General features: G+C 47.1%; 51 protein-coding genes, 2 pseudogenes and 2 riboswitches (1 of these 55 only partly in view). Of the genes and pseudogenes, 10 read left to right on the top strand and 43 right to left on the bottom strand.

Features of this window, described 5'->3' with window-relative positions; all coding sequences use genetic code 11:
* The 10 genes from C400_RS0107810 to cobD all read right to left on the bottom strand — a co-directional run.
* Positions 1 to 1455: the 5' portion of a cobyric acid synthase gene (locus C400_RS0107810; RefSeq protein WP_017426573.1), read on the bottom strand. The gene continues 165 nt to the left of window position 1, outside the view; only the first 1455 of its 1620 coding nucleotides appear in the window; it begins with the start codon at positions 1453 to 1455; its stop codon lies beyond the left edge, outside the window.
* A 38-nt stretch (positions 1456 to 1493) separates the two neighbouring features.
* Entirely contained in the window at positions 1494 to 2363 is an 870-nt protein-coding gene (gene cobS / locus C400_RS0107805) for an adenosylcobinamide-GDP ribazoletransferase (RefSeq protein ID WP_017426572.1), read from the bottom strand.
* Positions 2360 to 2920: a bifunctional adenosylcobinamide kinase/adenosylcobinamide-phosphate guanylyltransferase gene (gene cobU / locus C400_RS0107800; protein WP_017426571.1), complete on the bottom strand. Its 561-nt coding sequence runs from the start codon at positions 2918 to 2920 to the stop codon at positions 2360 to 2362. Before cobU ends, cobS begins: the two co-directional genes overlap by 4 nt.
* Positions 2917 to 3987, bottom strand: a complete 1071-nt coding sequence (gene cobT, locus C400_RS0107795; RefSeq protein ID WP_017426570.1) for a nicotinate-nucleotide--dimethylbenzimidazole phosphoribosyltransferase — start codon at positions 3985 to 3987, stop codon at positions 2917 to 2919. Before cobT ends, cobU begins: the two co-directional genes overlap by 4 nt.
* 40 nt (positions 3988 to 4027) lie before the next feature.
* Positions 4028 to 4864: an ABC transporter ATP-binding protein gene (locus tag C400_RS0107790; protein ID WP_017426569.1), complete on the bottom strand. Its 837-nt coding sequence runs from the start codon at positions 4862 to 4864 to the stop codon at positions 4028 to 4030.
* Positions 4861 to 5907 carry a FecCD family ABC transporter permease gene (locus C400_RS0107785; protein ID WP_017426568.1) on the bottom strand — a complete coding sequence of 349 codons (1047 nt, stop codon included), beginning with the start codon at positions 5905 to 5907 and terminating at the stop codon, positions 4861 to 4863. The genes C400_RS0107790 and C400_RS0107785 overlap by 4 nt, the downstream gene beginning before the upstream one ends.
* Positions 5904 to 6911: an ABC transporter substrate-binding protein gene (locus C400_RS0107780; RefSeq protein ID WP_017426567.1), complete on the bottom strand. Its 1008-nt coding sequence runs from the start codon at positions 6909 to 6911 to the stop codon at positions 5904 to 5906. Before C400_RS0107780 ends, C400_RS0107785 begins: the two co-directional genes overlap by 4 nt.
* A gap of 207 nt (positions 6912 to 7118) precedes the next feature.
* A riboswitch (cobalamin riboswitch) is annotated at positions 7119 to 7334 on the bottom strand.
* A 95-nt stretch (positions 7335 to 7429) separates the two neighbouring features.
* Positions 7430 to 8182: a histidine phosphatase family protein gene (locus tag C400_RS0107775; RefSeq protein WP_017426566.1), complete on the bottom strand. Its 753-nt coding sequence runs from the start codon at positions 8180 to 8182 to the stop codon at positions 7430 to 7432.
* 14 nt (positions 8183 to 8196) lie between these two features.
* Positions 8197 to 9168, bottom strand: a complete 972-nt coding sequence (cbiB, locus tag C400_RS0107770; protein WP_017426565.1) for an adenosylcobinamide-phosphate synthase CbiB — start codon at positions 9166 to 9168, stop codon at positions 8197 to 8199.
* Entirely contained in the window at positions 9158 to 10258 is a 1101-nt protein-coding gene (gene cobD, locus C400_RS0107765) for a threonine-phosphate decarboxylase CobD (protein WP_026065395.1), read from the bottom strand. The genes cbiB and cobD overlap by 11 nt, the downstream gene beginning before the upstream one ends.
* Before the next feature lie 161 nt (positions 10259 to 10419).
* Here cobD and C400_RS0107760 point away from each other — a divergent pair, with 161 nt between their 5' ends.
* Both C400_RS0107760 and C400_RS0107755 read left to right on the top strand, forming a co-directional pair.
* Positions 10420 to 11421 carry a lipoate--protein ligase gene (locus tag C400_RS0107760; RefSeq protein WP_016820664.1) on the top strand — a complete coding sequence of 334 codons (1002 nt, stop codon included), beginning with the start codon at positions 10420 to 10422 and terminating at the stop codon, positions 11419 to 11421.
* Between the two features lie 162 nt (positions 11422 to 11583).
* Complete coding sequence (locus C400_RS0107755) at positions 11584 to 12384, top strand: Cof-type HAD-IIB family hydrolase (protein WP_016820665.1); 801 nt, start codon at positions 11584 to 11586, stop codon at positions 12382 to 12384.
* Between the two features lie 138 nt (positions 12385 to 12522).
* On the opposite strand, the gene C400_RS0107750 is transcribed toward C400_RS0107755, so the two are convergent.
* Positions 12523 to 13434, bottom strand: a complete 912-nt coding sequence (locus C400_RS0107750; protein WP_017426563.1) for a DMT family transporter — start codon at positions 13432 to 13434, stop codon at positions 12523 to 12525.
* Positions 13435 to 13566: 132 nt separating this feature from the next.
* Here C400_RS0107750 and C400_RS0107745 point away from each other — a divergent pair, with 132 nt between their 5' ends.
* Positions 13567 to 15075, top strand: a complete 1509-nt coding sequence (locus tag C400_RS0107745) for an aminotransferase-like domain-containing protein (protein WP_016820667.1) — start codon at positions 13567 to 13569, stop codon at positions 15073 to 15075.
* A 14-nt stretch (positions 15076 to 15089) separates the two neighbouring features.
* Here the strand turns inward: C400_RS0107745 and C400_RS0107740 are convergent, their stop codons facing one another.
* Together C400_RS0107740 and C400_RS0107735 are read right to left on the bottom strand one after the other, a co-directional pair.
* Positions 15090 to 15860, bottom strand: coding sequence for an MBL fold metallo-hydrolase (locus C400_RS0107740; protein ID WP_017426562.1), 771 nt, complete (start codon positions 15858 to 15860; stop codon positions 15090 to 15092).
* Positions 15861 to 16011: 151 nt separating this feature from the next.
* Positions 16012 to 17073, bottom strand: a complete 1062-nt coding sequence (locus C400_RS0107735) for a sulfate/molybdate ABC transporter ATP-binding protein (RefSeq protein WP_017426561.1) — start codon at positions 17071 to 17073, stop codon at positions 16012 to 16014.
* 219 nt (positions 17074 to 17292) lie between these two features.
* Here C400_RS0107735 and C400_RS0107730 point away from each other — a divergent pair, with 219 nt between their 5' ends.
* Positions 17293 to 17694, top strand: a complete 402-nt coding sequence (locus C400_RS0107730; RefSeq protein ID WP_013369978.1) for a secondary thiamine-phosphate synthase enzyme YjbQ — start codon at positions 17293 to 17295, stop codon at positions 17692 to 17694.
* 173 nt (positions 17695 to 17867) lie between these two features.
* Here C400_RS0107730 and C400_RS0107725 read toward each other — a convergent pair whose 3' ends face one another.
* The 3 genes from C400_RS0107725 to C400_RS0107715 form a co-directional block, all read right to left on the bottom strand.
* Complete coding sequence (locus C400_RS0107725; RefSeq protein WP_017426560.1) at positions 17868 to 18449, bottom strand: TetR/AcrR family transcriptional regulator; 582 nt, start codon at positions 18447 to 18449, stop codon at positions 17868 to 17870.
* Between the two features lie 5 nt (positions 18450 to 18454).
* On the bottom strand, positions 18455 to 19087 hold the full coding sequence (locus C400_RS0107720; protein ID WP_013369976.1) for a YigZ family protein: 633 nt from the start codon (positions 19085 to 19087) through the stop codon (positions 18455 to 18457).
* Between the two features lie 147 nt (positions 19088 to 19234).
* Entirely contained in the window at positions 19235 to 20590 is a 1356-nt protein-coding gene (locus tag C400_RS0107715) for a glucose-6-phosphate isomerase (RefSeq protein ID WP_013369975.1), read from the bottom strand.
* 251 nt (positions 20591 to 20841) lie between these two features.
* Here C400_RS0107715 and C400_RS0107710 point away from each other — a divergent pair, with 251 nt between their 5' ends.
* The gene (locus tag C400_RS0107710) at positions 20842 to 21741 is read left to right on the top strand and encodes an NAD(P)-dependent oxidoreductase (protein ID WP_017426559.1); all 900 of its coding nucleotides are present in this window, start codon (positions 20842 to 20844) and stop codon (positions 21739 to 21741) included.
* A 108-nt stretch (positions 21742 to 21849) separates the two neighbouring features.
* On the opposite strand, the gene ppnP is transcribed toward C400_RS0107710, so the two are convergent.
* From ppnP to C400_RS0107690, 4 genes are all read right to left on the bottom strand, one after another.
* Positions 21850 to 22164, bottom strand: coding sequence for a pyrimidine/purine nucleoside phosphorylase (ppnP, locus tag C400_RS0107705; protein ID WP_017426558.1), 315 nt, complete (start codon positions 22162 to 22164; stop codon positions 21850 to 21852).
* Between the two features lie 290 nt (positions 22165 to 22454).
* Entirely contained in the window at positions 22455 to 24500 is a 2046-nt protein-coding gene (gene tkt, locus C400_RS0107700; RefSeq protein WP_017426557.1) for a transketolase, read from the bottom strand.
* Between the two features lie 406 nt (positions 24501 to 24906).
* Positions 24907 to 25806 (bottom strand): formyltetrahydrofolate deformylase, encoded by a 900-nt coding sequence (gene purU, locus C400_RS0107695; protein ID WP_017426556.1) that lies wholly within the window; start codon positions 25804 to 25806, stop codon positions 24907 to 24909.
* A gap of 22 nt (positions 25807 to 25828) precedes the next feature.
* Positions 25829 to 26956, bottom strand: a complete 1128-nt coding sequence (locus C400_RS0107690; protein ID WP_017426555.1) for a deoxyribonuclease IV — start codon at positions 26954 to 26956, stop codon at positions 25829 to 25831.
* Between the two features lie 297 nt (positions 26957 to 27253).
* Here C400_RS0107690 and C400_RS0107685 point away from each other — a divergent pair, with 297 nt between their 5' ends.
* Complete coding sequence (locus C400_RS0107685; RefSeq protein ID WP_017426554.1) at positions 27254 to 28168, top strand: TIGR01777 family oxidoreductase; 915 nt, start codon at positions 27254 to 27256, stop codon at positions 28166 to 28168.
* 206 nt (positions 28169 to 28374) lie between these two features.
* Here the strand turns inward: C400_RS0107685 and C400_RS0107680 are convergent, their stop codons facing one another.
* The 15 genes and pseudogenes from C400_RS0107680 to C400_RS0107605 form a co-directional block, all read right to left on the bottom strand.
* Positions 28375 to 30159, bottom strand: a complete 1785-nt coding sequence (locus C400_RS0107680) for a DUF6382 domain-containing protein (RefSeq protein WP_017426553.1) — start codon at positions 30157 to 30159, stop codon at positions 28375 to 28377.
* A 61-nt stretch (positions 30160 to 30220) separates the two neighbouring features.
* Positions 30221 to 30733, bottom strand: coding sequence for an A24 family peptidase (locus C400_RS0107675; RefSeq protein ID WP_026065394.1), 513 nt, complete (start codon positions 30731 to 30733; stop codon positions 30221 to 30223).
* Between the two features lie 87 nt (positions 30734 to 30820).
* Positions 30821 to 31816: a pilus assembly protein gene (locus C400_RS0107670; RefSeq protein ID WP_017426551.1), complete on the bottom strand. Its 996-nt coding sequence runs from the start codon at positions 31814 to 31816 to the stop codon at positions 30821 to 30823.
* Positions 31785 to 34001: a DUF5702 domain-containing protein gene (locus C400_RS0107665; protein ID WP_017426550.1), complete on the bottom strand. Its 2217-nt coding sequence runs from the start codon at positions 33999 to 34001 to the stop codon at positions 31785 to 31787. The genes C400_RS0107670 and C400_RS0107665 overlap by 32 nt, the downstream gene beginning before the upstream one ends.
* A 40-nt stretch (positions 34002 to 34041) precedes the next feature.
* On the bottom strand, positions 34042 to 34710 hold the full coding sequence (locus tag C400_RS0107660; RefSeq protein WP_017426549.1) for a TadE/TadG family type IV pilus assembly protein: 669 nt from the start codon (positions 34708 to 34710) through the stop codon (positions 34042 to 34044).
* Positions 34711 to 34728: 18 nt separating this feature from the next.
* Positions 34729 to 34902, bottom strand: a complete 174-nt coding sequence (locus C400_RS26650) for a Flp1 family type IVb pilin (protein ID WP_232795329.1) — start codon at positions 34900 to 34902, stop codon at positions 34729 to 34731.
* A 13-nt stretch (positions 34903 to 34915) separates the two neighbouring features.
* Positions 34916 to 35800, bottom strand: coding sequence for a type II secretion system F family protein (locus C400_RS0107650; protein ID WP_017426547.1), 885 nt, complete (start codon positions 35798 to 35800; stop codon positions 34916 to 34918).
* 6 nt (positions 35801 to 35806) lie between these two features.
* Entirely contained in the window at positions 35807 to 36598 is a 792-nt protein-coding gene (locus C400_RS0107645; protein WP_017426546.1) for a type II secretion system F family protein, read from the bottom strand.
* Positions 36595 to 37842, bottom strand: a complete 1248-nt coding sequence (locus C400_RS0107640) for a CpaF family protein (RefSeq protein ID WP_017426545.1) — start codon at positions 37840 to 37842, stop codon at positions 36595 to 36597. Before C400_RS0107640 ends, C400_RS0107645 begins: the two co-directional genes overlap by 4 nt.
* A 13-nt stretch (positions 37843 to 37855) precedes the next feature.
* Positions 37856 to 39028 carry an AAA family ATPase gene (locus tag C400_RS0107635; protein WP_026065392.1) on the bottom strand — a complete coding sequence of 391 codons (1173 nt, stop codon included), beginning with the start codon at positions 39026 to 39028 and terminating at the stop codon, positions 37856 to 37858.
* Positions 39029 to 39559: 531 nt separating this feature from the next.
* Positions 39560 to 41888: pseudogene (locus C400_RS0107625) on the bottom strand (histidine kinase).
* Positions 41889 to 42106: 218 nt separating this feature from the next.
* Positions 42107 to 42994 (bottom strand): metal ABC transporter permease, encoded by an 888-nt coding sequence (locus C400_RS0107620; protein WP_017426542.1) that lies wholly within the window; start codon positions 42992 to 42994, stop codon positions 42107 to 42109.
* Entirely contained in the window at positions 42991 to 43920 is a 930-nt protein-coding gene (locus C400_RS0107615) for a metal ABC transporter permease (RefSeq protein ID WP_017426541.1), read from the bottom strand. Before C400_RS0107615 ends, C400_RS0107620 begins: the two co-directional genes overlap by 4 nt.
* 5 nt (positions 43921 to 43925) lie before the next feature.
* Complete coding sequence (locus C400_RS0107610; protein WP_017426540.1) at positions 43926 to 44690, bottom strand: metal ABC transporter ATP-binding protein; 765 nt, start codon at positions 44688 to 44690, stop codon at positions 43926 to 43928.
* 14 nt (positions 44691 to 44704) lie between these two features.
* Positions 44705 to 45676, bottom strand: a complete 972-nt coding sequence (locus C400_RS0107605; RefSeq protein ID WP_016820692.1) for a metal ABC transporter solute-binding protein, Zn/Mn family — start codon at positions 45674 to 45676, stop codon at positions 44705 to 44707.
* Positions 45677 to 45912: 236 nt separating this feature from the next.
* On the opposite strand from C400_RS0107605, the gene C400_RS0107600 reads away from it, so the two are divergent.
* Positions 45913 to 46701, top strand: a complete 789-nt coding sequence (locus C400_RS0107600) for a DUF3153 domain-containing protein (protein WP_017426539.1) — start codon at positions 45913 to 45915, stop codon at positions 46699 to 46701.
* Here C400_RS0107600 and C400_RS0107595 read toward each other — a convergent pair.
* From C400_RS0107595 to C400_RS0107585, 3 genes are all read right to left on the bottom strand, one after another.
* Complete coding sequence (locus C400_RS0107595) at positions 46698 to 47123, bottom strand: thiol-disulfide oxidoreductase DCC family protein (protein WP_017426538.1); 426 nt, start codon at positions 47121 to 47123, stop codon at positions 46698 to 46700. The two genes, C400_RS0107600 and C400_RS0107595, sit on opposite strands and share 4 nt — an antisense overlap.
* A gap of 126 nt (positions 47124 to 47249) precedes the next feature.
* A complete protein-coding gene (locus tag C400_RS0107590; RefSeq protein ID WP_017426537.1) occupies positions 47250 to 47576 on the bottom strand; it encodes a hypothetical protein in 327 nt (108 codons plus the stop codon).
* Positions 47577 to 47699: 123 nt separating this feature from the next.
* Positions 47700 to 48119: an organic hydroperoxide resistance protein gene (locus C400_RS0107585; protein ID WP_013369947.1), complete on the bottom strand. Its 420-nt coding sequence runs from the start codon at positions 48117 to 48119 to the stop codon at positions 47700 to 47702.
* A 436-nt stretch (positions 48120 to 48555) separates the two neighbouring features.
* Between C400_RS0107585 and C400_RS0107580 the strand changes: the two are divergent.
* From C400_RS0107580 to C400_RS0107570, 3 genes and pseudogenes are all read left to right on the top strand, one after another.
* Positions 48556 to 49874: pseudogene (locus C400_RS0107580) on the top strand (Nramp family divalent metal transporter).
* Positions 49875 to 50157: 283 nt separating this feature from the next.
* Positions 50158 to 50700 carry a PadR family transcriptional regulator gene (locus tag C400_RS0107575; RefSeq protein ID WP_017426536.1) on the top strand — a complete coding sequence of 181 codons (543 nt, stop codon included), beginning with the start codon at positions 50158 to 50160 and terminating at the stop codon, positions 50698 to 50700.
* Between the two features lie 13 nt (positions 50701 to 50713).
* Positions 50714 to 51922 carry an MFS transporter gene (locus C400_RS0107570; protein WP_017426535.1) on the top strand — a complete coding sequence of 403 codons (1209 nt, stop codon included), beginning with the start codon at positions 50714 to 50716 and terminating at the stop codon, positions 51920 to 51922.
* 129 nt (positions 51923 to 52051) lie between these two features.
* Here the strand turns inward: C400_RS0107570 and kdpC are convergent, their stop codons facing one another.
* The 5 genes from kdpC to C400_RS0107545 all read right to left on the bottom strand — a co-directional run bounded on the left by kdpC (position 52052) and on the right by C400_RS0107545 (position 57361).
* Positions 52052 to 52780, bottom strand: a complete 729-nt coding sequence (gene kdpC, locus C400_RS0107565; RefSeq protein WP_017426534.1) for a potassium-transporting ATPase subunit KdpC — start codon at positions 52778 to 52780, stop codon at positions 52052 to 52054.
* Between the two features lie 19 nt (positions 52781 to 52799).
* On the bottom strand, positions 52800 to 54830 hold the full coding sequence (gene kdpB, locus C400_RS0107560; protein WP_017426533.1) for a potassium-transporting ATPase subunit KdpB: 2031 nt from the start codon (positions 54828 to 54830) through the stop codon (positions 52800 to 52802).
* A gap of 52 nt (positions 54831 to 54882) precedes the next feature.
* Positions 54883 to 56559: a potassium-transporting ATPase subunit KdpA gene (gene kdpA, locus C400_RS0107555; protein ID WP_017426532.1), complete on the bottom strand. Its 1677-nt coding sequence runs from the start codon at positions 56557 to 56559 to the stop codon at positions 54883 to 54885.
* Between the two features lie 145 nt (positions 56560 to 56704).
* Positions 56705 to 56782 carry a K(+)-transporting ATPase subunit F gene (kdpF, locus tag C400_RS28685; RefSeq protein ID WP_080561203.1) on the bottom strand — a complete coding sequence of 26 codons (78 nt, stop codon included), beginning with the start codon at positions 56780 to 56782 and terminating at the stop codon, positions 56705 to 56707.
* Between the two features lie 183 nt (positions 56783 to 56965).
* Positions 56966 to 57361 carry a hypothetical protein gene (locus tag C400_RS0107545; RefSeq protein WP_016820703.1) on the bottom strand — a complete coding sequence of 132 codons (396 nt, stop codon included), beginning with the start codon at positions 57359 to 57361 and terminating at the stop codon, positions 56966 to 56968.
* Positions 57362 to 57474: 113 nt separating this feature from the next.
* A riboswitch (cyclic di-AMP (ydaO/yuaA leader) is annotated at positions 57475 to 57646 on the bottom strand.
* Positions 57647 to 57671 lie beyond the last annotated feature (25 nt).

Here is a 57671-nt window from a genome sequence, read left to right as displayed (position 1 = left end):
GCGAAAACGGTCATTATCAAACACACCATGCAAGTAGGTTCCCCATACCTTACCGTCTGTCGTACCCCAACCTTCCTCAAAGGCAGTCCCTTCCCCACGCTGAATCTGGAATAATGTTTTCATTTTCGTTGAGTCTGGAGTCCTGTCTATAGATACATGTGGTTCCGTGACATACTCTGTAACACCCATATGTATTTCATATCCTTCAATGACTGGCTTGGAGGTAGAACCCGAATCAAGTGCAGTGCTTAGCAAAAGTGGGCAATGATTAGACAGGGTTCCTTGAACGCGCACGGTTTGCTTTTCCTTTAAGAAGGTCGTGGATAGAGCTAGCCAACCTAACCCATCTGCCTGCTGCGGCAACCCAGATTCGACGGCATCGGGATCAAATAACGCTGTACCCAGCATTTGATAGCCCCCACAAATACCAACCAGTTGCGTGCGTCCTATCTTCATGGCCTCTCGAATGTCATCCTCTAGCCCTCTTTCACGCAATTCCAGCAGATCTCCGATGGTGTCTTTGGTTCCCGGTAAGATAATGGCATCCGGTACGCCCAATTGTCCGGCCTCTGTGACATAACGCACGCTCACATCCGGCTCTGCGGCCAAAGCATCCGTGTCCGTAAAATTGGAAATACGCGGATAACGTATCACCGCAATGTCCAATTCTTTATCCTTTGCTGACCGCTTAGGCTTCTTGTCCAGTACGACCGAATCTTCTGCTTCAATGCGAATGTCCGGTAAATAGGGCAGTACACCGAGTACAGGAATGCCTGTCCGTTCTTCCAGCCAGTCTAATCCTGGTTGAAGCAGGGACAAATCGCCTCTGAATTTGTTAATGATAAATCCACGGATACGCTGTACTTCATGGGGTTCCAGCAACTCAATAGTCCCTACCAGAGAGGCAAAGACACCACCCCGGTCAATATCCGAAATCAGCAATACTGGAGCATCCGCCCAGCCTGCAAGGTTCATATTTACAATATCGCGGTCCTTTAAATTAATTTCTGCCGGGCTGCCTGCCCCTTCCATAAGCACAATATTATAGGTATCACGCAGCCGATTCAGCGCATCCATAACGGTGTGCTTGGCTTGTGGCAAAAAGTCCTTTCGGTAATCGGAAGCGCTCATATAGGCATAAGGTACACCGTGTACAACAATTTGTGAGTGCATATCCTTGACCGGCTTAATCAGAATCGGATTCATGTCGGTCGTCGCCTCAATACCACAAGCTTCGGCCTGTACTCCCTGTGCACGTCCAATTTCCTTGCCGTCCTCGGTAACATAAGAGTTTAACGCCATATTTTGTGACTTAAACGGTGCGGGACGGTAGCCGTCCTGCAGAAAGATCCGGCACAGCGCGGTCGTCACCACGCTTTTACCCACATCCGACGCTGTTCCTTGAAGCATTAATATAGCTGCCGGGTTCGTGCGGGACGGTTCGAAAGTTGACAATTGCCTCTTCCCCTTTAACGAATTCATTTCAAATTTGATCACAACCCGTACAAAATGACAATAAACAGCAACAAAACAGTCTCCAGCAATTCGTTCAAAGCTCCGTATATATCTCCCGTAAGTCCCCCAAGACGGCGATTAATACGGTTTGCTGTAAAGGTTCCAACTCCGTAAGCCAAGAGCGGAAGCAACGCAAAGCCTATCCAGATTGGAAGGCTTTCAGAATACGAAAGGAGCGTCTGTAAGTGTGATCCTGCTAACGACAGGTTTCCTGATCCCTCTGTTGCTGTAGCTGGTCCTGCAAGTATATACTGGCCTGCGGCAGCACCTAGAGTCACGACTACAGCCCAAAATACGGCCAGTCCGGCACGTCCACCACTCATATCAGCAAAACGCGCAGCCAGTCCATCATCGTTACGGGCTTTAGGCCAGCGCTTCATTGCATGTACCATAAACCAGCGGCTCCAAACCATCGGAAGCAACAACAAGCCAGACACATTTTGTTCAACCAGCACGGTATACACCAAAGCAGCCTTGAGCATGAGTAGCAGCACACAAGCAATAACCCCCATTGCTCCTACACGGCTATCTTTCATAATCTCCAGCATCCGTTCACGGGACCGGTAGCTGAATAAGGCATCCGCAGCATCCATCCACCCGTCCAGATGCAGTCCGCCCGTCAACCAGACCCAGACTGCAAGGGTAAGAATCGCACACGGCAGCGGTGGCAGCACCATAGCCGTAAGCGCCGCAATGCCCCAGACGATAATACCAATAATGACTCCAACCAGCGGATAATAGCTTGCACTGCGTTTCAGCAGCTCCGGGGAAAAATCCAGCTCCGCCTTGACCGGTAGACGGGTTAAAAATTGAAAAGCCGCAGCAACAGCCTGACGTTCGCGGCTCATAGCTTATATTCCAACTGTTTAAGTTCTACGGGAATGCCCGCCGTCACTAAAAAAACTTCGCCACAAACACGGGCTATCCGCTGATTCATAATCCCGCTCAAATCCCGGTACAGCCTTCCAAGCGGATATTCTGGTACAATACCGTCACCGACCTCGTTGGTTACGATGACGAGCGATCCCGGATACTGCTCCACAGCTGCCGCCAGTTCATCCATGGCGGCTCTGGCCGCAGCTTCGCCGTCCTCACCTGCGGCCAGCAGCACGTTCGACAGCCACAGGGTCAGGCAGTCGACCAGCACCATAGGCGCAGGCTGCGACGCTTGATCGTCGCCAAGCCGCCGCAGCAGCTCCGGCAGCGCCTGCGCTTCCTCCAGCGTCTGCCAGTCATACCCGGCAGAATCGCGCTGGAGCCGATGAAGAGCGATACGCTCCTTCATCTCCACGTCATAGGCTTGGGCCGTTGCAATATAGCAGGCGCGCGGAGCGCGCGCCATGCATAATCGCTCGGCAAAGCCGCTTTTTCCGCTGCGTGCCCCGCCGGTCACGAGCGCCTTCATCGCTGCGCGGCTCCCTGACCGTCCGATACGCCTGCATCGGCAAAGGTCGCCATATCGCGCATAATGCGGCACGCCGCATCAATCAGGTGCAAGCTCAGCGCACCGCCCGTGCCCTCACCGAGCCGCATGTCCAGATGGAGCATGGGCTCCAGCTTAAGCTGGCGAAGCACCGCCGCGTGTCCACGCTCGTCCGAGGCGTGCGAAGCAAGCATGTACGCCGCGCTCGCAGGCGCAAGCGCGCGTGCAGCAAGGGCTGCCGCGCCGGAAATAAAGCCGTCCAGCACCACTGGACAGCGATGCGCGGCTGCGCCGAGGATGACGCCTGCCAGAGCGGCAATCTCCAGACCGCCGACCTTGGTCAGCACGTCCAGTGCGTCATTGGCATCCGGCTGATTCACATCCAATGCGCGGCAGACAACGGCTATTTTACGGGTAAGTCCCGCCACATCTACCCCCGTTCCCCGGCCCACGATCACTTCCGGATCAAGTCCGGTGAGCGCACATACAACCGCAGCGCTGGCTGTCGTATTCCCGATCCCTAGCTCTCCGGTAACAAATAGCCGTGTGCCACCTTTAACCGCTTCTGCTACGGCTTCAGCTCCGGCCAAAACCGCTTGTTCCGCTTCCGTACGCAGCATGGCTGGCCCTTTAGCCATATTCGAAGTGCCCATACGCACCTTACGATTCACTAAATCTGGGTGAGCAACGTCCGCATTCACGCCAACATCTATTACCTGGACATCAGCGCCTGCATGACGTGCCAGCACATTAATTGCTGCGCCGCCTGACAGCATGTTATACAGCATTTGCTGCGTAACCTCAGCTGGAAAGGCGCTAACTCCCTCTTCACACACCCCATGATCCGCAGCCATGACCATCACCGTTTTACGATCAAATTCAGGCTTGTCCACGCCAGTAATTCCTGCTAGCTGGATGGCCAAGCTCTCCAGCTTTCCAAGACTTCCAGGTGGCTTTGTTAATTGGTCCAAATGTGCTGACGCTGCCGAAGCCGCCACTCCATCCGGCTGGGCTATGCTATCGATCAGCTGACGCAGCTTGTCGTTCATACCTTCCACTCCCTGCTCTTTTTAGTATGTTCCCAATCTCCTATTGATCTGCTGTAGACGCAGCGCTTCTGCGCAGCAAGAGCTGCGGCACACCGCTATCGGGATGCGGAAGCATCACAGGCTCCACACCATATACACGCCGAATCCGGTCCTCTGTTAGCAAATCCGATGAACTACCCAATCCTTCAACCATTCCATCCTTAAGTACAAGCAAATTATCGCAAAACTGTGCCGCCAAATTCAGATCATGCAAGACAGCAATGATTGTCACGCCCGTTTCTTGACGCCATTCTGCCAGCAATTCCATAAATTCAAGCTGATAGCGCAAATCCAAATAGGTCGTAGGTTCATCCAGCAGCAATATTTGTGGCTCCTGCGCCATCACTTTCGCCAAAGCTACACGCTGTCGCTGTCCCCCACTCAAGCGATCCAATGTTCTGTCAGCTAGTGAAGTTAGACTCAATCGCGCTAGAACCCGATCCGTGATCGCCTCTACGTCGACTCCCTTTTCCCTGCCCAGCCAGTCCTGATGAGGGAACCGTCCCATTTCTATAACTTCCCTGACCGTGTATCTTACTGGAGGAATCCCCTCCTGTTGGAGTACAGCTACAAGTCGGGAAAGCTCTTTTCTGCTGTAGCTACCGACCTTTTTGCCATAGATATGAACACTTCCAGAGGTCGGCTGGTCTACACCAGAAAGCAGATGCAGCAACGTGGATTTTCCACTCCCGTTCGGACCAATGATCCCCCACCAAGCTCCTTCGTCTACGTTCCAGCTAACATTCTTTAGCACATGGAAATCCCCATAAGCACGGCTCAGGCCCGCTACCTCTAATGCTCGAGCACGCACCTTTAGTAATTCACTTGGTTCGGTCACAGCAGATCCCCCCTGCGCAGCTTCTTGTTCCGGTACAGGAGATATGCGAAGAACGGTGCTCCCACAAAGGCTGTCATCACGCCCAAAGGAATTTCCGTCGGGGCTAACAGCGTACGAGCTGCCGTATCTGCCCAAGCCATAAAAATAGCTCCACCCACTGCAGATAACGGAACGATCATCCGGTAATCAGGACCTGTCACCAGACGAATGATATGTGGTACAACGAGTCCGACAAAGCCAATGACTCCGCATACTGAGACAGCGGCAGCTGTCAGCAAGGTAGATATGATCAGGACAGATAGCTTCGTCGCATCTACATGAACCCCCATATGAGCCGCTTGACGTTCACCCAAAGCCAGAATATTCAGCACCCGTGCCCGGTTCCATAGAAACACCAGCCCAACGATCACGTAAGGTAAAAGAATTCCCGTATATGACCAACCTCGCAGACTAAGACTTCCCAACGTCCAGTACAATATTTCATTGACTGTTTCCTTCGACATGGCTGTCAGAAAAGAAACAATGGCTCCCCCAAAAAATTGCATCACCACACCTGATAAAATGAGGCTTTGGGTCGGAATTTTCCCACCTTCACGCGCCAACGTCAACACCATCCACAGCGTCAGCATGCCGGTTATAAATGCGACTAGCGGAAGCGTCCATATACCCACAAATGAAAATTGAAGCCCCCAATAAATCAGCACTGCCGCTCCTACCGAAGCTCCCGAGGATACCCCAAGGGTATAGGGATCAGCCAAGGGATTACGCAACACACCCTGAAATCCGGCTCCCGCCAGCGCCAGCGCTGCTCCAACCAACATTCCCAGTAACACCCGTGGCAGTCTGACCTTCAAAATAATCTGCTCTGCAGATGTATTCCAATCCGGTGTAAACGTATCACTTAACCACGGTAGGTGGTTGATCAAAATACCTGTGATCTGGCTGACCGGAAGACTGACCGAGCCGATGCCAAGACAGAGCAGCAGCGTCAGCAGCAGCAAGACAAGACCAGTCCCCCCAAAACCGATCAGTCTACGGTTCATTTGAAAATTTCAGGGTACACGCCCTTGGCTACTTCCTTGAGCCCTTCTGTTACGCGTGGACCTGGACGGCTAATCAAATTATCATCCACGGCAAATACACGATTGTTACGAACAGCCGATATTTGATCCCATCCACTGCGAGCTTTTATGATATCGCTGAGGGTCTGGCCTGTTTTGTCATCCTTCACACTTTTGCTGTACAAAATCACGTCAGGGTTGGCAGCTATAATATTTTCCTCACTGATTTGGTACCAGCCCTTCTGCGTGGCACCCACGTTTTCGCCGCCTGCCAATGTAATCAGTTCGTCCATAAACTCGCCTTTACCCACTGTCCAGCCTGGTGAAAACTCGACGTATACCCGCAGCTTCTGCCCTTTGCCGATATTTTTAACTCCTTCTTTCACTTCCGCTACATCTGCTCTCATCTTGTCGGTCACCGCTCTCGCTTCTTTCTGATGATCGGTGATTTTCCCATACAATTCGATGTTAGCTATGACATCTTCAACGGTCTTCGGTTCCGTTTTAAAAATCATAATTCCCATGTCACGCAGCTTAGTCGTAGCCTGTTCACTAAGTGAAATCCCTGCAAAAACGACATCAGGGTTCGCAGCAATAATCGCCTCTTCGTTCGGTTTCATAATACCGCCCACTTTAGGCTTTTTCGTAGCTGCCTCTGGGTAATCAGAGTAGTCGGATACACCAACAATTTCCTTATCCAATCCGATAGCGAACAGCGCTTCAGTTTCTGCCGGGGAGACGGAAACAATCTTGTCCGGTGCTTTTTTGAATGTAAATTCCTGTCCTGTTGCATCCTTAACCGTTAGCGGGTAAACCGTTTTGCCCGGAGGCTCTTGTGCGGTTACAGTCTGTCCCGGCTGCTGTGAAGAAACTTGGCCCTCTTTATTTTCTACATTTTTTCCATTCGCGCCACATGCACTCAGTACAACTGCCAATATCAGCGCCAATAGACCTGTTGTCCATACCTTTATTTTCTTTCCTGCCATGATTTGCACCCCTTCATACAAAAATCGTTAAGAGCGTTACTTGAACATCATCCGTATTTCCTCATTCCAGCCTTCTTTTCCTATCAAAAACCCCCGCATCCTCATTTCAGGACACAGGGGTCACGTTAGCACAGATTGTGCGCAGGCGGGCAGCTTCCTTCCGCATGGACAGTCACTGCGAACACGTCATCCTTTCCTCGAAGGATTATGGTGACAGGCGGACGGGCAGGTATCCTGACTTATGGAAGAGGCATGCCCTGATATTCTTTCATATGCTTGGCGGCACATGTAACAGGGCTAATGAGCATGTTTCCATTTACAGTGGCGGGACCGCGTCGGACTCACACCGACTTCCCTTTTAACAGCGCAATGAAGAAAAGCAAGTTCCCTCACACGGCGCCGACCTCGTCTGCTGGATATTTGATGTAGTGTAGTCAAGCCGTTCTTTTACTTGATGATTATAGGTTAAAAAGAGTTAGCTTACAACCCAAACAGCTGCTTGATTCGCCACAACTACCCTAGTGAAAAAGCAATTTTGCTATACAATTGTGCAGTCCTGCCAGCCTTAACTGAAGCCTAATCGCTTCTCCCGGTTTTGGATTCAGCCTCCAAAAATCATGACCTGGTATCAGCATACAAACCAATTGGCGAATTACACCACCATGCGTGACAACCAAAACAGAGGGAGGTGCAGCATTCAACTCTATTGGCTGAACCTCCAAAGCAATGCGCCACGCAAACAGAGAGTCACGGAATTCGCGCAGACGGTTCACAAAATGTACCCAGGACTCTCCTCCAGGCGGGGTGATTCGCTGTGGCTCATCAATCCAAGCGCGATACAACGCCACATCCTTAAGCATGTCATACGTTTTTCCATCCCACTCGCCAAAGTGAAGTTCTCGCAGACGTGGCTCCATGATAGGAGGCATAGCAGATAGGGAACGTTCAGTCGTCAATGCTGACTCCGGCAAAATGATCTGCAAGGTCTGGCGACATCGCATCAAGTCACTGCAATAGATTTGAGCAAAGGACTGGCCCTGTAATTTTTCCCGTAAAGGCTTTAATTCCTGCTCTGCTCCAGACAGCAAACTCAAATCGGCATGTCCCAGATATCGACGTTCCTTATTCCATGAGGTTGTGCCATGACGAACTAGCACGAGCTCCATGTCCCACTGCAGATCTTCTTTAGCATCATTCGGCTCACTATCCTGTTGTGGGCTCGGACTTAGTGCACATTCTCGCACTCTTTTCCCTTCTGTATTTTGTTTCAAAATAATGTCACTCCTCACCGCATCCATCCCAAGGCAAAACACCCCGCAGCTCCCAACAAACACAACCCTACAAACATAGTGGATACGGCGAACATCAGCCGGATGGTATGCCGGATATCCTTCGACTCCAGTGGTCGTATCTCTTCGCCCATATATGCCCGAAAGGAGCGTACGCCGTGATACACGTTATAGCCACCGAGACGAATCCCCAAGGCACCTGCCACTGCTGATTCGGGGAAGCCGCTGTTCGGGCTTGGGTGCAGACGGGCATCCTGCTTGACTGTGCGCCAGCTTCTTGCAGCATCCAGCCGATACAACCACGCCGCTATCACAAGCATAACTGCTGTCAGGCGAGCCGGAATGTAGTTAGCTACATCGTCCAGACGTGCCGAGGCCCAGCCTAAATGCAGGTACTTTTCATTTTTGTAGCCAACCATTGAGTCGAGCGTATTTACGGCACGATATGCCAGTGCCAAGGGGGCTCCCCCGATCAGGGCATAAAAAAGCGGGGAAATAATGGCGTCCACGATATTTTCAGCGACTGTTTCGACGGTACCGCGTACAATTTCAGGCTCGTCAAGCTGCTGCGTATCCCTCCCGACAATCATGCCTAACTCCCGACGTGCCACAGTCAGGTCATTCGCCTGCAACGCTCGGTATACGGCCATCCCTGCGTCCTTTAGTCCTTTGGAAGCAATTGTGGTTGCAACCAGAACAATTTCTACGACGACAGACAACCATGGGTGAATCCAGGCAAGCACACGCAATAGCTCCCAAGCAAGCCCAAAGGAGCCTCCTGCCACAATGAGTGGAAGCAGTATACCCGCACGTTTCAATCCCCGGTCACTGCGGACCTTACGACGAATCGCTTTTTCCAATGCTGAAATGGCATGTCCCATCCCGATGACTGGATGTGGCAACCATCTCGGATCGCCGATTAGCCTGTCCAGCAGATAGGCTGCCATGATTACCAAGCTAACGATCACGCCGCTCCTCCTCCAACACTTCACTGAGTGCAGACAGCAGCATATTATTGGCTTCGGCGTCCTTGACTGCAATTCGAAAATGGCTCGCCGACAGCCCCGGATACATGGCACAGCTACGTATAAGAATCCCACGTTGTCCAAGCGCCTGCTGAATAGCCGATGAACTCCACGTTCCCGGCGCCCTTGCTAGCACGTAATTGGCTTCGCCGGGAACGACACCGCAGCCCCATTCCGCTAAGGCAGTCAGCAAGCGACTGCGCTCCGTCGCAATCAGTTCCTGTGTGCGGCGCTCATAAGCTTGCCCACTTCTCAGACACGCCTCTCCAGCCAGCAACGCCAATCCATTAACACTCCAGGTCACCTGTTTGGCCGTCATTTGCCGGATATAGTCCGGATGAGCAATCGCATAGCCCAATCGCAAGCCAGGAATGGCATAAAATTTGGTCATCGATCGGATCAAAATCACATGAGGATAGCGATCCAGCACAGGCAATAGTGAGATTTGCCGTTCCAGTGGGATAAAATCAATAAAGGCCTCATCCACCACCAGCACGGTACCCGTTCTGCCAGCCGCCTCTGCCAGTTCATATAGCTCCTGCTCACCATATTGCACACCGTTCGGATTATTCGGTTGCCCAAGGAACAATACATCTACCTGCTCCATGAGCTGAAGGATGTCCTCCACGTCTGCCTTCCATTGAAGCGAAGCCTTCCCGTATACCCGGTGGATCTCGGCTCCAAATTTGCCAGCCAGCTCGGCATATTCCGAAAAACACGGCTCCACTGTGCCCACACGCTTGGGAGCCAGGCCCAATAGCAGCAGCGCCATGCTTTCAGCCGCGCCGTTACCGATGCTCAGCGACTCCGGTGGAACGTGCAGCCGCCGTGCCAGCATATTTTTAAAGTGGCGGTGTCCAGGGTCTGGATAGCGAATCACCGTGTCCAATGAGCTTCGCAGTGCCTCAAGCACCTCCGGTGGCGGGCCGAGCGGATTAATATTCGCACTAAAATCCACAAAATCCGCCGCAGCTCCGCCAAATGTCGCGGCAGCCGTTTCCCTGTCCCCGCCATGACCGTAAACCTCTATCATTGCCTCATATCCTTTCCGCCCGTTTTCAATCATTTAGCTCCATTATGAGGCTGCTTTTCGCGTCCCGTCAATGCAAATGAGCTTTTGTACATGGCTCACTTGGGTTACAATAGGGGGAGGCACACATAAAATACACAGTTTGTATATACGGAGGAATGGACATGCTGTTCATCGACAACCAGGGCATACACGATCCAGCCATTAATCTTGCTATTGAGGAATACGCGCTCAAGCATTTACCGCTGGACGACAGCTATCTGCTGTTTTACATTAATCAGCCTTCTATTATTATAGGCAAGCATCAAAACACCGTTGAAGAAATCAATGCTGAGTTTGTGAGAGACAACAATATTCAAGTCGTTCGTCGCCTGTCCGGCGGCGGGGCTGTATATCATGATCTCGGTAACTTAAATTTCAGCTTCATTACCAAGGATAACGGGGAGTCCTTTCATAATTTCCTCAAATTTACGCAACCTGTGATTGACGCCCTCCACCAAATGGGAGTAGAAGCCGAAATGACGGGACGCAACGATCTGCAAGTCGGAGAACGTAAAATTTCAGGAAATGCTCAATTTGCCACACGTGGACGTATGTTCAGCCATGGTACATTGATGTTCAACCTGAATCTGGACAATGTGGCTGCATCGCTGCACGCCAATCCCGAAAAATTCAAATCCAAAAGCACAAAATCCGTCCGTAGCCGCGTGGCTAACATCAGCGAACTGATGGACCGTGAGATGACCATAGAACAATTTCGCGAGGAACTGCTGCGGTCCATCTTTGGTTCAGAATTGGATCAGGTGCCTCAATATAAGCTCACCGATGCGGATTGGGCTAAAATCCATGAAATTTCCAAAGAACGCTATCAATCGTGGGATTGGAACTATGGTCTATCCCCTGAGAGCAATATCAAGCACACACGTAAATTCCCGGTCGGTATTATAGATATCCGCATGGATCTGAAGGAAGGCTACATCCGTGATATTAAAATCTACGGGGATTTCTTCGGTGTAGGTGATGTCGCTGATATTGAAAATATCCTGCGTGGCAAGCGTTATGATGAAGGTGAGGTCCGTCAAGCCTTATCCTCTCTCGATTTGAAGCATTACTTTGGTAATATTGAGCTGGACGACTTTGTTGGACTTGTATTTCTGGAAGACTAAGCGTTACTTTTTTCCATGGTTTCAAGCCAATACTTCAGTGGTTATAAGGGGACAGGCTCTTATGGGCGTCGTCCCTTTTTCAATGCGATATTGTCATTTTGAATATTATAAGATACAATTTTAATATTGCCCCATGATAGAGATAAAGGAGAGAATACCGATATGTATAAATTAATTGCCATTGATATTGATGATACTCTCATTAATGACCAGAAAGAAGTTACTCCAGCGACACAACAGGCATTGGAAGCTGCTGTAGCTAAAGGTGTGGTGGTTACTCTCGCTACTGGACGAGCTTATGCCTCCGCGCACAAAATTGCACGCCAGACGGGGTTGAACGTACCGATCATTACGTACCAAGGAGCTTTGGTTAAAAACCTGCTGGACGAAAACGTGCTGTATGAGCGTTATGTTCCACTCGTAGCTGCACGTCGTCTGTATGAATTCTGCGTGGAACGCAATCTGCATTTGCAAACGTATATAGATGACAAATTGTACACTCGTGAAGATAATCAAAAAATTAAAGATTACACCGAGCTGAACAACACGGAATATTTTGTAGAGCCTGTGTTCAGTAAAGTTATAGAGCAACCAGCTCCTAAATTGCTGATTATCGACGAGCCGGAAGTGTTGGACGAATTAATTCCCGAACTTCGCGAATTGCTTGGCAGTGAAGTGCATATTACAAAATCCAAGCCTCATTTCCTGGAAATTATGCATCATGAAGGCACCAAGGGCCACGCTCTTGCCTTCCTTGCAAACCATTTTGGCTGTGATCTGTCGGAGACCATTGCGATCGGCGACTCTTGGAATGACCATGAAATGCTGGAATGTGCCGGTCTTGGCATAGCGATGGAGAATGCGATTCCTGATTTAAAAAAGCTGGCTGATTACATTACTCGCAGTAATAACGAAGACGGTGTAAAGCATGCCATCGACAAATTTGTACTCAATGTTGAATAAGCAGAAACTGACTGTACCCATAATACTTAAATAAAGTATTACAACAACAAAGCCTCCAAACGCCGCATGTTTAGTAATATACGGCAGTTTGGAGGCTTTTTCTATCATATTACATCATATTCTAACAACTTCGAAATATCAGGCAGCAGAGCGTACTTTGCGTCTGTTCACCAGACGGATGATTCCGTTATTCATACACATCAACCCAGTCACAATGAGCAGCACCCCTGCCAGCATCCACCAGCTTACATGTTCTCCATATAAAAAAGCACCCAGGCCTACAGCAATCGGTGGTGAAATATAGAGCCATGTGGTCGGAAACAATGGATTCGTACGCGCCATAAGCCAGTAAAATAGTGTTTGCGCAATCATGGAGCCAAACAGGATCAAATAAAACAGAGAGCCTATGGCAGGCAGCAGATTCCATCCCTCAGAATTCCAAGGCTCAGTGAAAGCCGACAGTACTAGCAGCATCCAACCACCATGGAACATTTGAGCTGCATTTAAGGCAATCGGATTCGTATCACGAAATGCATCCATGACTCGCTTGGAATACAGGGCTCCACCCGAATAGCATAGCTCACCCAGCAAAATGGCTATGCAACCTGCCAACCACAGGCCGCTGATTTGAACCGCTAAGCCGGGCAATACCACCAGCACGACCCCGAGAAAGCTGATCATACAGCCCATGAGCGTAATTCTCGTCGTTTTTTGCCGCAGTATTGCAGACTGCATCAGCACAATCATCATCGGTCCGGTGGCTGACAAAATAGCGCCGATCCCCGAGCTGACATATTGCTCTGCCCAATACAGTGTTGAGAATGTGCCGAAGGTCGTTCCCGTCCCAATCAGCAGCATTTCCTTACGCCATAATAACGACCACCGAACCTTTCCCGACAGCCTCATCGCAATAAACAAGATCGCCCCTGCTGTCATAAAACGTGCTCCTGCCGATAAGAACGGCGGAAGTCCGGCCTCCACTCCCACTTTGATAGCCAAAAATGTGGTGCCAAAAATAAGACACATAACTGTAAAGGCGATGCCAATCATGATACTTCCCACTCCCTTCTGTTACTCACAAGCATACAAGGAGACAGACAGAACAGATGGGCAACCACAGAACAGTTGTATACGTTTTTGAAGTGCTGTATAGTACAATACACACAAAGGAGCGTGGACAGCATGGGCAAGGTTAACAGCGAATTATTGTTTTCAACAGAAAATAACTCGGCCGATCCGAGCTTAAAGCTGTATGAGCAGGTCGTCCATTACGTAAATGTGCGGATTGAGCGCGGGGACTGGCCAGCAGACGTTAAATTGCCGTCGGTGCGAAGTCTGGCTCAGGAGCTGGGTGTGCATCGGTTAACCGTATTCCGGGCATATCAGGAGTTAAAGCAACAAGGACGCATCTATGTAAAAGATAAATCGGGATATTACGCTCATGCTTCCCATGCAGCAGAATTGGGAATATGTACTGCCTATTCGGAACGATCATCCACAAAGCGGATCTTCCAATCGGAATCCACTTACATGGCAGACGATCCGTCTGTTTCCGTCTGGAGGGGGCTGGATGGACTCACCCAGGTTCATGCTGTGAACGCAGACTTCCAATTTTCCAAGGCCCTGATTGATCCCTCTCTCCTGCCTAACCGATACTGGAGAGAATTAATGATGCAGGTGTTTGAAAAGCATCCAAAAATCGCAGCTACCTATTCTTCTGTACAAGGAGACGCTGAGCTTCGTGATGCCATGGCGCAGCATTTTAGCACAGATAAGCATTTTGCAGTATCAACGGACGAAGTACTGATTACCTCCGGCGCACAGCAAGCCATCGATTTGGTTTCCCGATCTCTGATCCGTACAGGAGACCGTGTATTAATCGAACGGCCGGTCTATGGTCCCGCCATGGAAATATTCCGTAGACAAGGCGCCCGCCTAACTGTAACTGATATACGGCCGGAAGGTTATGATATGGATCAGATTGAATGGTGCTTGAAAACGGAAAAACCGCGTCTCTTTTATGTGAATCCGACCTTTCACAATCCGACCGGCTTTACGATCCCCGATGAGCAGCGCAAACGTCTGCCCGAACTGGCCGAGCGCTACGGCTGTCTTATTGTCGAGGATGACAGCACCTATGATATCAGCTTTGGGCAAAAGCCGCCTTCTCCGATTTTCTCCTATGATATCTCGGGGAGCGTCGTCTATATTCGCAGCTACAGCAAATATGTCGCACCCGGTCTGCGAATCGCAGCCGTAACCTGTAGGCCTCAGCTCATGGACAGTCTACTGAGCGTCAAAGCGCTAGTGGACAACGGATCGCCGCTGCTGAATCAAAAGCTGTTTTTACAATACTTTCAATCCCCACGTATGCAGCAGCATATTAAAAAGCTATGTATTGCGCTCCAGATTCGTAAGGAAACGATGGAGACCAGTCTCCGCGATTCCGGCTGGACATGGACCAGCCCGGCGGGAGGACTCAACCTGTGGCTCCAGCTACCTTCTACGATACAACCTAATGAGCTGCTTGCCAAAAGTATACAAGAGTCCGTTTCCTTTGTCCCAGGCAATGTATTTGATCCCATCGGTGCAGAGGGTAAAACGCATATACGGTTGTCCTATTCATACGCCAATGAGCTGCAAATCAAAGAAGGGATCTCCACACTTCTACGCATCAGTCGAACGATGTAAAGGTAAAACCATCGTTATTCTAACGGCAAACTCATACCTGTATGTGCCAAACTGATCCCTTCCAGCAGCCCGTAGTTGTGTGTGATATCCACATCATGGGACATATGTGTAAATACCGTGCTTCCGGGCTTCAGTCTTCCTACAAGTTCCTGAGCCTCCAGCATGTCATATACCGAGCGGGTGGTATACTCCGCTTCCTCATGGTAAAAGCTCGTCCCCAGCACGAGTAAATTCAGATTATGTAAAGGTAAAATTTCCGCCTCATTCAGTCCAATCGAATCCGAACAGTAGGCCCATGAGAAGCCGTCTTTTTCCAAACGATAAGCGTAAGCATATCCGTTCTTCCCATGATTCACACGCCATCCTCGGATATTCCACCCGCCAAGTTGGACTCCCTGATCTACTGGAATAAGATCCAGGTTTCCAGGAATCCAGGAAAATTGACGTAAGATCGTATCGATCACTTCCTGTGGAGCGAACAAGCGCCCTCTATTACCGGTCCAGCGACAGGCATCCGCCCATTCTGGCAATCCTCCAATATGATCAAAATGTGCATGTGTCACGAGGATCGTAGGAATAAAACGCAAACTGCGCAATTCTAACTGTCTACGCCAGTCGGGGCCACAATCAATCATAAAATCCTCTGTCTCGCTTTCGATCAGCACAGACGATCTCAACCTTACATTCGTTCCTATCGTGCGGGCCTCTGTGCACACGAGACAATCACAATATACACGCGGAACCCCCATTGCATCCCCTGTGCCAAGAAAAATAAGCCGATTCATGATTTAACTCCTATCTATCTGGGTGTTTTTACTCCTATTATAACGAACATATCAAGCCTGCGTAAATCACCCCAGCGACCAACGACAAAAGGAGCATGTCCAAAGCCGTAAAACAGGCCAGACACCCCCCTTATATGTGATCTTTTTATTTTCAAATGATAATAGGCATCGGGTCTTCCTTCAGTCGGTTTTCCACCATCCAGCTGGACTCCTCATTATATAGATAGGCCCGATGCACCAACACTCGCACCTGCTGACCAGGTTCCAGCGTAGACTTTTCCAATGAACGGTATGTCATGAGACGCTGATCCCCGACCTGGACTTCAACCATCCATTCACTCCCACGAAAATGTAAATGCTTCACAATGCCTTCCTCGGTTGCCGACAGGAGCGCAAATTCCTCACTCGGTCCGACATCAATGTACTCCGGACGAATCAAGGCACGTGTTCCCACTCCGGCAGCTTCCTCAAAGCCCTTGAGACTACTCGCCTGTTCAATCACCGTGGATTCCCCAATAAAGGAAGCTACAAACGGAGTCCCCGGTTTTTTATAAATATCCCAAGGCGTTCCCTTCTGCTCCAGCCGTCCTTGATTAATCACCATAATCTCATCCGCTACTTCAATCGCCTCGTCCTGATCATGGGTGACGAAAATGGAGGTAATACCTACCCGCTCAATCAACTCTCGCAACCAGGTGCGCAGCTCCTGACGAATCTTGGCGTCAATAGCCGCAAATGGCTCATCCAGCAGCAGTAGTTGAGGCTCCGGTGCCAAAGCACGCGCAAAAGCAACCCGCTGTCGCTGTCCACCTGACAACTGATGCGGATAACGATGCTCAAAGCCTTTGAGCCCCGTGAGTTCGACCAGCTCAGTGACCCTTTCCTTGATGCGGGCTTTGGAGCTTTTTTTCACTTTCAAACCAAAGGCAATATTGTCGTACACGCTCATATGCTTGAACAAAGCATAGTTTTGAAATACAAATCCGATTCCACGCTCCTGTGGTGTCAGCTCGTTTACCCTTTTTCCGTGAAAGCGGATCTCTCCTGCATCCGGTTGCTCCAGCCCCGCCAAAATGCGAAGAATGGAGGTTTTCCCTCCGCCGCTTGGACCGAGCAAACCAATAAGATGGCCCGTCTGAATATCAAAAGATACGTCCTTTACCGCATGAAAATTACCGAAATGCTTGTTTAATCCTCTTACTTCCACATGCATATCCGTACACTTCCTTTCCGCTTCTGGACCAGTTCAGGAACAGCAGCAGCCTTGCTTATCGCAAAGCACGCACCTCATTTGAAAACATTCAATTATTCCAATAAACTTACTTTGTTTTTCTTATGTGATACTTTATCAAAGGAAAGTAATTTTCGTCAACTCTATATATTATCTAAAGAATGAAAAGGGTAAAGTAATACATAGAAAGGAGATGGATTTATGTTGCATACTTTTGAATTATCTACGACACGGCGAGATGAAATGCGTGATATTACACGCGAAGTTGCAGCACTCATTGAAAAAAGCGGGGTGCAGCAAGGAACAGCTCTGATTTATTGTCCACACACGACTGCCGGCATCGCCATTAATGAAAATGCCGACCCAGACGTCAAACATGATGTCATTTTGAGGCTGGATGAGGTTTATCCCTGGGAACATCCCCAATATCGCCATATGGAGGGAAATACGGCGTCCCACCTAAAATCCATTACAACAGGCCCATCACAAACAGTTATTATTCATGATGGAAAGCTGTTGCTTGGACGATGGCAGGGTCTTTATTTTTGTGAATTCGACGGCCCACGCAGACGCCAATACCATGTGAAAATTATGAAGGGCTGACGGAGGCATGCAAAAAAACAGACGATGATGTTCTCCCTCTGGATACATCATCGTCTGTTAAATTCTTAGTCGCTTTCGCAAAGTACCGTAATGATAAGTCACCGTCATGAAGTGCAAACACCCAAAAAAGCGCCCTACATGTTCATGGCTGAAGCGTATGAATGCAGGTACGCTCATAGGTGTCTGCACAGCAGCTTTACATGTGCTAAAGCAGCGGGCCTGATCTCTTCAAATGTTAAACCGTCCTGAATATAAAATGACACAAAGCCATGCATGGATAAAAACAGACTTTTCGGTACTCTTGAGCATTCTTCCTCCGAATGTCCCTGACCATCCAATTCCTGGCGAATCATAGACGCAAATAATTCCACACAACGGTTTTGCTCTGTACGACAGTATGCAAATAGTTCTTCATCGTGCATCATGAACATAATTTCGTACTGATATGGATTTTCCAAGCCAAAACGGATATATTCCAGCATCAGGTACTCCAATCTGCTCAAGCCATCATCAGGCGTGCCTGTTGCTGCTTGCAGTAGAATCCCTCGCAATGTATTGAAATCTTCAATCACAATGGCGTAGAACAGTTCAGCCTTCTCTTTAAAATGATAGTATAACGAACCATGACTGTAACCCAGATGCTGGCCAATGCTGCGCATTGAAATCGCACGGTAGCCCTTGGTGATAAACAAGTGCCTGGCCGCTTCCAGAATCCGCCCTCTTGACAACTCCTGTTCTACTGCTCTTCTAGCCATATTATTTATTCCCCTTCAATAAAGTAAAGCTGCTCTCCCTCCGACACAAGCGATTGTCCTTGTGTCAAGTCGGTTATCCAGTTGCAGAAGGATTCCGCATCACCAGCCAGCGGCAGACAGGTTAAGGTAACTTTATCCGTAAACATCGTTTCTCCAGTACGGATACTGCGATTACGTAATTCATTTTCCACTTTGCCCAACCAAGTATAATCCAACTCCACAAAAACTTCACGATGCAGCACACGCGTAATCGCATCCCCTGCTTCAATAGCTGCAACAGCACCATCTGAGTATGCACGAATCAGTCCGCCTGCTCCCAGCAAAATTCCGCCAAAGTATCGAGTAACCACAATAGCGACATTTTTCAGCTTCTGATTACGGATTACCTCCAAAATAGGCTTACCAGCCGTCCCACTCGGTTCTCCGTCATCCGATTGCTTTTGGATTTCATCTCTTTCCCCAATCATATAAGCCGAACAATTATGGGTAGCATTCCAATGCTCTTTTTTGATGCGCTCTATAAAAGCAACTGCTTCTTCCTCAGTTTGAACAGGCTGAATATGGCCGATAAAACGCGATTTTCGGATTACAATTTCCTTGTTGCCGGCACCGCGTACAGTTCGGTATTGTTCCAACATACACGTATAACCTTCCTTACTTCATTTTACAAGAAAGCAGTTCCCCGCTTCTGGCAGCTGGCGAACTGCTTTCCTGTACTTAATTGATGCTATACACTATAACGCTTCAGACCGAAAGCCTGTTTCGAATCAGAAATTATAGTTCCCTTATTCAGACAATCTCGCTTCAAGCTCAGCTTTTTCTTTTTCGAAGCCCGGTTTGCCGAGCAGCGCAAACATGTTCTTTTTGTAAGCTTCTACGCCCGGTTGATCGAACGGATTTACGCCCAACAGGTAGCCGCTGATACCGCAAGCCTTTTCGAAGAAATAAGCAAGGTAGCCAAAGGAGTAAGGGCTCAAGTCAGGAATATTTACAATCAGGTTTGGTACTTGTCCGTCTGTGTGAGCCAGCAATGTACCTTGGAATGCTTTTTTGTTTACAAAATCCACTGTTTTGCCTGCCAGGAAATTCAGTCCATCCAGATCATCCTCATCTGCTTCGATGGTGATGTGACTAGGTACATTTTCTACTTGGATTACCGTTTCGAAAATGTTACGGCTGCCTTCCTGAATGAATTGTCCCATAGAGTGAAGATCTGTCGAGAAGTCAACAGAAGCTGGATAAATACCTTTATAATCCTTGCCTTCGCTTTCTCCGTACAGCTGTTTCCACCACTCGGATACGAAATGCAAAGACGGCTCATAGTTTACGAGAATTTCAATTGCTTTACCTTTGCGGTACAAAGCATTACGAACGGCTGCATATTGGTAAGCCTCGTTCTCAGCTACATTCGGGTTGCTGTATTCTTTGGAAGCGTCTGCTGCACCTTGCATCATTTCTTCGATGTTGATGCCTGCTGTAGCAATCGGCAACAAGCCTACTGCTGTCAGCACGGAGTAACGGCCACCCACATCATCAGGAATAATGAAGGATTCATAGCCTTCCTCGTTAGCGAGCTTTTTCAGAGCGCCACGTTCTTTATCCGTTGTAGCGTAAATACGTTTGCGCGCTTCTTCTTTACCATATTTTTTCTCCAGAGCCGCACGGAATACGCGGAAAGCGATAGCTGGCTCGGTTGTTGTACCTGATTTGGAGATGACATTCACAGAGAAGTCTTTTCCTTCAATCAGTTCCAACAGATGATTCACATATGTAGAGCTGATGTTGTTGCCTGCAAAATAGATAGCTGGACCCTTGCGTTGGTCTTTAGGCAGCGCATTGTAGAAAGAATGCGACAGCATTTCAATCGCAGCACGTGCTCCAAGGTAAGAACCGCCAATACCGATTACAATCAATACCTCGGAATCGCTTTGAATTTTAGCAGCAGCCTTTTGGATGCGCGCAAATTCTTCTTTATCATAATTGGTAGGCAGGTCAATCCAACCCAAGAAATCGGAACCTACACCTGTTTGATTGTGCAGTTGCTCATGAGCCAACTTGATGGGCTCTGCAAAATAATCAATTTCGTGCTGCCCTACAAAGGAGAGCGCTTTAGTGTAATCAAAAATAACTTTTTTAGACATGTTTGGAACCTCCTGTTTGGTATTACTAAGACCATGAATACGAACATAAGGACTTAGGAATAGGATACTTTAATTTGCTGAGCCTGACAAGCTTGCGTTACCTGTGTGTCCTGTGCCTCGACAGACCCTGCTGTAGATAGGGTAGCATGCCCATGCTACAATGAACTGAGAGCAATCTGTTTCAATATTCAATTCAAGCCGAACTCGCATCTGCATCGGACGGCAACTTCCAACAAGAAAGGTGATTAGCAATGAAAAACATCGGATTTATCGGACTGGGCACGATGGGCGCCCCGATGGCATCCAATCTGCTAAAGCAGGGATTCGGAGTCACAGTTTATAATCGTACCGCTTCGCGCTGCGAGCCCTTGGTAGAGCAAGGCGCACGTGCAGCTTCGACCCCTCGTGAAGCGGCCGAAGGGCAGCACCTGGTCATTACCATGGTCAGCGATGATCAATCAATACGTGACGTGTATTACGGTCAGGACGGTGTGTTTGCTGGTCTTACGGCTGGTATGACCGTGATGGACAACAGCACAATTTCACCTGAGCTGGTCAAACAATTGGCCGTCGAAGCGGACAAGCTGGGCTGCTCCTTCATTGATGCCCCCGTAACAGGCAGCAAGCCTGCCGCTGTAGATGGAACACTCGTGTTCATGGTCGGCGGTCATGCAGAAACGATTGCGGCACAATCAGATGTTTTTGATACCTTGGGCAAAAAGGTGCTCCATATGGGACCAAATGGTAGCGGGGCCGTGGCCAAGCTCGCTCACAATACGATGGTCGGTATAAATAACCTCGCTCTGGCTGAAGGCTTTGCCATCGCGGCTAAATCCGGCATTCCAGCAGACAGCTTCCTAGAATTGGTACAGCTCGGATCGGCAGGTAGCAAGGCCGCTGACCTGAAAGGGCGCAAAATCATCGAGCATGATTTTAGCAACCAATTCTCACTTGCCCTGATGCTCAAGGATTTGAAGCTCGCTGCCTCACTAACAGACAGCCTGTCCATCCCTACGCCTATGTTGTCCATTGCCAAAAGCTTGTTTCAAGCCGGACAAACACAAGGCTATGGCGACGAGGATCTATCTGCTGTTGTAAAGACATACGAAGCATGGATTGGCCGCACCATTGGTGGTCAGCCTCTTGAGTAAGCTGTACTTTTCTTTGTAACCATGCTGCTGTGTGTTTGTATTTATAACACAGCTTTAGGGTAAGAACACTCGGCTAGTAGCTTGAGTGCTCTTACCCTTTTCAGCTCATTATTCCGGATAAGAACAGCAATAATCCGTTACACTTCGTACTTCCAGCTTGAAGGAAGACTTCGCAGGTACATGGAAGGTCAATGTGCCATGTATCTCCAGCCATTCCTCAGTACCTGGAAGCATCACTCTCAGGTCCCCTGCCAAAATCTCCATAATCTCACGGGAATCCGTACCGAACTCGTATGTTCCCGGCAACATAATCCCCAGTGTTACCTTACTACCATCACCTAGGATAACTGTGCGGCTTGTAACCTGACCATCGTAATAAACATTTGCTTTTTTAACTACGCTTACTCCATCGAACTGTGTCATTCGTTATCCCCTCATCTGCTCTCAATGGTGAATGAATATGGTGCATCATAACATAATTTGGATTCCAGCTTCAGTATGAAAATACACACTGTATCTGCGTACTCTATCCACTGATAATTCAAAGACATTTTATCGCAAAAGACAAATGTATGAAACAAACAGCCGTAAGCCTTACTCAGGTTACGACTGTTTGTGATACATGGATTGCCACAGCAGGTAAGTCGTTTGCCAGCAATACACGATCATGGATTTATGGACAAACTCTTCCTAATTGCTGATGCTCCAATGTTTTATTTCAACAAAGCTTTGACACGGCTAACAACATTCTCTACTGTAAAGCCGTATTCCTTAATTACACGGTCACCAGGTGCGGATGCGCCAAATGTGCTGATACCGAGAATGTCGCCTTGGTCGCCAACATATTTTTCCCATCCCAGTGGATACGCCATTTCTACAGCCAAACGAGCTTTAACTTCAGGCAGCAGAACGGAATCTTTGTAAGCTTTGTCTTGTTTTTCGAACAGATCCCAGCTTGGGAAGCTGATAACGCGTACTTGAATACCTTCTTCTGCCAGTGCTTCCTGTGCTTTAACAGCCAGTTGTACTTCGGAGCCTGTAGCCAGAATTTGAGCAACCGGTTTGCCGTCTGCTGCATCTGCAACCACATAAGCACCGCGTTTGATACCTTCGCGTGCATGCTCAGCAGTAGCAGCCAGGATTGGCAGGTTTTGACGAGTCAATACCAGTGCAACCGGGTTTTTCTTGTTTTCCAGCGTGTAAGCCCAAGCAGCAGAAGTTTCATTACCATCAGCCGGACGAATGACCGTCAGGTTCGGGATAATACGCAGAGAAGCCAATTGTTCGATCGGCTCATGAGTCGGGCCATCTTCACCAACAGCAATACTGTCGTGAGTCAGAACGTAGGTTACAGGCAATCCCATCAGAGCTGCCAGACGAACGGCTGGACGCAGATAATCTGTAAATACGAAGAATGTACCGCCGAATACTTTTACGCCTTGGTGCAACGCCATACCGTTCATCGCAGCAGCCATACCGAACTCGCGGATACCGAAGTAAATATTACGGCCAGCGTAGTCCTCTGGCGTAAAGTTCGTCAGGTTGTTCAAGTGTGTCATTGTGGAGCTTTCCAAGTCAGCAGATCCGCCTGTCAGGAAAGGAACGTTTGGAGCCAATCCGTTCAGTGCATTCCCAGAAGCTACACGAGTTGAAACCGCTTTGTCTTCTGTAGAGTATTTCGGAAGGTCACGATCCCAACCTTCTGGAAGATCGCCGTTTACAGCAGTTTCAAACTGAGTTGCCAAATCAGGGTGAGCCGCTTTGTATTTCGCAAATTGTTCATCCCATGCTTTGTTAGCTGCGATACCGCGCTCTTTTACTTTAGCAAAGTGCTCGCGAACCTCTTGTGGTACATGGAAATCCTCTTCGTATACCCATTTGTAGAATTCTTTAGTCAGTTTAGCTTCTTCTGATCCCAGCGGGGAACCATGAGTACCACCGTGTCCGCCTTTACCTTGTTTGTTCGGGCTTCCGTAACCAATGACTGTTTTTACTTCAATCAACGTAGGACGTGTCGAATCGGCTTGTGCTTCTTCAATTGCTTTTTGGATCGCTGGAAGATCATTACCATCTTCTACGCGCAACACTTGCCAGTTGTATGCTTCAAAGCGTTTGGCAACACTTTCGGAAGAGGACAGATTAAGCTTGCCATCCAGTGTAATATCATTGGAATCGAACAATACGATCAGCTTACCCAGTTGAAGGCGACCAGCCAACGAAGCGGCTTCATGCGAAATACCTTCCATTAGATCGCCATCGCCGCAAATAGCATATGTGAAGTGATCCACAACTTTAAAGTCATCTTTATTATATGTTGCACCCAGTTGTGCTTCTGCCATAGCCATACCTACGGACATTGCCAAGCCTTGTCCCAGAGGTCCAGTTGTAGCATCTACACCAGCAGTGTGTCCAAACTCAGGGTGACCCGGTGTAAGGCTGCCCCATTGACGGAATTGCTTTAGCTCTTCCATAGGTAGATCATATCCGCTCAGGTGAAGAAGGCTGTATAGCAACATAGAACCGTGTCCTGCAGACAGTACAAAACGGTCACGGTTCACCCATGTTGGGTGATTTGGGTTATGGTTCATTGTTTTAGCAAAAAGTTGGTAGCCCATTGGCGCGGAGCCCATCGGCATACCAGGGTGTCCCGAATTCGCTTTCTCGATGGCATCAATTGCCAACGTACGGATCGTTGTGATGGACAAATTGTCAATGGTGGAGTTTTCATCCTTTTGAATCGCTTGATTCTGGTCAGTCATGGTTTGCCTCCTCATATTGTATAAAGTATGTCAATTGCATTCCGTCATACTCTCCAATGCTCCCGTCCGATATAGAAACAGGGCTATCGAAGTGAGTGAATCTGCTTGAATGTTTCAATATGACTTATACATTCTTAAGTATTGTACCATTTGCCGTGAAAGTTTGCCAGATCGTTTATAAAGATGATTGTCGAAATGGTCGAATTGTAGTACAGCCCTCATATCAATATACCCGTTATGTATTAACATCATTTAAAAAATAAAGAAATCGCAAAAAAATTTTTATAGGTTCCAGATATAATGCAAATACCTACCCCACACAAAAAAACAAAGCCCATTATGCACTGGGCTTTGTTTAATCTGACATGTAAACTCACAAGTTTTCATGAATTTGAAATTGTTAAGTTCAATTAAAAACGACCGTTTTGTTCTCATGAACCAATATACGATCCTCTGTATGCCACTTCACGGCTCTTGCCAACACGACCCGTTCAATCATGCGACCGATCCGTTTTAGCTCATTTACATCATCTCCGTGGCTCACCCGCTGCACGTCCTGCTCAATGATCGGACCACCGTCCAATTCTTCGGTTACATAATGCGCAGTAGCACCAATAATTTTCACACCGCGATTATAAGCTTGGGCATACGGCTTGCCACCCACGAATGCAGGTAAAAAGGAATGATGGATATTGATAATCCGGTTGCGATAATGCTCAATAAACTTAGGCGAAATAATCTGCATATACCGGGCCAAAATGATCACGTCAATCTCTTCGCCAATGACCTCTAGCTGACGACGCTCTGCCTCTGGCTTCGTGTCGGCTGTCACTGGTATATGGTGATACGGAATGCCAAAGGATTCCACATACTCCTTCATATCAGGATGATTACTAACCACCAGTGAAATATCCGCATCCAGGTCCCCTGCCTGCCACTGCCACAGCAATTCTACCAAACAGTGATCTTCTTTGGAAACGAAAATAGCCAATTTTTTCTTGCGGCTGACCGCAGAAATCGTCCACTCCATACGGAATTGCTCGGCAACAGCGACAAAGTCCTGCTCCAATTGCGACTGAGCTGCACTCAAATTAGGCAAATCAAATTCAATCCGCATAAAAAACATACCGCCGGACGGGTCCATTGTATATTGGTCAGATTGGACGATATTGGCCCCATGCTCGTACAAAAAGCGGGACACGGTCGCTACAATACCTGGCCCATCTGGACAAGATACAAGCATGCGTGCACGGTTTTCATGTGTAGATACAGTGCTGTTTGGCTGATGTTTTACGTGAATTTCCATGTGGCTATTAGTCCCCCTTATCTTATACCGTCACAGGCAGATGACTACCGGCTAACCAGGCAATCAACCGTTGATTAATGTGTTCTTCGCTCATCTCTGGAAAGAGTGCTGCTTCCATTATCATGTCATACAGACGCTCCAGCGGCTCACGTGGATCTGCTTTTCTTGCTTTAGCATCATTTTTCAGCAGAGTCCAGGTATCCAGTACAAATTCACGGACATCCACATCCTGTTTTTTGAAAAACGAATGCAGCTGTTCCACCTGACTCAAAAACTCATCTCCAAAGCGTTCCTTTACATTTCCGCGAAGCAAGGCAATCTCAACCTCATACATTGGTCGTTGAGTTTTGGCTTCTTTTCCGATCCACGGCGTCTCCAGAATAAACGGACGTCCTTGAAGTGCTTCATGATGTACCACATTATGAATAGTCTGATAACCAATCCAGCCCGATCCAATCGGTGTATGGCGGTCTTTATGCGCACCAACTGGATTTTTGCTGTCATTAATGTGGACAACTGCGATGCGATCCAAGCCGACAATACGGTCAAATTGCTCCAGTACACCGTCCAAATCATTGACAATGTCATAACCCGCATCATGAATGTGACAGGTATCCATACAAACCGTTAGACGCTCGTTGCGCTCTACTTTATCTATAATGGAGGCAATTTCCTCAAAGCTACGACCCATTTCTGTGCCCTTGCCTGCCATCGTTTCAAGTGCAATATTGACATCTGTCTCCTTCACACCGTTCAGTACCTCGTTCAAACCATCAGCAATGCGTCCAATTCCGTACTCTGCATCTTTATCTGTAAAAGCCCCCGGATGCAGCACAATATTTTTCACACCAATCGCATGTGTGCGCCGAATTTCCTCCTGTAGAAAACTGACTGCAAGCTCATAGGTATTTTCTTTGTAGGAACCGAGATTGATGATATATGGAGCGTGCACCACGATATCTTCCATTCCCTTTTCCGCCATTAGCTGCTTGCCTTCCTCCAAATACATGGACTCCATCGGCTTACGGCGCGTGTTTTGAGGTGCCCCCGTGTATATCATAAACGAGCTGGACCCGTAAGAAGACGCTTCTTTTGTAGCGCTGAGCAGACCCTTGTCCGAGAAGGACACATGAGAACCAATTTTCAGCATGATTTTGATTCATCCCCCTATCCTGTTATGCTTGTCTTATTTTAATTTAATCATTTTAACGTGATTATTGAAATCAAACAACATAGCGTTTATGGCAACTTTTTTTTAAATGACTCCCTTTATGGAACATACAGACATAGTGCCCATCAGAATATATGTTATTGAAATGTAGGTAGAATAAAGCGTGAATGGACCTTCTCAGCGTACACAGATATGTTCAATATGAAGCTTTTGTATCAAAAAGGGTTATATTTTATAACAGAACTATTTTTTCGAATTGGAAGGAGAACTGACTCCATGAACATCATCGTATGCGGAGGAACTGGATTGGTGGGGAGTGCGCTGGTCAAAAGCTTGCTAGATGACGGATATACGGTGAAAGTCATTACCCGCAAGCCGCTGGTTGGACACGAAGCGAGCCCCCGCTTGCAGTATATGAGCTGGAACGAATTAAAACAAAAGCCTGAATTACTAGAAGGTACAGATGCGGTCGTTAATTTAGCAGGTGAGACGCTGAATCAGCGCTGGACAGACAAGTCCAAACAAAGAATTCTTCAATCACGACTGCTTTCCGTTGCCCGGTTGGCTCAAGCGTTGAATGCTCTGCAAAAGAAACCGGAAGTTATCATTCAGGCTTCGGCTGTTGCCGCCTATGGTACCTCCTTGACCGAAACATTTGACGAAAAAAGTCCGCGCCGTTCGGAAGATTTTCTGTCTCAGGTGGTTGAGCAATGGGAGGAAGCTGCCAATGCCTACCCTGCCGATGTCCGTCTAATTAAGTTACGCATCAGCCTAGTGCTGGACAGAAAAAAAGGAGCATTCTCACTCATGAAGATGCCTTACGTCTTCGGATTCGGTGGAAAAATAGGGAGCGGCCATCAATGGATGAGTTGGATTCATATTGCCGATATCGTTCGTCTGATCTCGTATTGCATTCATACACCAGAGATTTCCGGGGCAGTGAACGCTTCATCACCACACCCTATGACGAACGACCAATTTGGGAAAACAGTAGCTAAGGTATATCGTCGTCCACACTGGTTTCCCGTTCCTGGCTTTCTAGTTCAAAAGCTATTGGGTGAGATGAGTACGCTTGTATTAGACGGCCAAAAGGTAATACCGCGTAAAGCGCTGGAGCACGGATTTAAGTTTAAGTATTCTTCACTGAAGGAGGCGCTAGAGGAACTTCATTCTCCTCACAAGCAGCGTTGAATTAAAAAATGAACTCTATGGAGGATAGATAATATCTTTGTATCTCTACCAGCTTAGGGTTCATTTTTGATTTAGACATAATTTATCAATTAAACTTGAGATCTTTGAGTTGCCTTGCTTCAGGCCTATGAATAATCTTCTATTTATAAAAAAGAAGCCCAGAATATAACAGGCCTCTTCTTAACATATATCCATTTAACGTTTACTCAAGATGCATTAGAGGATTTAAAAGAGTCCAATCGATAAGTATAAGAGACTCCAGCGATTTTAAAAGTGTCTCCATCCTGCATGGTATACTCCTTATAAGGCACCATAGGCTCTCCATTCAGCACAGTTCCGTTCGTCGAGGATAAATCCTTTACAATGTGGCTTTTCCCTCCTGTAACTATACAAATCTCAATATGAGAACGAGAAACTCCATCCGTATGCTCTACAAACTGGACCAATTGCGGATCTCTACCGATGATAAAGCTGCCTCCAACGAATTGGTCGGGCTGCAACCGTATGCGCTCGGTTTCTCCACTCCCAGGTAACTTACGATCCAAGCAAGCAATTGGCGAGTGCTGAACAGTTGGACTCTGTATGTCTTGATCTGGACGAAGCAGCACGGTTTCCTGCTTGGATACCGTATTGAGTAGCTCCGTTACCCCGGACAAGGACTTATAATAAGCCTCGCTGGTATCGCTGTCGTCCAATTCATTTCCCGGCGCGGAACCTTTCCTCGAAGGCTCGTGCAAGTCATAATTTGTACTTACTTTCCCTCTATCCTCCGTCGTTCGGCTTCCCATGCTTTTAGGTTCTAAGTCTGGAAAAGTCCAACGCCAGCTCTCCTGTGCTTGATCACTTGAATCAGTTGATGGCTTGTCTTGATGATGGCGTCCCGCTACAAACCCAGTCAGCTTATCTACCTGATAACGGTCATTTTTTCGTTGTGCTGGAGGAGTAGTTCCTAACCATTCCGAATCCAATACAGGTACTGCTTCACTATAAAAATGAGATGAAGCTCGATTGCGCTCTAATTTCCCCGTCCAGCTTATATAAGCAACAGCGACAAGTACCGAAGTCAGCACAATTGAAATAAGCAAGGACACCGTCTCAGGATGATCCAAATAAATATAACGCCAAACAATGGCCGAAGCGAGCAGACATCCGAGAGCAATGTATGTTTTATATTTTTGTAATTTAGGCTCCGCCTGTTCATCTTCCATTTCGTTGTCGGCTCCTAACTCGACATTCTCCTCTGATTTTGTGGACTGCTTGAGTCGATTGACTCGCTTAAGCTCCTGAATTTCCTGCAGAGTCTCCCGATGTTCTTGCCCGTACATTCTTCCTCCACGATCTGTATCGTTACCCTGTATGGTATGAGAGGAATGAACAGATGATCTACCTTTATCCAGACCCCCGACGCTCTGTTCACTGGCCGTCATCCCTTGCAACAGTAGTTCCTTCAACGCGCCCAACTCAAATTCATTTCTCTCGCATAGATCGAGTATGCGCTGTATAGATTCTCCCTGAGGGTGAGCCACACGAGTCATCAAGCGAATAACCATCTGCTTAAAATAACTACCTGTTTGTTCCGTATACTGTACACTGCACAAAGGAACATAGGTCAAACTGACGCTTTCCCTTGTACCTAAACCGCTTATAAAAATGTAATCCTCGTGCAAAATAAACTGGCGGATATTTAACATATATTGTGGGCTACGATGAAGAGCATCTACTATTTCAAAAAGAATCCGGTAGAAATCAGAAATCGACACATTCCCACCTTTCCATACTTGGGAAAGCATACGTCGCGCCGAAATATCGTAATGTAACTCGATCTGAAAATCGACTTCTTTGATTCTAAGTTCCAGTAGACCGGGAATCCGATTGCCAGTCATCATTCGGGTCTGTACAGAATTTAAATCATCGGTCTTGAGCCCGCCTTCCTTGTTTAGTATCATAAACGTTCCGCCATTACGAACAAAATCCCTACTTAAACCAAACAATTCATGACCTCCTTACAAATTCTTATTCCCTGAGGTAGCATGATCTCACGAATCGGACACGTCATGACAAGAAGTAAAGATAAGCACTGACCGCTCCCGGAATAACTGCTGTCATAAAAGGAAATCTGAGGTGTGCTTCTCTCCCGCTTGTCAGCGCTTTGCCGCTGCGAAACAGGAAAAACCCTCCCAAATTAAACGCCACGCGTCGCAATCTCATGATGGTTTCCCTCCTCCATAGCAAAATCCCTATACCAATAATGCCTGCAAAAAAAATCGAATATAGAGCCGATTGCCATGCAAAAGCAGCTCCTGTCCAGGCTCCAATTAAGCCGAACAGCTTTACATCTCCTGCACCAATTGCTCCCATCCAGTACAAAATCTGCATGAATCCAAAGCCGGTGCCAAGACCAGCAATAGCAAATAAAAAACCGTGCCAACCTCCGAACAGAGTATTGAACAGCAAGCCTACCGCTATGCCGGGCAATGTAAGCTTATTAGGTATTTTCATGCTTCGTAAATCTGTCACTAGCGCGATCGCCAGCAGAACTCCGCACACAATATACATCCACGTCAATGCGATCTTCCCCCTTATAACAATGAAAATTAACAGGCCTGCTAAATCATTTTTCATTGTAGTTATCTCTATACATCTATATCTAGCCTATCCATCAGTTGTCTTCTGCACAGAAAACGGAACCTCAATACGTTGGCCATCCTCCGTTTCAATTACAAAGCTCCATTGACCTGGTGTTGTGTTTGTTCCCACAAACCAGTTCCATTCAACAATCCCGTCTGCATCGGCCGAGGTCCAGCCCAAGTGCTGAGCTGTGCTTTCACCTGACTTATAGAGTACAGAAAGGGCAGCATTCGTCCCAGGTTCAACCTTGGCCTTGATCAAATTGTATACACCCTTCACAGCAGGTTCAGGCTTGACGAGCAACTGTATGGAATGCTGCGCATCCTTCTCCCCTGTTGCATCACCTGTACCTGCTCCCTCTCCTGTATCACCAATCCAAAGACGTTCCTCAGCTGCCGCTTGGAGCACAATGTTGCGATACAAAAAGGGAACCTTCATCGGCAGTTCATACGATAGCTCTACTCTAAAATAAGGGTCCTTAGTTTCTGTAAGAGAGGGTACATGTACGCTCGTTATGTGAATACGGTCATACTCCAGAATACTTTTCTCCATAAAAGGCTTTAGCATCGGCTTCAGAACAGGATCAAGTGCAGCCTCCGTCAAGCGTCCCTGTAACTCCTCCAGCGGCTTTTTGCCGCCTTGAATAGCAGTTTCTACCCAATCACCGATTGGAGGTGGCAGTTGGGCAGTGAATTGGCTTGCATATTCACTCACAGATAACTTGGGCAGTTCATCCAGCGGTTCGCGGACTGCATCTATTTTCGCGGACGTCGCCTCCACGGCTAGAGACACTGGGTAGATTTTAGCCGAAACCTGCTTAACTGTTTCTGAAGCAGTAGTCTGCAAAGCTGTGGAGACCAGTGTCATTTGGACCATATAAATGAGAAAAATAATAAAAAACAAAAACAATGGCAGCACCAATGACGCTTCTAAAACAATACTTCCTTGTTCACGCTGCTTCTGTCCACACACCTGTTGTAGATACTGATTAGTAGGAAAAATGCGCTGTTTTCGTGACATAGTACACACTTCCCTTAATACTCTCGCCTTCTTTGGAGGCGGTTCCGAGCATCTTCATTACTCCAGGTAGAAACCACAGCCTCATCCCATTCTTGACCTCACCCTTTGCATACGTCCGTCGCTCAGCGGGATTCACATCTGTATTCAAGCGAATCAAAGCAAGCATACGAGACATTTTTCGTTCATTATTGCTATGAAGCATCAGGAACAATCGCAAATGATCCTTGTAAGTCATTCGAAATTTCAGAAAGTCAGACAAAGGCACATCCCCTTTTTGTGCCAGCATGATCATATCTTCAATCGCCTTCTCTACTCCATATAACAAAGCTGCCGCCAAAACGACCAACGGGTTACCCTTTGAACTGTTTTTGACCAGTCCCTCCATCGTTCGAATGGCAAGCCTCATAGCAAAAATTTCCCCATAGGCAGATGCCAGGTTACCTGTCGGATTATGAAACCCATACAAAATGTACTCAACTTCCTGATTATTCACCTCCAACTGGTCCCCTAAAATCTGTGCAGCATTACCCACATTTCCACCTGATCCAGCCAAATTGCCAAATCGGCTGAAATCCACATGATGGAAGTAAGAAAGCGCATATTCATTCTGGTAAAACTCGTCTCCCAGTTGAGTCAGTAAGTTGGATGCCGCCTCGTATAGACCATCCATACTATCCATGGAATCCCCCGCTGCATCATAGGTGTCATAGGACAAATCAGCGGATACAGATGGACTGGATGAAGACTGATTAAAAGAAATACTTTCATTGTAATACTGCTCCACCACTCGGAATTGCTCAGCACTTTGTTTACCTTTAGAAAGAACCTCAATGATCCGATAAGCTTGCTTGATCTTGTTTTTCGCCTCTTTTTCCATTTTCTTGCGTTCTTTGTCCGGTCCGCGTCGCGTATCCATCGTTCTAGCCTCACCGTCGAGAACATTGGCGGGTCCCGCCCAAGCATACGTATTTAAGTATTTATCTATCTCCTTGAGCGTTGAAGCAACTTCTTGCTTGAGCATGTCTGCATTCAAAAATGGATCTGTATAGAAAGATAGCGTACGCATAATACTCGTTAATCTATTGTTAGAAGCATTTATTGCAGTCCGTTGCTTTTCGATTTCTGCTTCCCATTGCTCAAATTCATTGTTCGGAACCAACAAATCCTCTGCCCTTTGCCGGGCACTTCCTACAGACGGATCGGCGTTGGAGCCCGCTCCGCTTGGGGTGGGGGCTGCGGAAACCTCGTCATAACCTGCATTGGCCGCTCTCTGTTTATATTGGACAATGACTTTGCGCATTTCTTCATTAATTTGCCGAGCTTCATTCAAAGGTTCCTTGGCTTCCAGAAGCAGCTTATCATGCTCCTCTCCAGTCTGAACCATGACCTGTCGCAGGCGATCCAGCGCTATCCTTGCCCTTCTTGCATATTTCTCCATCTGCATGATTTTAACATCGTCCACACTCTTCTTGTTGTCCTCATATACATGCACGTAATGCTTATATTGAGCAGCAATGTCGGCTACAACTTCAAGTGGGTCCCATATATACTGATTGGGCATATATGTCCCACTCTGTTTAATAATCCGTTTGCGAACCTCTTCCATATAAGCTCCTGCCTTACGCTGTTTCTCCAGCATGTCATCCAGTTTGGCCTCTCGTCTGTCGTACAGCTTTTGCAGCCGTTTCAGCAAATCTACCGTGTGTGAAGCCTCTTTCATATTTTGAGAGAGCGGCTTTAGCTTTTCTAGCACTTCCATCGTAAAATCGACAGGTGCTTTATACTTCATCTCTTCACGGATTTGCTCGTTAAATATGGCATATTTACCAAGCTCCCTTTCCATTTGCAGTGAACTGGAATCCAGCTTCATATTCATTAGAGGCAGCGTTTCCGCGCGCGCCGTACGCCGTGTACTGTCATTCAGCACTTTGACCATAATTTGTTCTCCGCCACCTTCACCATAAGCAAACAAACCGTATTCCTGCTGTAATGCCGGTTCATAAGCAGACATCACAGACCGAACCGCCGCATGGGTCAGACGTTCAGTCTGTACATGCAGTGCAGCAATTCTCGCATAATCAATAAATACAGCAATAAAACCAAACATGACCGCCAAAATCAGAATGAGGAAAACCGTGACAGCCCCTGATTCCCCGTCCTTTGTATTACGTCCCTTACCAAACACCCGCTTCCTCCTTTCCAGTTACATTCCCGTTACCTACTCCTTACTGACCGTTTTGCCCATATTGCATCAATACTTTCCCTACAATTGCCGGATCTACCTTTTCACCTGAGCCTCTCCCCATAAACTTCGCACCATAATAACGGACCAATTCCACTGTACGAATCCATTCCACAGGTTCCACCACACCCGAGCTCATTTTTCCTTGTAAATCTGTATGATCTAAAAACTGATTCAACAAAGGTACCTCCACGATTTTATTTAGCTCTGTGGTCACCTTACGGTGAATCATACTGTTCTCATATGTCATCTGCCCATGCATGCCCGCAGGCATTCTATTTTCTGCATTGGACAACTTCTGAGCAGGTAACGAGCCTCCTTCATTGCCGCCCGGTACCTGTACAGTTTCCTGATTATTGGCTCCGGCCCAGCCAAACAGGGCGCCTAACATAACATCATCCTTCAAGCGCCAATTGAGAGAATCCCGTTGCCCTTGCGCAAATGCTCCCGTACGTGGGTCCTTAAAACTGTTATCCCAACTGTAAGCGGCTCTTTCCGAAGCAGTAGAAGCAACCTGCACCAATATAGATTTTTGATATATATACAGGCAAAAAAATAACATTATAAAAATGACCAACAGCAGAATGGGAAAAACGAGGGAAGCCTCCAAGGAGAAGCTCCCGTCCTCTTTTTGTACCAATTTGCGCAGCATTATGAATCCATAAAGTCGTTACTTTTTTTTATCTGCCTTTTTCAACAGCCCTTCTACAATTTTCTTAATTTGATCTTTAAAGATAATCGCCACCGCAATCAGAATCGCAATGATCAAGATCATTTCTAACGTCCCCAAACCATCCTCATTCTTGTACAATTTACGAATACTACCTGCTACAATTGTCATCATCATTTTATTCCTCCTACATATTCATCATCATTAAAGCCGGAGCACCCACCAGCACAATGACCGTTAGCAAAATTAGTGCCATCGGGAAGACTAACTTTGAAGAAGCCTGTTCCCCTCTTGTGCGGCTAATTGAAGTCCGCTTGCTCCATAACGTCTGAGATAACTCACGTAAAGCCATTACAAAATCGCTCCCACCACGCCTCATATTCAATAAAACTGTCGTTGTAAATATCGTCACTTCTTGAATACCACAACGTTTGCTCAGATGTTCAAATGCCTGTTGAAAGGAATAGCCACTTTCCCATTCCCCCACTGTCTGCCGCAATTCCCGATACAATGGATGTACCGTATCCGCCCCTTTACGTTCCACGCAATGAAGCAAAGCCCGTTGTACCGTCTCTCCCGCACCAACTAGAAGCATCATTTTACTCAACAATTCAGGCAATTCCATTAAGATTTGCTGATCCCGCTTCTGTACTTTCCCATGTAAATCCTTGACCAGCGCAACTGGCACCAGAATACCGAGCCCCAATCCAAGCACCAGCCCAGTCGCTTCTCCGCCCATCATAAGCGATATTAAAGCTCCACCAGCAGCCACCATATATCCGTAACCCAACATTTCTGCCAGAAAAAGCATCGTTTTTTCTCCGCTGTGGCGCATACCATACAGCTTCTGTATCGAACGCTGTAGCTTGAACATCAGCAAAGGCAGCCTATGAGTGGCACGTGAAACATGAAGCATGTGTACAAAAGGCACCGAAAGTTTTTGCAGCCGCATTCCTTCCAGTTTCATATGGCGAAAATGTGCATACTTAGCAGCGTACATTTGGTTCAGCACCACCCAACCTCCCACTTGCAGAACCAGCATGACCAGACAAACCAACATCACCACACCCATCACTCCTTACACCTCAATCTTCATAATGTGGTTGATCCACACGAGACAACCACCAAGCACCAGAAGACAAAAGGTTGATAAAATCCTACCTGTACCGCTGTATAACGGCATCATGTAGTCTCCCGCTGTCACTGTCATAAACAAAACAAACAAAAAAGGTGCTGCAAACATAACCCTTGATTCAAAGCGCTTCTGCGCAATCATTACACCGATCTCCTGCTGAATTTCCAGCTTCTCCCCAATGACACTTGAAGCCCGTCGTACGACTTCCACCAGATCACCTCCGGTTCGTTTGCAAGCCGCAAATACGTCCGCAAAATTCGTAATATCCTCCATCTGGGCCCGACGAGCCAAATCCTGCAAAGCAGCCTCTACAGGCTGTCCGATTTCAAGGCAGGCTGTAATAATGTTAAATTCAAAAATCAGATCGTGATCTCCATCTGGACTAAGCAACCTCAAATCCTCTACAGCCTCACGAAACCCATTCTCCACCGACCTTCCCGCTGAAAGAGAAGAAGAAAGCGAGTATAAAGCCTGCTTGAATTGAATGCTTAAAGCAGACCTACGTCGTTGCAGCAAAAACTTTCTAAAATAACGAGGCATCACCACAGCTCCAGCAGCACACAGCAACGATAATATCCATTGGTGATAAAATAGATATCCGATCATCGCGAACAACACTCCACTAAAGAGAATGCACATACTTTTTTGTACAGTCGATAAGGTATACACCGTATAATTCGGCAGAGAAGGGACCTCACGCGACACTTGCTTGCCAGTCGCCTTTTCTGTTCTCATGCCGATACTCCTTCTCTGTGCCAGCTTTCCGGCTTGATTCCGGCCATTTGCAGCTTCAATGTATGTTGCAGCCCCACACCACAACGCTCCAGTTCCCCTACGATTTGTCCTTTACTTTCTCCGCGTTCCTGGAATCGATAAAGGGGATTCAATCTTACCTCACCATTCTCAAAGCCAATCACTTCGCTAATTTCCAGCACCCTTCTGGATTTGTCACGTAGTCGTGACAGATGAACGAATATATCAATGGCCGAGCTGATCTGTTGCCGTACTACTCCAAGCGGAAGCTCTGCTCCTCCGAGTACCATCGTTTCCAGCCGGCTGACCATATCGCGGATATTATTCGCGTGCCCAGTTGATAAGCTTCCATCGTGTCCTGTGTTCATCGCTTGCAGCATATCCAACGCCTCACTCCCTCTGACCTCACCCACCACGATGCGATTGGGCCGCATACGCAGGGAGGAACGGATCAGATCACGAATCGTGATTTCTCCCTTCCCCTCGGTGTTCGCGTTCCGTGTTTCCATGGAAACCAGGTTGGGGACAGTCACAATTTGCAACTCTGCCGAATCTTCAATCGTAATAATCCGTTCAGACGAAGGGATGAACTGGGATAATGCATTCAGAAAAGTTGTTTTACCAGAACCCGTTCCACCGCTTATAAAAATGTTGTACTTGCTACGTACCAAGTCTTTGAGCATAGCGGCGGCTTCTGTATTGAGCGCACCTATTCGTATCAAATCATCCATCGTCATGGGGCGCTCGGGGAACTTCCGTATGGTCATTGTCGGCCCCTTGAGAGCAACTGGCGGCAGCACAATATTCACACGTGATCCGTCCTTTAATCGGGCATCCACAATGGGAGAAGCCTCATTCACAATTCGGTTCACCCCGGCTACAATCGTCTGGATCAAATCCTCCAGTCGTTCGCGGGATTCGAATTGATCGGGCACCTGAATCACCTCACCTGCCCGCTCCACAAATATTTCCCGATGACTGTTGATCATAATTTCCGTAACGGTCGGGTCGTCAATCAATGGCTGGAGCACATCCAGCCCACGGAAAGAGTTGAAAATTTTGCGGACAAGCGCATGCTTCTCTCGGGAAGTTAAGCTCGCTAACTCTACGTCGTGTAAAATTCGCTTTTCGATATGCCGTACTAGATCTGTATCCTTTACTGAGGACGTTACGTCCAGCCCGTTACGAATATCTGCGCGCAATGCCTTAAATTGTTCCTCATTCATGTTCATCATCCCCTTAAGACCAAGCAGCCGTCGACTGTGCAGCGCTCTCCATATCCAGCAGCTCGCGGCACAAATGGCGGATTTCCCGCTGATAAATCGGTGAACTTAGCAGCAGTTCACGATGCTGCATCTGTTTCCATGAAGGTATATAGGGTAACGCACCGTTCAGCTCCATAAAGTCACGAGGTAACGAGTTGATCATAGTTCCCATGTAGCGGTTCACCACAAAGCTGGTTTTGCATATCATGGCTTCAAGCCCCTCAGGCTGCGTAGTTTCTAAAATATCCAGCCATAATCCGCACTTGTGCATACTCATTAAATCGTCAGCGAGCAACCAGATTAGCTTATGACTAGCTTCAAGCACGGCTTGAGCCCGCTCACCATGTTCAGAATCGCTATCTACGATCACTACATCATACTGCCCGCTTTCTCCAATCGTTCGAATGAGCTCTTTCGCTTCATCACAAGTCATATCCGTCAATTCCTTGCGATTATAGACAGGTTGAAACGTATCAGCCTGAATTTCAGGACGACGTACACAATAGGAAGCCACAGATAACGAAGTACCCTCATTTCCCTCCGACTTGAGATCATACAGTAGTCTGGACAGTCCTTCTCTTTCTCCTTGTGCTCCGCTAGAACTGTCTGAACCAGTAAACAACGAGCTTGAATCCACCGTTTCCAGATTCAAATAAAATACCGAATATCCCTCATTCCCCAGTTGCTTGGACAGATTGAGCGCGGCCGTTGTCTTGCCCAATCCGCCTGAAGCTGCCACCATGCCGATAATCATTCCACCTTCCCGACTGTTTACGCTTTTCCGACCATTCGACCTCCGTCTCGCCGTTTCCAAAATAAAACCGACCAGTTCAGATAAAGGCTGATATTTTAATACAGGCTGCCCATATTCGCTTACTTGTTCTCCCTCATGTAATACCAAACAAGGAATATCTGCATCTTCCCGAGCTGTCCATAGACTCAGAAAAGACATTTCACCTACTACCACATCTGGTCTTTTCATTCCGCTGGTTTCCATCATGTATTGATGAAATGCCTCCGGCTGCGAAAAAGCTGTTATTCTGAGCCTTCTGGCGTACTCGCTTCCATGAACATAATTCAGCAGAGGCTCAATATAATCCCGGCCTTCTACGGCCAATACCACTTTTACCGGAACCAATACGCTCATCCCCTTTCCCAACACAACAACGCAAAAAAGCACCGTTCATCCATCCGTAAGTACATACGGTTGGTGAACGGTGCTTCCGTCACGTGCAATCTATTTACTGGTAGAATAGCATAGCACCTATGTTAGAGCAAGTATTTTTTGCGCACGTATTTTCCTAGAATCCTGGTACTAGGAGAAGGCGGGCAAGTCTAGCCCCGCCTCCTACGATCTTCAACTTAGTAGAATTTGTGGTGACGACGATGACAGTCATGATGGCGATGATGACGATGATGACGACGTTTCCGGCAATGACATTTCTTATCAAAGTCTTCATGTTTCCAGTGATCACGTTTAAATTTTGGTTTAAACTTAATGACAGTCACCTTAATGATTTTCTTAAAAACACGTTTTTTTTGGCTTTGGAAAATGACAATCATGTTTACGATGTTTATACATTCAAACTCGCCTCCATTTCTTTGAGATAGAATATACTATGGAAGCAGTGAACAACCGGTAACCAGCATATGACTATTTATGAATGGATTGGGCATTTTAATAATCTGTCTCCAGCTTAATATCCGGATCATAATCCGCCACGATAAGAACATCCATATGACGTGCTTGACGGAGAATCCTCGGCACGACCGCACTCTTCCCCCAACAGCTACTTCGGGAAGACTGCCCCACGATGAGCTGCGTGCCTGAATATCCTTCCACTGGAGCAATCAAAATGTCGGCAATCTCGTGGCGGCTGGAAACAAGCCGAATTTCAAAGGTCCCCCCCAGTCGGTGGGTCAGCAACTTTAGTTGTTCCAGACGAGGGAGTAACCTCTCCGGTATACGCTCACCAACATGAACATAAGTCACAATCCATACAGCCTTTAGGCGAAAGGCGATCCGAAAACCGCGGCGAATCAACCTTTCAGCATTTTCGCTTAGCGTCACGCCTACAAAAATCACTTCCTCCCTGCGCCACGGTCCCCGAAGTGACTCATGCCGATCCCAGGATTCCAGCCGCTCATCTACATCATCTGCCAATTCCCGCAAAGCAAGTTCACGCAGCGCAATTAGATTACCCAGCTTAAAAAAAGTGGCTAAGTGCCTGCTCCACCTTTGCACGATCGTAAATTTTGCCTTCACGCATACGCTGCTGTAACGATTTGGGAGCCACATCCACAAGCTGTACTTCATCGGCCAGACGCATCATATGGTCAGGGACAGTCTCTCTCACCCGAATGCCAGTAATTTGTTCTACGGCGTCATTCAAGCTCTCCAGGTGCTGCACATTCATTGTGGATATAACAGAAATACCTTGCTCCAAAATGGCCAGTACATCCTCATAACGTTTAGATTTCAGACTTCCCGGAACATTGGTATGTGCCAGCTCGTCAATTAGCACTACCTCAGGATTACGCCTGAGAATGGCTTCAGTGTCCATCTCTTCCAAATGTGCACCATGACGCTCGATGGACTGGCGGGGTATCATCTCCAGAGAGCCTACCTGGGCTAGTGTTTCTGCTCTTCCGTGCGTTTCCAGCAATCCGATCACCACATCAATCCCGCTTTCCAGCAGATCATTTCCCTCTCTCAGCATGGTGTATGTTTTGCCGACCCCCGGAGCAGCACCAATGTATACTTTGAGCTTGCCCCTCAGGATTTTGGCTTCCTCAGCCTGTACTTCCTCAACACTCAAACGATGATACGGGTCAGTATCTCCTTCCTCCTGTCTCATCGTTGGCAAAATCCGTTCACCCTCCTGCTCGGCTCGGTCCGCAATCAACAGCAGGTCCATATTTTTCATTCGTTTTAAAATTCCGTTCACCAGTGATCCTCTAACCAGTTCCTGCCATGGAGTCTGACGAGAATGACCCATAACAATTCGGGTAACATTGTGAGTCACCGCATAATGGATAAGTTGACGTGGTAGCCTTCTACGGGAAAGGAGCGGGATTTCTTCAAATGTCGATCCGATCTTGTCAGCCAACTGCTCAATGGAGCGCTTGAAGGCTGCTGATTCCTTGGACAACTTGCTTTTCGAGCTGACAAAGGAGACCACCAGCATATCTCCACCCAACCGCTTGGCCACCTGTTCCCCCCTGCGTACATAAATGGACCCATTCCAATGATACTGGACAGGCACCAAAATACGCTCTGCTGCTCCTGACGCCCCGTGTAAGCCTAGCTCCTCCCGGTGACGTTCCAGCGAATCATTCACATCCTCTGCCACCAATCGCAGAGCGAGCTCACGCAATTTACCCAGATTTCCCCGGTGAAACATCTCAGGATTGGGCGTATGCATGTAACCTTTCGCCAGCCGTTCCAGAATCATCTCCGGGGTGGCATCAATTAAACGAATTTCATCCGCTAGCTCCAATGTATCAACCGGAACCGTATACTCCGCTTCAAAGCCTGTCAGCTGATATACCCACTCCGTGATCCCTTCGAGTTCATAAACATTGACCGTCGTAATGACGCTAATTCCCATCTCCAGCAAATAGCGTATATCCTCCAACCTTGTTGGAAATGAGGCGTCTTTTCGGTTATGATGTGCCAAATGATCCACCAGCACCACCTCAGGATTTCGTGCCACCAAAGCTTCCACATTCAGATCCTTTTGCTCCTCGCCATCCTTCATCCAATGAATACTGGGTACTCGCTCTAGGGAACCGACCTGTTCCACGGTCTCACGCCGCTGCAGAGTCGATACCGCACAAATTACAACATCAATCCCTTCATGCTGCAGCGATTGTCCCTCCTGCAGCATATGATACGTTTTGCCCGAGCCACTGACCGCACCAATGTATATTTTGAGTCTGCCTCGATGCAGTTTGTTAATGGAATCCAGTATTTCCTCTGGTGATTTACGTTTGAAGCTCTCCAATTTCGTTCCTCCCCGCAGCGTAACAGCTCGTTCCGAACCCTTTTGTGTGGTTGTAAAGAATGTACTCCCGTGTCCCGGTTAATTCAAGATGACCCAACAAGCTTGCTTCAAAAAAAGCAGCACAATTTAGCATAAGCGTAAAAAAGCGTGCATTCAGGCACTTTATGCCCGTCTGCACGCTATTTTGAGTAATTCATAAGAATCACTTCCTACGAGACTCACTTGCTATTTTCGCCAACGATTCCTCGCTGTTGAAATAACTTTCGCCATACTACACCATGAGACGGGGAAAATAGAAAAGCCAAAAGCAGCAACACACCCGACACACACAGCATACATGCCGCAATAGAAGCATCCAATACAGTTGCTGTATAAAAGCCTACGATCGAGCTAATGGCTCCAACTCCGACGCTGTATGCAATCATACGGGACAGCTTCTCCGTCAGCAAATAAGCGGTAAGAGGCGGTACAACGAGCATGCCAACCACTAGAATCGCACCCACGCTCTCAAATGACGCCACTGTTGTTAGCGATACGAGACTCATTAGCAGATAATGAAAAAAAATAACCGGAATGCCTAATGAAGCTGCCAATGCAGGATCAAAGGAAGTGACTTTAAATTGCTTGAAAAAGCCCCCTACCACGAGCAGATTGATCAAAAACATCGCGCCCGTAATCCACACAGCCCTCGGACCTATATCGAAGCCAGCAATCTCTATCGTATTCCACGGGACATAAGCAATTTCCCCATACAAAACGTGGTCCATATCCAGATGGGCATTGGAAGCAAACACGCTGATCAGCAGTACACCGATAGCAAACAATGTCGTAAACACCACGCCAATGGCAGCATCACTTTGCAGACCGCTTTGTTGGAATAGCTGAATCAGATACACTGTTAGAAGCCCCAGCACCGCTGCACCAAACATCATCCACACCGAATCCCTCGATCCACTGATTAGAAAGGCAATGACAATACCAGGCAGTACCGCATGACTGATTGCATCACCAATCATAGCCATTTTCCGAAGCACGAGAAAGCATCCGACGATACTACATCCCCCTGCCACTAACATTCCCGTCAGAATCACATAAAATGAACTCATAGGGCACGCTCCTCCCTTGGCTGTGCTCCGACTCCCTGCTCCAGACTTTTTCTGGCGTTCAACCGAACGATAGCCTTGGAAATCATTCCGCGCTGTGGTGCAAAGATCAGACTTACACCAAATACCACAGTCGCACACAACACGCACAATGGTCCTGTAGGCAGGTTTTGTCCCAGAGAGCTAATAACGGTCCCACCCAGCCCCGCTATAGCACCAAACAAGCCTGAGAGGCATACCATAACACCCAGCTTCTCTGTCCAGTATCTTGCCGACACGGCCGGGGTAATTAGCAGAGCAGCCATCATAATGACGCCCACAGCTTGAATACCAGCCACCACCGCAATAACAATCAACAGCATCAATAACTTATCCAGTAAACCTGCCGGAAAACCAAGTCCACGGGCAAAGCCGGGATCAAAGCTAAGCAGCTTAAATTCCTTGAAAAATAATATACATATTCCGATGAGCACCACCGAAATTACCGCCATCGTATAGACATCAGACAACACCATTGCCGCAGCCTGGCCAAATAAAAATTTATCCAACCCACTTTGGTTGCCTGCACCACTATGCTGAATTTCGGTCAACAACATAATGCCGAAGCCAAAAAACACGGACAGCACCGCTGCAATCGCCGAATCGCTTTTAACTCGCGAATACCGGGTTAACGCACTGATGGCAAAGGTAGCAACAATCCCTGCAATGGCTGCCCCAATCATAAATCCAAATATGGATTTTGTGCCTGTGATCATAAAAGCCACACATACCCCCGGCAAAGCCGCATGGGCCAAAGCATCTCCCATAAGCGATTGCTTACGCAAATACATGAAACTGCCAATCACCCCGCTGCTTAAACCGAGTAAAATGCATCCTAGCAGAATCCACTGCATGTTCGGGTCTGTCAAAAGCGCCACCAAGCTTGTCATACTGCTCACCTCACTCCGAGTATCGTGCCGGATTCCGAGCCTTTTTTGAGTATACTCAGACGTCCACCATACGTACGTTGCAGATTTCCCTCGGTAAAAATATCTGCGGTCTCTCCAAACGCCATCAGATGCCCGTTCAACAGCATAACCTGGTCAAAATAATCCGTAACTGTAGATAAATCATGATGGACGACAAGCACGGTTTTCCCCTGCTGTTTTAGATCGTTAAGTAATGAAATAATAGCTTTTTCTGTTGCAGCGTCCACACCGACAAACGGTTCATCCATAAAATAAAGCTGAGCGTCCTGCGCAAGTGCTCTCGCCAAAAAAACACGTTGCTGCTGCCCGCCTGACAATTGACTAATCTGCCGGTCTGCAAATTTGCTCATTCCAACCTTGTCCAAACTCTCCATCGCAGCCTGACGATCTGCTGCTCCCGGACGCTTAAACCAGCCCAGTCTGCCGTACCGTCCCATCATAACCACATCCAGGGCATTCGTCGGAAAATCCCAATCCACCGACTCCCGCTGCGGTACATATCCAACCTTGAGTAGCTGTTGCTTATAGGGCTTGCCGTAGACCAGCACCTCACCCCTGAGCTTTGGAATTAGCCCAAGCACGGCCTTGATCAGTGTAGATTTGCCAGCTCCGTTGGGACCAATAATACCAATCAGCTTGCCTTCCGGCACCTCAAAGGAAACATCGAACAAAACGGGCTTTTTTTGATATGCTACCGATAAATTACGAACAACAAGTGGTGAATGTCCCATGTGTCTACGCCTCCTTATTTAAGAGCTCTAACGATCGTATTCACGTTATGCTTGACCATTCCAATATATGTTCCATCTTCTGTACCCTCTTCACCCATAGCATCCGAATACAGCTCGCCGCCAACCTTTATGGTATGACCTTGCTGAGCTGCACCCTGGATAACGGCATCGATGGCCTTTCTCGGCACACTTGATTCTACAAATATGGCTTTAATTTTATGCTCCACCAGATAATCTCTCAGCTTGGTCACATCTTGTGAGCCTGCCTCTGACTCGGTACTCATACCTTGAAGGCCTCTTACTTGAATCTGGTAAGCGTCTCCGAAATAGCCAAAGGCATCATGTGCTGTGACAAGTACGCGCTGAGCCTTCGGTATACTGGCAATCTGCTCTCTCGTGTAATCGTCCAGTTCTCGTAGCTCAGCGAGATAAGCTTCGGCATTGGCCTTGTAATCCTCCGCATGAGCAGCATCCAGTTCCGACAATTCATCTCTGACGGTTTCTACCGCAGACACCCAGTTTTGTACATCAAACCAGATATGCGGATCATACTCAGACCCCATTTCTGGGCTAGCTGCACGCAATAGATTTTGAGCAATGTTTTTGGACACGGGAATAACGGGCTTTTGCTTGCTGATTTTCTCCAGAATGTCCTGCATTTTTCCTTCCAGATGCAACCCGTTATAAAAAATGATGTCGGCTTCATCCAGTTTGCGCATATCTCCCTGAGACGCCTTGTACAAATGTGGGTCAACACCTGACTTCATAATTCCCGTGACCTCCACATGAGCACCGCCGACCTTCCCGACAATGTCAGAGATCATACCGATGGTAGTTGTAGCCTTTATTTTTTGCCCAGCCTCCTTCGCAGCTCCCTGCTCTGTCTTCTTGGCATCTGTACATGCCGTCGCTAGAACCAGAACCAGAGACAACACTCCAACCGTCGCTACCCATTGCGGCAAAGCCTTCTTAAACTGCTTGTTCATGTTTTAAAATCCTCCTCTTAATATTTGTTTTGGGACAAACTATTTCCTTGAGACAATTATTTTTTAACTACGCTATATTTTAGAGTATACACTAAAGTTTTTACCTAAGGAAACATTTTTGAGATATAAATCTTAACTATTCTTTTATATCGTTCGATTTTGGCTCTCCGAATGTGTAATATATAGAAGATATCCAGTCGCTATACCAAAGAAACCATACAAAGAAGGTGCAGGTCATGGACCCAACAGGATACAGCCCTTATCGGAACAAACGTCGGCAAATACAGTTACGAACAATAATGCTCATATTTATGCTGGTATGTTGTCTGCTTACCCTAACTTCCTGTGCTCGGGGTGACATTCATGTAGATGTTCATCTGGATCAAAGTGTAGATATGGATGCAACGTTCAGCGTAAACAACCAGACACTGATGATGTTGGACAATCCGGGGCTGCTCGATCGATTAATTCAACGTATACAAAGCAACAATGTAGACGTACAGCCGCTATCGGAGCAGGGGAGAAAGGGTTATCAAATAAAGGGGCATTATCAAGGGGATTGGAGTACAAACCAAAAAAATCCCGATCAGGGTTTAAATCTGCCTGAGGGATTAGAAATAAATCGCGCAGTGAGCCAGCATTTTTTCACAACCAATATGGATCTTACGCTTAAGCTCGATCTACCTCGGATGCTTCCTGAAGAAGCTCGTGGCCTGAGTGATAAATTAGAACAAATGAATGTGTTCGCACGCAAATTACTAGAGCGGCAACTGGATCTTAACTTCAGCCTATCCCTACCCATCCAGCCTGCTTCCAGTAATGCGGACCGTGTGTCGGATGACGGAAAGACACTCTATTGGGACATTGCTCCATTAGAGTCTAACGAGCTAAAATTGTCGGTCAACGTACCCAATGTACGCCATATCGTGTATGTATCGGTTACGGGGCTTCTACTGATCGCAGTAGCTGTAATATTACTGATTCGTAATGATCGCCGCAAAAATAAACACAAAAGAAGCAACTAAAAAAATCGTTTCCTAATTTCTGGTGGGGGGATCTGACATTGATCCTCTTCATCCTTGCCAAACCAACGATATCGGTTACGAGCTACCCAGTTATAGACTGCGTTGCGCACAAAGCGGGGAATCAAGATGAATACATAAGCCAGCGGATATGGAAAACGAAGGCGTTTGGCAATCCGTAAAGCTGCGGTTGACCTTGTATAATACGTACCGTCTTCAATCAGCACGAATGTATCCAGTTGATCTGTAGACAGTCCACCTGCACGTAAAAGTTCTTGTCCTGCCTCGGATTGCAGGGAACCAAAATGGAATATTCCCTTAGGATCACGTTTGATAATGAAGCGGGTTGCTCCCTGACAAAAGTGGCATACCCCATCCACCAATACAATGGAATGTTTGATATGGATATGACTAGACTGGTTCATCAACGTACTTCACCTCCACAGAGAAATCAACGGCATGAAAACGCAACGATTCAATTATAAACAAAAAAAACGTCGAAAATATCCGACGCTTGTCTAGAACTGTATAATCCTTACCTGTTCGAAAAACTAGCTCAATGCTTTCTCAAACAGCTGTTTAGCATTAATTTGCTCTAAAAACTCTTCATGGAACTGATCCATACACTTGCAGATAAAATCCTTATGGCATACCGGGCAAGGTGTCGTTAGCAGTCGACTAATATTCGTCAAAGTCCACTCCGGATTACGTTGAGAAAAAACGCGGCACTCCGTTCCATCGGCCAAACTCATTTTAAACTCATAAAGCCCTTCCTTTTCGTTGCTACCAGCCAGCGTGAAATTAACAATATTCGGTCTGTAAGACATCATATCACCCGTATTTTTCAAATTTGTTTCGTACCTGATGACCAGAATCACCTATGACATCTTAATGAATTTTGGCGGTGATGTCAAATGGTTGCACATATCAGCGGATCAAGATTTAGGTGCAAAAGCCGCCGATCCATCGGCGGCCGTGTGTGAAATCTTTAAAAAATGCGGTCAAATGACGTTGAGTTCAACATCAATATTACCGCGAGTGGCTTTGGAGTACGGACAAAAATCATGTGCTTGGCGTGCCAAATCTTCCGCCTGAGAACGCTCAATCCCTGGTATTTTTACATCCAGACGCACTGCCAACTGGAAGCCGCCGTCGCTTGGGTCCTTACCGATCGATACGTGGCTGGTGACTTCTACATTGTCCACCTTTACCTTGGCTTTGCGGGCCACATTCGCCAACGCACTCTCATAGCATGCGCCATAGCCTGCTGCAAACAATTGCTCCGGATTCGTAGCGTCTCCACCTGCGCCACCCAATTCCTTCGGTGTGCTCAGCTTATGCTTTAATACTCCGTCTGAAGAAGCCACTGAACCGTCTCTTCCACCATGTACCGTTGCTGATGCTGTGTATAACGCTTCCATGATTTCATCTCTCCTTCATCCATCTTATTTGCATTCCGCAGGAATCCTCGTCATGTTAATACATGATTTCCTTCTCGTATGTACTTTAAACGAGCCACGCAAAATGAATCATTTCAAAAGGGATAATAACCCTTTTATTTACCGTTTAGTTCCACTTCTTTTATGTTTACACTATATGTTATAAGCCCCTAACTTGATGAGCCGCCTACACTTAGAAAATTCAAAACGACCAAGCTGCCCCTTGAGAGCAATATAGCTTGGTTTTTTCCATTGTTTAGTTTTAATTAAGATGGCCAATTGCTTCAAAAATACGATAAATTTGCTTAACCACATAAAAGTTGCACTAGACAAAAACTATTGTGGGTGTACAATAGGGATAACGCAATCGCTATGTCACTAATAATATATTTCAATATGAACAAAGAAGGTGAAGCGTATGAAAAATTCAAAGGGCAACTTCGCGGAAATCGCTTCACTGTCGGAAGTGAATCGTTCTTTGAGCGTCCCGAAGGATGGCACCTGGTTTCGGAAGTTTCTTGCCTTTGCTGGACCAGGCTATATGGTCGCTGTCGGCTATATGGACCCTGGCAACTGGGCTACAGACATCGCTGGGGGATCAAAATTCGGCTATACACTGCTTAGTGTCATTCTTATCTCCAACCTGATGGCCATTCTGCTGCAAGCCTTATCTGGCAAGCTCGGTATTGCTACAGGTAAAGATTTGGCTCAAATGTGCGTGATGCTTACAGTCGTCCTGTCGCGATCGGCTTATGGCTTTTATGCGAAATTGCCATTGCAGCCATGGATTTGGCCGAGGTCATCGGTTCAGCCATTGCACTGAAGCTGCTGTTCGGTCTCCCGTTGCTATACGGAGTCATCATTACCGCATTTGATGTTATGCTCATTTTGCTGCTGCAAAATAAAGGTTTCCGTGCATTGGAAACACTCGTCATTGTATTAATGGCCACGATTGCCGGCTGTTTTGGCATTAATCTCATTTTGGCACAACCGGAATGGGGCGGTGTATTGGGTGGCTTTGTACCGGACTCACAAATATTGACGAATCCAAGCATGCTGTATATTGCCATCGGTATTATGGGAGCTACTGTAATGCCACATAACCTGTATCTGCATTCTTCTATTGTACAAACTCGCAAATATGAGCAGACATCAGCAGGTAAACGGGAAGCTATTACATTTGCAACTTGGGATTCCAGTATAGCGCTCATGTTCGCTCTATTCATTAATGCAGCCATCTTGATCGTAGCAGCTGCCGTGTTCCATACAGCAGGAAGAACAGATGTAGCAGAGATTAGTGATGCCTATTATCTGCTTTCGCCATTACTGGGAACCACACTTGCGAGCATACTGTTTGGAGTGGCATTACTCGCCTCAGGTCAAAACTCGACCGTGACAGGTACTTTAGCCGGACAAATCGTGATGGAGGGCTTCTTGAACCTTCGTCTCTCACCTTGGTTGCGTCGTTTGGTGACCCGCCTTATTGCAATTATTCCGGCAGTCATCGTCACTGCGATTGCAGGTGAAAAAGGTGCAGAAGAGCTGCTTGTGCTAAGTCAGGTTATTTTATCCATCCAGCTCCCTTTTGCCATCATTCCATTACTGCTCTTTACCAGTGACAAAAAGATTATGGGTGAATTTGTAAATAAAATGTGGCAAAAAGTAATAACCTGGATCGTGACTGCTGTCATCATTATCTTGAATGTAGTCCTCATTATTCAGACAATTACAGGTTGACAGACTGTTTGCAAGTAACCAATAAAAAAAGAGGTATTCCTGGAGTCCAAAATAGCCATGGAATACCTCTTTTTATTCATTTATTTTTCCAATATGCTTAGAATCAACGCTGCATTCTGTTCAACAAAAAACATAATACCTACTGTTTCTTTCGTATATTTACGGCTCTCTGTTTTTGTAAACCTTTACATCATTGGACTGTAATGATATAATCCGACTATAATCCTTTACTAAATATTTAGTATAAAACATTTAGCAATAAAGTTATGGAGGAGATATCATCATGAGTACGACACGTGTAATGGTTCTTGGGCTCTTGCTACAATACGGAGCAATGTCTGGATATGAAATACAACAGAAAATGCAATCAGCACAAACGGATAAATGGGCTTATGTGCAACCAGCTTCCATATATCACGCCTTAAAAAAACTGGACTCAGAAGGTATTGTGCGTTTAGAAACATTGGAACAGACAGGGAATCGGTCTAAAGCTATATATGCTATTACGGAGGCTGGGAAAAGCGAGTTTAGTCGGCTTTTAATCGAATCATTTAAAGAAACTTCTGTTGTGTTTCCAACAGCCCTGTACACAGCTTTGACTTTTATGGATGAGGCTGGCCTCCATGAAATAGAAGAAGCTTTAAGTTTTCAGCATCAAGCCATTGAAAAAATCTATAAAGAAATGAAACTAGGGCAAGAGCAAAAAGCTGAACTTATGGATATCCCTGTAAACGTCATGCTAATTTTCAAAAATATTTATGATCAATGCGAGCTGCAATTAAAATTTGTTAAGCAAATTAAAGAGGAAATCAGAAAAAATTTATAGGGAGGATGTAATGATGAAAATGAGTAAAGGAGCACACAATAAACAAAAAGCTGCTCTAACGGTTGTCGGATTAGCTGTATTCATTGACATGTTAATCTATGGATTAGTCGTACCCATTTTGCCAAGATACGCAGATTCTCTCGGAGCCACTCAAACCGAAATCGGATTTTTGTTCAGTAGTTATGCAATTGCACTATTTATAGCTACTCCTATTTTTGGTCTGTTAACGGATCGAATTGGGAGAAAGACTCCTCTGTTATGGGGGTTAATTGGACTCATAGCTTCCACTTTAATGTTCGCCATAGCCCACACCTTCTGGCTGCTTGTACTGGCACGTGCTCTTCAAGGGGTCGCAACCGCAATGACCTGGACAGCAGGGCTCGCTCTGCTGGCTGAGCTATACCCATCTGAAGAACGCGGCAAAGCCATGGGCTTGGCGTTATCTGGGCAAGCCGCTGGAACCCTTCTCGGACCGACAATTGGCGGTTGGTTGTATCAATGGGGAAGTTACCAACTCCCTTTTTACTTTGCCATCGCATTGGCTGTCATTGATGCTATACTTCGATTAGTACTCCTGCACGATATTCCGGAAGAGAAAAATGAAAAGTACGTATCTCCTTTTTCGTTCATGAAAAATAAAGATTTGCTTTTGGTTATCGGGGTTGTAATTATCGGGGCATCTGTCCCAAGCGTACTTGAGCCAACATTACCGTTACACCTGCAGCACAATTTTAGCGCTAATCCAGGAGTTATCGGATTGTTATTTGCTATTCCCACACTTGCTTATGGCCTGGCAACACCCTTTATAGGTCAGTTCTCCAGCAAGATCGGCTATAAAATTGGAATTCTCCTCGGTCTACTTATGATATCCATTGCTCTTCCTCTGACAGCACTTCCAGCAATATTATCGCTTCAAGCTGTTATTCTAGCTGTTTTAGGGGTTAGCATGGGTATGGTTCTTGCTCCCTGCTTACCTCAACTTGCTGATATTTCTCAACGAAGTGGCATTCATTCTTATGGAATTACTTTTGCTCTCTATAACACGGCATACTCGATTGGTCTAATGATCGGCCCTATTTTGAGCAGTACTCTCACCGATTTAATGAATATTCAATTATCTTACTTAGTCATTGGTATGATTGTATTAATATACATGTTGGTACTCGCTTCAGCCTTAAGGAAAACCAAAAATTCATCAAACAATGTAAAGCTAAGTAAATAAGTGAACAACAAATTCATATCACCTATAAGAAATAAAATACTTCCTTTGCAGCTATCCATCCCAGAGCATCCTATCCATAGAAAAAGGTATCCTCCAAGCTTATCGCTCAGGGATACCTTTTTCATTCATCTATGGCTTAACTGGCTTAACCTTCATTAGCGCTTCAAGCGCAAGATTCAGCTTGAGCACGTTCACACGCGGTTCGCCGAAAACACCGGCGCTGCGGCCTTCTGTCTGCTCCTGCACCAGCGCCTTCAGCTGGTCCTGACTAATCCCCGTCAAGCCGCTAATACGTGGAATTTGAGCCTGTGCCGCCTGTGGCGAGATGTGCGGGTCCAGACCAGAGCCGGAGTTCGTAATCAGGTCCAATGGAACCTGACTAACGGGTACATCCGGGTTATGCTTCTGCCAATCCGCAATAGATTCCTTGATCCGCTGCACCAATGCCGGGTTCGAGGGTGCGTAGTTACTTGAGCCTGAACCAGCCCCATTATAATCGATACTTGATACCCGACCTTGAAAAAACGCCGGATTGGCAAAGGACTGTCCAATCAGCTCAGAGCCGACCACCCGCCCCCCCGTGTCACGAAGCATACTGCCGTTTGCTTGCCGTGGAAACAGGACTTGCGCCACTCCTGTGCTGACCAGCGGGTATGCCAAACCGCACAATAGGATCATTAGCACAGAAGTTCGCAAAGCCACTCCAATAACCGTGCTTCCTCGCATCTCTTGTCTCTCCGGTTGATTTTCCGGCACCGCCTCCGTTCCTGTACGCTTGTTATGATCTTGTCCGCCAGATCCGGCTTTCTCATGTGCAGCAAACCTGCGTCCAGACAACATCCGATAAAAACCACTCATGTCGCTCACCCTTTCTGCACTAAATCCACAAATGTACCAGCAAATCAATGGCCTTAATGCCGACAAACGGTACCACCATACCGCCCAGACCATAAATCAGTAAATTCCGTCCCAATAGCCGATCCGAGCTCATTGGCTTATACTTTACACCCTTCATTGCCAGCGGAATCAGAAGTGGAATAATGACTGCATTAAAAATAAGCGCCGATAAAATAGCCGATAACGGGGAGCCCAGCCTCATGACGTTCAATGCACCCATTTGCGGAATAGCCAGCATGAACATCGCCGGGATAATGGCAAAATATTTAGCCACATCGTTCGCAATACTGAACGTTGTCAATGCCCCACGTGTCATAAGCAGCTGCTTGCCAATAGCGACCACCTCAATAATTTTGGACGGATCAGAATCCAGGTCCACCATATTAGCAGCTTCCTTGGCCGCGACTGTGCCGCTATTCATGGCAAGACCGACATCTGCCTGCGCCAGCGCAGGCGCATCATTGGTACCATCTCCGGTCATAGCCACCAGCTTACCCTGCTCCTGCTCCCGGCGGATAACCGCAATTTTATCTTCCGGCTTGCTTTCAGCTACAAAATCGTCCACCCCTGCTTCACGTGCAATGGTAGCAGCGGTCAGCGGATTATCACCGGTACACATAATCGTGCGGATACCCATTTCCCGGAGCTGATCAAAACGCTCCTTCATGCCCGGCTTCACCGTATCCTTCAAATAAATAATGCCGTATATCCGATCATCCAGCGCCACTGCTAGCGGTGTCCCCCCTTCTGCGGCTACCTGATTCGCTTTTTCCTCCAAATCGGTCGGAACACTGCCTTTTTGCGATACAACCCACTGCCGGACAGAGTCCACGGCGCCTTTGCGTACTCTTCGTCCATCAGCGAGATCCAGACCACTCATCCGGGTTTCTGCCTTGAACTCGATAAAGGTTCCACCTGCTGCCAAGGATTCATCCAGCGTGTATTCCTGCTTACGCATCAATTCCAGTACCGAGCGTCCCTCAGGCGTCTCATCCTTTAGTGAACTCATCGCTGCCCATTTCGCTAGCTCTGCCTTTTCTATACCATCTACAACCACGAATTCACTCGCCATCCGGTTACCGAAGGTGATGGTACCCGTTTTATCTAGAATCATCGTATTGATGTCCCCGGAGGCTTCTACCGCCTTGCCTGACATGGCCAGCACGTTAAACTGGGTAACCCGGTCCATACCGGCAATCCCAATCGCCGACAAAAGTCCGCCAATCGTGGTCGGAATCAGACAGACCAGCAACGAAATCAGCACGGGAACAGGCAAATCAATCTTAAAATGACGGGCTATCGGGGCCAGCGTCACCACCACAATGAGAAAAATAATCGTCAAGCTAATCAGTAATGTATTCAGCGCAATTTCATTTGGCGTTTTTTGCCGCTGTGCACCTTCCACGAGCGAAATCATTTTATCAATAAACGTTTCACCCGGCTCAGTCGTAATCCGCACCTTAATGCGGTCACTGACTACCCGCGTCCCGCCAGTTACCGAGCAAAAATCACCGCCCGATTCCTTAATGACCGGAGCTGATTCTCCCGTAATTGCAGATTCGTCTACCGAGGCTAGGCCTTCAATAACCTCACCATCGCTTGGAATCATTTCGCCCTGAGAGACGATTACCACGTCACCTTTACGCAATGCTGTTGAGCTGACCACCTGAATCTCATTCCCGACGAGCTTATTAGCTTGTGAGTCCTGCTTGGATTTTTTCAAGGAAGCAGCTTGTGCTTTCCCCCGTCCCTCCGCGAGCGCTTCAGCAAAGTTAGCAAAAAGCAGCGTGAACAACAAAATAATAAATACAGCCAAGTTAAAGCCCATTTCCTTGCCGGTTCCAAAATAACCGGGAAGCAGTAGCATGAGCAGTACGACCAATGTACCGATCTCCACGACGAACATGACAGGATTTTTCATCATGATCATCGGATTTAATTTGATAAAGCTATCCTTGACCGCCTGCTTCAAGATGCTTCTATCCAGCATGCGTTTGCGTTGTTCCTTCATGATCAAGCACCCCGTTCATCCATTCTCATTTTCCTTCTATGCTCATTCTTCATCACATGGTCAAAAATTCAGCTACAGGACCCAGTACGATCACCGGCAAAAAGGTTAACGCACCAATCAACAGGACCACTCCGATTAGGATGGCTCCAAACAGCTTGTTGTCCGTGCGCAGTGTACCCATCGTCACCGGGGTCGGCGCTTTGGCATTCAACGAAGCCGCCACAGCCAGCAATGCAATCATGGATACATATCGTCCAAAGAACATAACCGCACCTGTTGTAACATTCCAAAACACGTTGTTATCCGAAAGACCTTCAAATCCCGAGCCGTTATTTGCCGCAGATGATGCATATTCATAGAGCACCTGAGTCAACCCGTGATATCCGGGGTTAGAGACCGCATCATATCCCCAATGACTCATAAACGCAAGCGCAGTGGGAGCAAGAATAAGAAACGGATGTACCAAAATGGCAATTGCAATCAGCTTCATTTCCTTGCCTTCAATTTTCCTACCCATAAATTCCGGGGTTCTTCCGACCATCAGTCCGCATATAAACACTCCCAGAATCGCATACATCAGCATATTCATCAGCCCGACGCCCTTGCCGCCAAAAATGACGTTTAGCATCATTTCTCCCAAAGCAGCCATACCACCTAGCGGGGTCAATGTATCATGCATATTATTGACCGAACCTGTCGTTGCCGCCGTTGTGACCGCAGTGAATAATGCCGATTGTCCAATGCCGAAACGAACCTCTTTCCCTTCCATGCTTCCCTGAGATGCATCCATACCCAGTGCCTGAATTAACGGATTACCTGTTTTCTCCGACACATACGTTATGGTTAGAAAAATAAGGAACAAGACCATCATCGAGCTGAAAATAATCCAGCCCTGCTTGCGATTACGGGCAAACAATCCAAATGTATACGGCAGCGAAGCCGGCATTACCCACATTGCCAAAATTTCCAGTACGTTCGTCCAAGGACTTGGATTCTCAAAAGGATGCGCAGAATTAGCTCCCGCAAAACCGCCCCCGTTCGTGCCCAAATGCTTGATGGATTCCAATGAGGCAATGGGTCCCATAGCAATCTGCTGCTGTGTACCACTTAAAGTCGTAATATCCGCCGTGGACTGTAGCGTCTGTGGTACTTTTAATCCCACCAGCACCAGCGTAAGTACAAAGGCAAGCGGTAGGAAAATCCGTATGTTGGCTTTAATAAAATCTTGAAAAAAATTACCCAGCCCTTCACCGCGCCGCGTCAATCCCCTCATAAAAGCCGCAGCAACCGAAAACCCCGAAGCAGCCGAAGTAAACATCATCATCGTGACGAACGCCATCTGTGTCAGATACGTAAGCCCGCTTTCTCCGCTGTAATGTTGGAGATTCGTATTGGTCATAAAGCTGATTACTGTATTAAAGGCCAATGATGCTTCCATATTACTGTTCCCAACCGGATTGCCCGGAAGTATAGCCTGCAAGCGCAATAGCAGGTAGCTGATCCCCACAAGCACCACATTGGTTGCAATGAAACTCATAGCATACGTGGTCCAGCGCATGCTGTCCTGTTTCTTCAAGCCTACAGCCTTATAAATCAGCTTTTCCGTTCCACCAAAAATACGATCCGTCCGATTCGGTTCATTCGAGAATACGTGATACATATAGGTGCCCATCGGCTTTACCAAGAGCAACAATATGATGATCACAATCCCAATTTGCAGTAGCTCCATCCTCTATTCCTCCTTAAAATGCTCCTGCATTTGGAACAACAGACCTGATTCAGACCATCCATTGAGTGCACACGTTTGCGAAAATCTGCATCTCTGATGCTGCATTCTTGATCTGCTGTTCCCGCCTGCTCGATCCTATAGTTGACTAGAATTTTTCAGGATTCAGGAGTGCGTAGATTAAATACACGAACACAATAGCCGTAAGTCCTAGCACAACGATCATCCTCTTCGCCCTCCTTTTGAGGTCTGCGCATCACACCAGCGTACAAACAGCAGTATCACTCCATAACTCACAGCCATTACGAGCAGCATGTATAAATCCATCATGTTCATACCCTCCGTATCGCTTTTCAGATTGCCCTTTTGATTCCATCATAAAATCATAAACCAGCTATGTTATAAGTGCTTATCCGTTCAGCAGGAAACCCACCTCTCCGTTCAATGTGTAGATCACATGGTCCGCTCCCAATCCCCGATAAATTCCTTGTGGATTACAGCCGTGCGTAATAACATAGATCAATTCTGATGTTAGTGGCCGACATATTTGCAGGAAACGGCAAGTTAGATTCAAGCTGTTTTCGAACAAATACACACTACCAATTTCTTTTTTAGGAAAATTCCATTTTCCCGCTTGCATCGTATTGATGCGCACAATGTGCTCCACACCCATTTTTTTGAGTTGTCGTTCCTCCTGGGTGCTATTTGTGAGAACTGCAAACGCCAATTTTTTGAACATAAGCAATTTCACAAAACTTCTGCCCGCTTCATTCGGTGCAGTGACAATAATTAACCGACCTTCCATCAGTAGCTCCTCTCCCGGTATAAAAAGACAACAAAAAGAAGCCGAAGGAAAAAGGCTTCCTCCGGCTTCATACATTCCATGATAAAATAAACCATGGCTGCACACGGCGGTTTGTTGCCTCTCCCTGTACGCTTACGAGGTTAGCTGTCGGATTCGGACGTGAGAGTCGCCCTATTTACGGCACTTGGCCGGAAAATTCACCCCATGAGACACACGGCTTGCAAAGCCGTATATACTCGTTGGTTCCCCCGCTTTTGCAACTGCAAAATTCAGCGCTTTAGACAATTCGTTGTTGCTTCATTGTTGTTAA

The sequence above is a fragment of the Paenibacillus sp. ICGEB2008 genome (assembly GCF_000307675.1).
Lineage (GTDB): Bacteria > Bacillota > Bacilli > Paenibacillales > Paenibacillaceae > Paenibacillus > Paenibacillus polymyxa.
The sequence above is the reverse complement of the archived record's forward strand: the minus strand, read 5'-3'. Positions and strand labels throughout refer to the sequence as shown.

Bases quoted from the DNA above. Each gene is read 5' to 3' on its own strand.
- C400_RS0107785 (WP_017426568.1), bottom strand. From the start codon at position 5,907: ATGAACCGTAGACTGATCGGTTTTGGGGGGACTGGTCTTGTCTTGCTG.
- cobD (WP_026065395.1), bottom strand. From the start codon at position 10,258: ATGATAGAGGTTTACGGTCATGGCGGGGACAGGGAAACGGCTGCCGCG.
- C400_RS26650 (WP_232795329.1), bottom strand. From the start codon at position 34,902: ATGATGACAATTGTAGCAGGTAGTATTCGTAAATTGTACAAGAATGAG.
- kdpB (WP_017426533.1), bottom strand. From the start codon at position 54,830: ATGAAGGAACAACGCAAACGCATGCTGGATAGAAGCATCTTGAAGCAG.
- C400_RS0107610 (WP_017426540.1), bottom strand. From the start codon at position 44,690: ATGGGACATTCACCACTTGTTGTTCGTAATTTATCGGTAGCATATCAA.
- C400_RS0107760 (WP_016820664.1), top strand. From the start codon at position 10,420: ATGCTGTTCATCGACAACCAGGGCATACACGATCCAGCCATTAATCTT.
- kdpF (WP_080561203.1), bottom strand. From the start codon at position 56,782: ATGATCGTTGTGCTAGGACTTACGGCTATTGTGTTCGTGTATTTAATC.
- C400_RS0107720 (WP_013369976.1), bottom strand. From the start codon at position 19,087: ATGTTGGAACAATACCGAACTGTACGCGGTGCCGGCAACAAGGAAATT.
- C400_RS0107750 (WP_017426563.1), bottom strand. From the start codon at position 13,434: ATGATTGGCATCGCCTTTACAGTTATGTGTCTTATTTTTGGCACCACA.
- C400_RS0107620 (WP_017426542.1), bottom strand. From the start codon at position 42,994: ATGAGTTCATTTTATGTGATTCTGACGGGAATGTTAGTGGCAGGGGGA.
- C400_RS0107755 (WP_016820665.1), top strand. From the start codon at position 11,584: ATGTATAAATTAATTGCCATTGATATTGATGATACTCTCATTAATGAC.
- C400_RS0107545 (WP_016820703.1), bottom strand. From the start codon at position 57,361: ATGGAAGGTCGGTTAATTATTGTCACTGCACCGAATGAAGCGGGCAGA.
- C400_RS0107575 (WP_017426536.1), top strand. From the start codon at position 50,158: ATGAGTACGACACGTGTAATGGTTCTTGGGCTCTTGCTACAATACGGA.
- cobU (WP_017426571.1), bottom strand. From the start codon at position 2,920: ATGAAGGCGCTCGTGACCGGCGGGGCACGCAGCGGAAAAAGCGGCTTT.
- C400_RS0107690 (WP_017426555.1), bottom strand. From the start codon at position 26,956: ATGCTGAAAATTGGTTCTCATGTGTCCTTCTCGGACAAGGGTCTGCTC.
- C400_RS0107595 (WP_017426538.1), bottom strand. From the start codon at position 47,123: ATGAACCAGTCTAGTCATATCCATATCAAACATTCCATTGTATTGGTG.
- ppnP (WP_017426558.1), bottom strand. From the start codon at position 22,164: ATGACACAGTTCGATGGAGTAAGCGTAGTTAAAAAAGCAAATGTTTAT.
- C400_RS0107685 (WP_017426554.1), top strand. From the start codon at position 27,254: ATGAACATCATCGTATGCGGAGGAACTGGATTGGTGGGGAGTGCGCTG.
- C400_RS0107730 (WP_013369978.1), top strand. From the start codon at position 17,293: ATGTTGCATACTTTTGAATTATCTACGACACGGCGAGATGAAATGCGT.
- purU (WP_017426556.1), bottom strand. From the start codon at position 25,806: ATGGAAATTCACGTAAAACATCAGCCAAACAGCACTGTATCTACACAT.
- C400_RS0107640 (WP_017426545.1), bottom strand. From the start codon at position 37,842: ATGAATGAGGAACAATTTAAGGCATTGCGCGCAGATATTCGTAACGGG.
- C400_RS0107600 (WP_017426539.1), top strand. From the start codon at position 45,913: ATGGACCCAACAGGATACAGCCCTTATCGGAACAAACGTCGGCAAATA.
- C400_RS0107740 (WP_017426562.1), bottom strand. From the start codon at position 15,860: ATGAATCGGCTTATTTTTCTTGGCACAGGGGATGCAATGGGGGTTCCG.
- C400_RS0107670 (WP_017426551.1), bottom strand. From the start codon at position 31,816: ATGTCACGAAAACAGCGCATTTTTCCTACTAATCAGTATCTACAACAG.
- C400_RS0107650 (WP_017426547.1), bottom strand. From the start codon at position 35,800: ATGGGTGTGGTGATGTTGGTTTGTCTGGTCATGCTGGTTCTGCAAGTG.
- C400_RS0107645 (WP_017426546.1), bottom strand. From the start codon at position 36,598: ATGAGAACAGAAAAGGCGACTGGCAAGCAAGTGTCGCGTGAGGTCCCT.
- C400_RS0107615 (WP_017426541.1), bottom strand. From the start codon at position 43,920: ATGACAAGCTTGGTGGCGCTTTTGACAGACCCGAACATGCAGTGGATT.
- C400_RS0107715 (WP_013369975.1), bottom strand. From the start codon at position 20,590: ATGTCTAAAAAAGTTATTTTTGATTACACTAAAGCGCTCTCCTTTGTA.
- C400_RS0107635 (WP_026065392.1), bottom strand. From the start codon at position 39,028: ATGAGCGTATTGGTTCCGGTAAAAGTGGTATTGGCCGTAGAAGGCCGG.
- C400_RS0107725 (WP_017426560.1), bottom strand. From the start codon at position 18,449: ATGGCTAGAAGAGCAGTAGAACAGGAGTTGTCAAGAGGGCGGATTCTG.
- tkt (WP_017426557.1), bottom strand. From the start codon at position 24,500: ATGACTGACCAGAATCAAGCGATTCAAAAGGATGAAAACTCCACCATT.
- C400_RS0107780 (WP_017426567.1), bottom strand. From the start codon at position 6,911: ATGGCAGGAAAGAAAATAAAGGTATGGACAACAGGTCTATTGGCGCTG.
- C400_RS0107745 (WP_016820667.1), top strand. From the start codon at position 13,567: ATGGGCAAGGTTAACAGCGAATTATTGTTTTCAACAGAAAATAACTCG.
- C400_RS0107585 (WP_013369947.1), bottom strand. From the start codon at position 48,119: ATGGAAGCGTTATACACAGCATCAGCAACGGTACATGGTGGAAGAGAC.
- kdpC (WP_017426534.1), bottom strand. From the start codon at position 52,780: ATGAGTGGTTTTTATCGGATGTTGTCTGGACGCAGGTTTGCTGCACAT.
- C400_RS0107660 (WP_017426549.1), bottom strand. From the start codon at position 34,710: ATGCTGCGCAAATTGGTACAAAAAGAGGACGGGAGCTTCTCCTTGGAG.
- C400_RS0107570 (WP_017426535.1), top strand. From the start codon at position 50,714: ATGAAAATGAGTAAAGGAGCACACAATAAACAAAAAGCTGCTCTAACG.
- C400_RS0107710 (WP_017426559.1), top strand. From the start codon at position 20,842: ATGAAAAACATCGGATTTATCGGACTGGGCACGATGGGCGCCCCGATG.
- C400_RS0107605 (WP_016820692.1), bottom strand. From the start codon at position 45,676: ATGAACAAGCAGTTTAAGAAGGCTTTGCCGCAATGGGTAGCGACGGTT.
- kdpA (WP_017426532.1), bottom strand. From the start codon at position 56,559: ATGGAGCTACTGCAAATTGGGATTGTGATCATCATATTGTTGCTCTTG.
- cobS (WP_017426572.1), bottom strand. From the start codon at position 2,363: ATGAGCCGCGAACGTCAGGCTGTTGCTGCGGCTTTTCAATTTTTAACC.
- cobT (WP_017426570.1), bottom strand. From the start codon at position 3,987: ATGAACGACAAGCTGCGTCAGCTGATCGATAGCATAGCCCAGCCGGAT.
- C400_RS0107735 (WP_017426561.1), bottom strand. From the start codon at position 17,073: ATGCATGTGGAAGTAAGAGGATTAAACAAGCATTTCGGTAATTTTCAT.